Annotated in this window: 46 protein-coding genes, 1 tRNA gene and 1 pseudogene; 17 read left to right on the top strand and 31 right to left on the bottom strand. The window is 55.8% G+C overall.

Going from position 1 to position 57,671, the window contains the following annotated elements:
• Positions 1-33: 33 nt before the first annotated feature.
• Positions 34-1,035, bottom strand: a complete 1,002-nt coding sequence (locus tag GSQ94_RS11520; RefSeq protein WP_158943992.1) for a DHH family phosphoesterase — start codon at positions 1,033-1,035, stop codon at positions 34-36.
• 170 nt (positions 1,036-1,205) lie between these two features.
• A complete protein-coding gene (locus GSQ94_RS11515) occupies positions 1,206-2,159 on the bottom strand; it encodes a CPBP family intramembrane glutamic endopeptidase (RefSeq protein WP_158943991.1) in 954 nt (317 codons plus the stop codon).
• Between the two features lie 304 nt (positions 2,160-2,463).
• Here GSQ94_RS11515 and GSQ94_RS11510 point away from each other — a divergent pair, with 304 nt between their 5' ends.
• Positions 2,464-3,498, top strand: coding sequence for a CPBP family intramembrane glutamic endopeptidase (locus tag GSQ94_RS11510; RefSeq protein ID WP_158943990.1), 1,035 nt, complete (start codon positions 2,464-2,466; stop codon positions 3,496-3,498).
• A gap of 35 nt (positions 3,499-3,533) precedes the next feature.
• Here GSQ94_RS11510 and GSQ94_RS11505 read toward each other — a convergent pair whose 3' ends face one another.
• Positions 3,534-5,159, bottom strand: a complete 1,626-nt coding sequence (locus tag GSQ94_RS11505; RefSeq protein WP_158943989.1) for a Na+/H+ antiporter — start codon at positions 5,157-5,159, stop codon at positions 3,534-3,536.
• Positions 5,160-5,272: 113 nt separating this feature from the next.
• Here GSQ94_RS11505 and GSQ94_RS11500 point away from each other — a divergent pair, with 113 nt between their 5' ends.
• Positions 5,273-7,918 (top strand): penicillin acylase family protein, encoded by a 2,646-nt coding sequence (locus GSQ94_RS11500; RefSeq protein WP_158943988.1) that lies wholly within the window; start codon positions 5,273-5,275, stop codon positions 7,916-7,918.
• A gap of 7 nt (positions 7,919-7,925) precedes the next feature.
• Here the strand turns inward: GSQ94_RS11500 and GSQ94_RS11495 are convergent, their stop codons facing one another.
• Together GSQ94_RS11495 and GSQ94_RS11490 are read right to left on the bottom strand one after the other, a co-directional pair.
• A complete protein-coding gene (locus GSQ94_RS11495; protein ID WP_158943987.1) occupies positions 7,926-8,546 on the bottom strand; it encodes a hypothetical protein in 621 nt (206 codons plus the stop codon).
• Between the two features lie 23 nt (positions 8,547-8,569).
• Entirely contained in the window at positions 8,570-8,995 is a 426-nt protein-coding gene (locus GSQ94_RS11490) for a hypothetical protein (protein ID WP_216843072.1), read from the bottom strand.
• A gap of 1,142 nt (positions 8,996-10,137) precedes the next feature.
• Between GSQ94_RS11490 and GSQ94_RS11485 the strand changes: the two genes are divergently transcribed.
• Together GSQ94_RS11485 and GSQ94_RS11480 are read left to right on the top strand one after the other, a co-directional pair.
• Positions 10,138-10,683 carry a hypothetical protein gene (locus GSQ94_RS11485; protein ID WP_216843071.1) on the top strand — a complete coding sequence of 182 codons (546 nt, stop codon included), beginning with the start codon at positions 10,138-10,140 and terminating at the stop codon, positions 10,681-10,683.
• Positions 10,670-11,251, top strand: a complete 582-nt coding sequence (locus GSQ94_RS11480; RefSeq protein ID WP_158943985.1) for a hypothetical protein — start codon at positions 10,670-10,672, stop codon at positions 11,249-11,251. The genes GSQ94_RS11485 and GSQ94_RS11480 overlap by 14 nt, the downstream gene beginning before the upstream one ends.
• A gap of 21 nt (positions 11,252-11,272) precedes the next feature.
• Here GSQ94_RS11480 and GSQ94_RS11475 read toward each other — a convergent pair whose 3' ends face one another.
• From GSQ94_RS11475 to GSQ94_RS11435, 9 genes are all read right to left on the bottom strand, one after another.
• Positions 11,273-12,424: a type II secretion system protein gene (locus tag GSQ94_RS11475; RefSeq protein ID WP_158943984.1), complete on the bottom strand. Its 1,152-nt coding sequence runs from the start codon at positions 12,422-12,424 to the stop codon at positions 11,273-11,275.
• Between the two features lie 25 nt (positions 12,425-12,449).
• Positions 12,450-13,082: a hypothetical protein gene (locus GSQ94_RS11470; protein ID WP_158943983.1), complete on the bottom strand. Its 633-nt coding sequence runs from the start codon at positions 13,080-13,082 to the stop codon at positions 12,450-12,452.
• The gene (locus tag GSQ94_RS11465) at positions 13,079-13,789 is read right to left on the bottom strand and encodes a hypothetical protein (protein ID WP_158943982.1); all 711 of its coding nucleotides are present in this window, start codon (positions 13,787-13,789) and stop codon (positions 13,079-13,081) included. The genes GSQ94_RS11470 and GSQ94_RS11465 overlap by 4 nt, the downstream gene beginning before the upstream one ends.
• Positions 13,786-14,541 (bottom strand): PilN domain-containing protein, encoded by a 756-nt coding sequence (locus tag GSQ94_RS11460; protein WP_158943981.1) that lies wholly within the window; start codon positions 14,539-14,541, stop codon positions 13,786-13,788. The genes GSQ94_RS11465 and GSQ94_RS11460 overlap by 4 nt, the downstream gene beginning before the upstream one ends.
• Complete coding sequence (locus GSQ94_RS11455) at positions 14,541-15,674, bottom strand: hypothetical protein (RefSeq protein WP_158943980.1); 1,134 nt, start codon at positions 15,672-15,674, stop codon at positions 14,541-14,543. Before GSQ94_RS11455 ends, GSQ94_RS11460 begins: the two co-directional genes overlap by 1 nt.
• 86 nt (positions 15,675-15,760) lie before the next feature.
• The gene (locus tag GSQ94_RS11450; protein WP_158943979.1) at positions 15,761-17,395 is read right to left on the bottom strand and encodes a GspE/PulE family protein; all 1,635 of its coding nucleotides are present in this window, start codon (positions 17,393-17,395) and stop codon (positions 15,761-15,763) included.
• A gap of 303 nt (positions 17,396-17,698) precedes the next feature.
• Positions 17,699-18,376, bottom strand: a complete 678-nt coding sequence (locus tag GSQ94_RS11445) for a DUF2959 family protein (protein ID WP_158943978.1) — start codon at positions 18,374-18,376, stop codon at positions 17,699-17,701.
• A gap of 71 nt (positions 18,377-18,447) precedes the next feature.
• Positions 18,448-19,647, bottom strand: a complete 1,200-nt coding sequence (locus GSQ94_RS11440) for a type II secretion system F family protein (protein WP_158943977.1) — start codon at positions 19,645-19,647, stop codon at positions 18,448-18,450.
• Positions 19,648-19,743: 96 nt separating this feature from the next.
• Positions 19,744-20,340 (bottom strand): TetR/AcrR family transcriptional regulator, encoded by a 597-nt coding sequence (locus tag GSQ94_RS11435; protein ID WP_158943976.1) that lies wholly within the window; start codon positions 20,338-20,340, stop codon positions 19,744-19,746.
• 145 nt (positions 20,341-20,485) lie between these two features.
• Here GSQ94_RS11435 and GSQ94_RS11430 point away from each other — a divergent pair, with 145 nt between their 5' ends.
• Positions 20,486-22,123: a DHA2 family efflux MFS transporter permease subunit gene (locus GSQ94_RS11430; RefSeq protein ID WP_158943975.1), complete on the top strand. Its 1,638-nt coding sequence runs from the start codon at positions 20,486-20,488 to the stop codon at positions 22,121-22,123.
• Between the two features lie 35 nt (positions 22,124-22,158).
• Here the strand turns inward: GSQ94_RS11430 and GSQ94_RS11425 are convergent, their stop codons facing one another.
• From GSQ94_RS11425 to GSQ94_RS11415, 3 genes are read right to left on the bottom strand one after another with little or no spacing between them, the layout of a single operon-like run.
• Positions 22,159-23,760, bottom strand: a complete 1,602-nt coding sequence (locus tag GSQ94_RS11425; protein WP_158943974.1) for a glycerol-3-phosphate dehydrogenase/oxidase — start codon at positions 23,758-23,760, stop codon at positions 22,159-22,161.
• Complete coding sequence (gene glpK, locus GSQ94_RS11420; RefSeq protein ID WP_158943973.1) at positions 23,757-25,253, bottom strand: glycerol kinase GlpK; 1,497 nt, start codon at positions 25,251-25,253, stop codon at positions 23,757-23,759. Before glpK ends, GSQ94_RS11425 begins: the two co-directional genes overlap by 4 nt.
• Positions 25,254-25,304: 51 nt before the next feature.
• On the bottom strand, positions 25,305-26,114 hold the full coding sequence (locus GSQ94_RS11415) for an MIP/aquaporin family protein (protein WP_158943972.1): 810 nt from the start codon (positions 26,112-26,114) through the stop codon (positions 25,305-25,307).
• Positions 26,115-26,383: 269 nt separating this feature from the next.
• On the opposite strand from GSQ94_RS11415, the gene GSQ94_RS11410 reads away from it, so the two are divergent.
• From GSQ94_RS11410 to GSQ94_RS11400, 3 genes are read left to right on the top strand one after another with little or no spacing between them, the layout of a single operon-like run.
• Complete coding sequence (locus tag GSQ94_RS11410; RefSeq protein WP_158943971.1) at positions 26,384-27,025, top strand: O-methyltransferase; 642 nt, start codon at positions 26,384-26,386, stop codon at positions 27,023-27,025.
• Between the two features lie 16 nt (positions 27,026-27,041).
• Positions 27,042-28,379 carry a hypothetical protein gene (locus GSQ94_RS11405; RefSeq protein ID WP_158943970.1) on the top strand — a complete coding sequence of 446 codons (1,338 nt, stop codon included), beginning with the start codon at positions 27,042-27,044 and terminating at the stop codon, positions 28,377-28,379.
• 1 nt (position 28,380) lies between these two features.
• On the top strand, positions 28,381-29,418 hold the full coding sequence (locus tag GSQ94_RS11400) for an NAD(P)-dependent oxidoreductase (RefSeq protein WP_158943969.1): 1,038 nt from the start codon (positions 28,381-28,383) through the stop codon (positions 29,416-29,418).
• A 26-nt stretch (positions 29,419-29,444) separates the two neighbouring features.
• Here the strand turns inward: GSQ94_RS11400 and GSQ94_RS11395 are convergent, their stop codons facing one another.
• Positions 29,445-30,245, bottom strand: coding sequence for a glycosyltransferase family 2 protein (locus GSQ94_RS11395; RefSeq protein ID WP_158943968.1), 801 nt, complete (start codon positions 30,243-30,245; stop codon positions 29,445-29,447).
• A 162-nt stretch (positions 30,246-30,407) separates the two neighbouring features.
• On the opposite strand from GSQ94_RS11395, the gene GSQ94_RS11390 reads away from it, so the two are divergent.
• The 3 genes from GSQ94_RS11390 to GSQ94_RS11380 all read left to right on the top strand — a co-directional run bounded on the left by GSQ94_RS11390 (position 30,408) and on the right by GSQ94_RS11380 (position 35,465).
• A complete protein-coding gene (locus tag GSQ94_RS11390) occupies positions 30,408-32,123 on the top strand; it encodes a multicopper oxidase family protein (protein WP_174240921.1) in 1,716 nt (571 codons plus the stop codon).
• 222 nt (positions 32,124-32,345) lie between these two features.
• The gene (locus GSQ94_RS11385) at positions 32,346-34,289 is read left to right on the top strand and encodes an alkaline phosphatase family protein (protein ID WP_254063801.1); all 1,944 of its coding nucleotides are present in this window, start codon (positions 32,346-32,348) and stop codon (positions 34,287-34,289) included.
• A gap of 126 nt (positions 34,290-34,415) precedes the next feature.
• Positions 34,416-35,465: a YncE family protein gene (locus tag GSQ94_RS11380; protein ID WP_254063800.1), complete on the top strand. Its 1,050-nt coding sequence runs from the start codon at positions 34,416-34,418 to the stop codon at positions 35,463-35,465.
• Positions 35,466-35,513: 48 nt separating this feature from the next.
• Here the strand turns inward: GSQ94_RS11380 and GSQ94_RS11375 are convergent, their stop codons facing one another.
• Positions 35,514-36,659, bottom strand: a complete 1,146-nt coding sequence (locus tag GSQ94_RS11375; RefSeq protein ID WP_254063799.1) for a radical SAM protein — start codon at positions 36,657-36,659, stop codon at positions 35,514-35,516.
• A gap of 351 nt (positions 36,660-37,010) precedes the next feature.
• Between GSQ94_RS11375 and GSQ94_RS11370 the strand changes: the two genes are divergently transcribed.
• On the top strand, positions 37,011-39,647 hold the full coding sequence (locus tag GSQ94_RS11370; protein WP_158943966.1) for a hypothetical protein: 2,637 nt from the start codon (positions 37,011-37,013) through the stop codon (positions 39,645-39,647).
• A 206-nt stretch (positions 39,648-39,853) separates the two neighbouring features.
• On the opposite strand, the gene GSQ94_RS11365 is transcribed toward GSQ94_RS11370, so the two are convergent.
• Positions 39,854-39,940: transfer RNA gene (locus tag GSQ94_RS11365), tRNA-Leu, on the bottom strand.
• 148 nt (positions 39,941-40,088) lie between these two features.
• Between GSQ94_RS11365 and GSQ94_RS11360 the strand changes: the two genes are divergently transcribed.
• The gene (locus GSQ94_RS11360) at positions 40,089-41,327 is read left to right on the top strand and encodes an ABC transporter permease (RefSeq protein WP_254063798.1); all 1,239 of its coding nucleotides are present in this window, start codon (positions 40,089-40,091) and stop codon (positions 41,325-41,327) included.
• Positions 41,328-41,329: 2 nt separating this feature from the next.
• Complete coding sequence (locus tag GSQ94_RS11355; RefSeq protein ID WP_158943965.1) at positions 41,330-42,586, top strand: ABC transporter permease; 1,257 nt, start codon at positions 41,330-41,332, stop codon at positions 42,584-42,586.
• An 18-nt stretch (positions 42,587-42,604) separates the two neighbouring features.
• Here the strand turns inward: GSQ94_RS11355 and GSQ94_RS11350 are convergent, their stop codons facing one another.
• The gene (locus GSQ94_RS11350) at positions 42,605-42,868 is read right to left on the bottom strand and encodes a hypothetical protein (protein WP_158943964.1); all 264 of its coding nucleotides are present in this window, start codon (positions 42,866-42,868) and stop codon (positions 42,605-42,607) included.
• Between the two features lie 200 nt (positions 42,869-43,068).
• Positions 43,069-45,468 carry a transglycosylase SLT domain-containing protein gene (locus GSQ94_RS11345; RefSeq protein WP_158943963.1) on the bottom strand — a complete coding sequence of 800 codons (2,400 nt, stop codon included), beginning with the start codon at positions 45,466-45,468 and terminating at the stop codon, positions 43,069-43,071.
• Between the two features lie 557 nt (positions 45,469-46,025).
• On the opposite strand from GSQ94_RS11345, the gene GSQ94_RS11340 reads away from it, so the two are divergent.
• Entirely contained in the window at positions 46,026-46,652 is a 627-nt protein-coding gene (locus GSQ94_RS11340; RefSeq protein ID WP_158943962.1) for an RNA polymerase sigma factor, read from the top strand.
• Positions 46,649-46,885 (top strand): anti-sigma factor, encoded by a 237-nt coding sequence (locus tag GSQ94_RS11335; RefSeq protein ID WP_158943961.1) that lies wholly within the window; start codon positions 46,649-46,651, stop codon positions 46,883-46,885. The genes GSQ94_RS11340 and GSQ94_RS11335 overlap by 4 nt, the downstream gene beginning before the upstream one ends.
• Positions 46,886-46,901: 16 nt before the next feature.
• Here GSQ94_RS11335 and GSQ94_RS11330 read toward each other — a convergent pair whose 3' ends face one another.
• The 9 genes from GSQ94_RS11330 to GSQ94_RS11290 all read right to left on the bottom strand — a co-directional run bounded on the left by GSQ94_RS11330 (position 46,902) and on the right by GSQ94_RS11290 (position 57,125).
• Positions 46,902-47,279: a DUF779 domain-containing protein gene (locus tag GSQ94_RS11330; protein ID WP_158943960.1), complete on the bottom strand. Its 378-nt coding sequence runs from the start codon at positions 47,277-47,279 to the stop codon at positions 46,902-46,904.
• Positions 47,280-48,809 carry an aldehyde dehydrogenase gene (adh, locus tag GSQ94_RS11325; RefSeq protein ID WP_216843070.1) on the bottom strand — a complete coding sequence of 510 codons (1,530 nt, stop codon included), beginning with the start codon at positions 48,807-48,809 and terminating at the stop codon, positions 47,280-47,282.
• A gap of 212 nt (positions 48,810-49,021) precedes the next feature.
• On the bottom strand, positions 49,022-50,431 hold the full coding sequence (zwf, locus tag GSQ94_RS11320; protein WP_158943959.1) for a glucose-6-phosphate dehydrogenase: 1,410 nt from the start codon (positions 50,429-50,431) through the stop codon (positions 49,022-49,024).
• A 26-nt stretch (positions 50,432-50,457) separates the two neighbouring features.
• Complete coding sequence (gene gnd, locus GSQ94_RS11315; protein WP_158943958.1) at positions 50,458-51,480, bottom strand: phosphogluconate dehydrogenase (NAD(+)-dependent, decarboxylating); 1,023 nt, start codon at positions 51,478-51,480, stop codon at positions 50,458-50,460.
• 80 nt (positions 51,481-51,560) lie between these two features.
• Positions 51,561-53,195: a glucose-6-phosphate isomerase gene (gene pgi / locus GSQ94_RS11310; protein ID WP_158943957.1), complete on the bottom strand. Its 1,635-nt coding sequence runs from the start codon at positions 53,193-53,195 to the stop codon at positions 51,561-51,563.
• 306 nt (positions 53,196-53,501) lie between these two features.
• A complete protein-coding gene (gene glmM / locus GSQ94_RS11305; RefSeq protein WP_158943956.1) occupies positions 53,502-54,848 on the bottom strand; it encodes a phosphoglucosamine mutase in 1,347 nt (448 codons plus the stop codon).
• A complete protein-coding gene (gene xseA / locus GSQ94_RS11300; protein ID WP_254063797.1) occupies positions 54,848-56,278 on the bottom strand; it encodes an exodeoxyribonuclease VII large subunit in 1,431 nt (476 codons plus the stop codon). Before xseA ends, glmM begins: the two co-directional genes overlap by 1 nt.
• 237 nt (positions 56,279-56,515) lie before the next feature.
• Positions 56,516-56,740 (bottom strand): DUF2905 family protein, encoded by a 225-nt coding sequence (locus GSQ94_RS11295; protein ID WP_158943954.1) that lies wholly within the window; start codon positions 56,738-56,740, stop codon positions 56,516-56,518.
• Between the two features lie 13 nt (positions 56,741-56,753).
• Positions 56,754-57,125 carry a response regulator gene (locus GSQ94_RS11290; RefSeq protein ID WP_158943953.1) on the bottom strand — a complete coding sequence of 124 codons (372 nt, stop codon included), beginning with the start codon at positions 57,123-57,125 and terminating at the stop codon, positions 56,754-56,756.
• Between the two features lie 267 nt (positions 57,126-57,392).
• Between GSQ94_RS11290 and GSQ94_RS11285 the strand changes: the two are divergent.
• Positions 57,393-57,671, top strand: a pseudogene (locus tag GSQ94_RS11285) (two pore domain potassium channel family protein); the annotation flags it as partial.

Below are 57,671 nucleotides of genomic sequence, written 5' to 3'. Positions count from 1 at the left end.
ACTTTTTCGCTACTGAAAGATGCGCCAACTTTTTCAACTATTTTTTTCGCTGGCGGAGGAAGGTGCTCTCAGCTCGGTCAGAATCTCTCCGACAGCTTTCCTGGCTTCGTCTTCGCGGTCGGGTGGGAAGCTGATGGCGCCTACTCGGGCATGGCCGCCGCCGCCGTATCGCTCGCAGATGGCGGCCAGGTTGATCAGTTCAGAGGGCATGCGTTTGGTCCAGGGATTGGTTCCTACCGAGACCTTGGTGCGAAAGCTCGACTTGCTGAGGCCCACGTTGTAGGTGGCGTCGGGATGGAGGTAGTAGGGGATGAACTTGTTGTAGCCTTCGGTGGGCTGGTCGGTGATATCGAAGGTGATGACTCCCTGCTCCACCGTCGCGCGTTGCCTGATGAGCTCGAGTGCGGCCCAGTGCCGGTCCATCAGCGGGCCCAGCAGGGTCTGCACGAACTCCAGGTCCAGGACTTGTTGCAGGCTCATCTCGGTGAGGATGGGAATCAGCCTTTTGACCAGGGTGGGGTCCGGAGAGCTTTCGATGACCATGGTGAGCTTCATGGCGGGCTCAGCCATCTCGACTGCGGCCTTCGCGCTCTCGTAGCGTGCTCCGTCGACGATGTCGGCCCACTTGATCAAATCGAGGAGAGGGGCGGTGTCGAATCCGAAGTTGACCTGCGCGATGTCGGCGATGAGGCTGGTGCAGGAGATGTAGTTGGGATTGAAGAACTTTCGCATGCGCTGCGACCCGTCGGCCTGACCTGCTTCGAAGTGCTTCTGGTCTTCGGGGGTGAGGAAGGCGCTCTGATGATGATCGAACCACCAGGTGACCCTGGGCGAGGCGGAGTATTTGAAGTCCACGATAGCGTTTTCGCCGCTGCTGAAGTCGCCTTCGTCGAAGAGCGCGCCAGCCCGGTGCACCAGACCGTGATACGAGTAGGAGTCCGCCGTCTTCACGCGTTCGCGATGAAATCGCGTGAAGAGCGAAGCCGAACAGGCTCCGTCGAAGCACTTATCGTGGTAAAAAATCCTGCAATCCAAGTCAGCGTCTCCCGTGCTCAGCGCCTTTTCTAAAGGTGCGAAGAGTTCAGCATAACGCAACTGGCATCGATCAACGTCGCACTTTGGAAGTGTGGGTGTCGGGTCAGTTTGAGTTTACGTTCAGAATGACCAGAAATTGACCCTTTGGGTTCTGAGCCCAGAGGTCCCTATCATTGGCCCTTTCGAGGTTGTACAGCCGACATTTGGGGACGGCAGGTCAGGTAAATAGCTGCTCCCACGAGCAGGACTATCGGCAACACAAAAACACTTCCCTCTGGGCCAGTCGAGCCTCCACTTGTGATAGAAGCACCCTCAGCTCGAATGGACAGAAGATGTCCCTCGGCAAGCAAACCGCTGTTTGGTGTTCCATAGAAGAACGTCTCTCCCCAGTTCCATGCAGTATGAAAGCCGACAGCCCACCATAGGGAGCGCGTATACCAAATACTCAGGCTGAGAGCGAGTGAGATCGCGGCGGCGGAAAACAATCCAATATGCGATTCCCCAGGATTCGAACCATGGGCTGAGCCAAAGATGACTGCTAGAACGGCGGATGCACCCCAAAATGTTATGCCGCGTGCGAGCGTCCATTGTAGATAGCCGCGAAAGATTGTCTCTTCGAAAGCTCCAACGAAAAACATACTGATAAACCACTCAACCCCATAGAGAAATGCAGTGCCGAGACGGATCGTGTAATTTTCAAAGACCAAATTGTGCGTTTCAAACAATACAAAGACGAGGAGACTGATAAAGAAAAAGCCCCAACCTACGCCGGAAAAGAATCGTCCCAGTTCCTTACTTCGTCCGAAACCATAGTCTGCCAATCGTCTTTTTTCGAGCCGTGCCATGATCGAGGTTGCAATCACAACGATCACAAGGAGTACCGCATCGACGATTCCCTTATTGAAGGGTGTCATCGTGACAGAGCCACCGCTTTCGAAGGCTGGAAGTGGGAGAATGCGGACTAAGCCGTAAGTTGTCGCTCCAAGAAGGATCAACAGGGCCACGAAGCTAAGTGCACCCCATCCTGCCCTAAGCCCGCGAGTGCCGATGAATATACGGCGTACATTGCTTTGCGGACAGGAAATCTTGAACGGTGGTGAAGTTTCAGGGGGGCTAGATTCCATCAAGGTATATCTCCTCGACCACATTTTATGTGTGGCTGTCTCGCTAGGGTATAACCCAATCCAAGTAGTCTCAGAAAAATTACCCCAGGAACGCTAAAGTATCTGCTGCTCAATTTTTGAGCATGATAATGTCTCTTATCCCCGCCGTTCAGAATGACCAGAGATTGACCCTTTGGGTTCTGAACCCAAAGGGCGGCGTCTTCACGAGGGTGACAAATCAGTGCGGCGGTAATCGATTAGATGAAGCAGGAACGGAACTTCTGGCCGGTTGGCTCGTATATCGTTCTGATAAGAGGATTCTCCTTTGCAGACAAACATCAACGAAGGTTCCAGCGAAACAACGCACTCGCCTACTGATCTGCATCCGATAGAGCCCGACTCCACGCTGCGAAGGGTCTTCTTTGGAGCTGATGGGCTTCGTGCGGGGTGGAGTCTATTGCTCTTCATCGCAATGATGGCAGCCTTCCTCTATGGCGCAAATTTGATCACGCACAAGTTGCATCCACCGACTCATCACGAGACGGCTGACCACACGATCCCGTTTTATTGGATGCTTCTGAACGAAAGTGTCCCCTTGCTGGGAGTTGTCCTGGTGACGTGGGTGATGTCGAAGATTGAGCGGCGTGCTGTCGGCGTCTACGGGCTTGGCGGCATAAGCAAATTAAGACACTTCGCCGCGGGGCTTGCTTTCGGCGTCCTCTGCCTCACACCCTTCATTTTTATGCTTTGGAAGACCGGCTTCCTCGTCTTCGATAGCCGTCTTCTCTTTGGCAGCGACATTGCTCGTTATGGGCTGCAATGGCTAGGTCTTTTTCTGGTTGTCGGATTACTGGAGGAGTATCTGACTCGCGGCTACCTGCAGTACACCCTAACTCGCGGGCTGAACGGCTTCTTCCGCTGGGCTTTCAAAACCCCTCACAGCAATGTTTTTGCGTTCTGGACTTCGGCACTCTTCTTTTCGACGTTGTTTGGTCTTGTACACGGCACCAACCCCGGCGAGTCGCCCATCGGATTACTGACTGCAGGCCTTGCTTCCATGATGTTCTGCCTGGTTTTGTGGCGTACCGGCTCTCTGTGGTGGGCTATCGGCTTCCACACGACGTGGGACTGGGGGCAATCCTTTCTTTACGGTGTGGCTGACAGTGGGATTATGGTTCAGCACCATCTGATGGCAACGCACCCGGTGGGCAAGCCTCTGTTGAGCGGAGGGACCACCGGACCTGAAGGCAGCATCCTGATTCTGCCGATCATGGTCATGATCGTTCTGGTTATTATCTTCACGCTGCCACGTACGAACGCCGGCTACACCAGCCTCGCCGGGCTGCCAGAGGGGCGATAACTGAATGAGTTGATGCGATGCCGGCTGCTACGTGATCAGGCGATTGGGGTTCCCTGATAGCGGGTTTCGGCGAGATCCAACTCGCGTTCGATGGTGCGCAGAACGTCGTCACCGATCTTTCCTTTGTCGCGCAGACCGATCAGGGTTCGGCGCTCCGCCTGAAGCGCCTCTTCGAGGATGGCCTGCATGCGGGAGATGGCCTCGGTATCGACCTCGTGCAGCTCTCCTTCTTTGCCGACGCCGATAGCCGCGAGTTTGTGCCGGTAGCGGTGAAGGATATCGTCGTACACATGCTCGGTGTCGTGTCCGTCGCGTTTGCGCCCTTCTTCGAGGTGGCGAACTGCGGCCTTGAGGACGATTCGGCGCGCCTCTTTTTCTTCTGGGTCCATTCCTGAGACACCGGCGAGGCCGAGGACGCGAATGAGAGCCGGGAGGGTGAGGCCCTGGAGGACGAGAGTGACGAGGATGACGCAGAAGGCGAGGAAGACGATCAGATTCCGCGCTTCGAAGGAACGGCCGTCGCCGAGCACCTCCGGGACGGAGATGGCTGCGGCCAGCGCCAGCACACCGCGCATGCCGGTCCAGCCGACGACGAAGACCTCGCGGGGCTGAAGGGGATCTTCTGCGTGCTTCATGAGACGGCGCTCTACGAACGACGCGGTTTTGATGGCGGGAAAGACCCAGACCAGACGCAGCGTGATGAGCACGATGCTGAAGACAACCCCGTACAGGATGAGTGTTCCGGTGGTGTATCTGCCGTGGATTCCGGTGAGGACGTAGGGGAGTTGCAGGCCGATGAGGACGAAGACGAGGCCGTTGAGCATGAAGGTGAGGGCGTCCCATGCGCCCTGTACCTGCAGGCGTACGGCGGGGGAGAAGAACTGGGTGCTCTTGCGGCTCATGAAGACGCCGCAGGCGACCACGGCGAGGACTCCGGAGGCGTGGGCGCGCTCGCCTGCGAGATAGGCGGCGTAGGGGACGACGAGGCTGACGACGAGCTCGACGGGGCCGTCGTCGATGAACTTCTCCAGCCAGCTGACGATGAAGCCGATTAGCAGCCCTATGAGGATGCCGCCTACGACGAGGTAGCCGAGCCTCACGAGGCCTCCGCCCAGTGTGGGGGTTTGGCCGCCGAGGATGATACCTACGCCGATCTCGAGGGCGAGCAGGCCGGTGGCGTCGTTGAAGAGGCTTTCGCCTTCGAGGATGTCAACGATTCGGCGGGGCAGGCCGAGGGTCTTCGCGATGGAGGTGGCGGCGATGGCGTCTGTGGTGGCGACGACGGCGCCGAGGAGGAAGCCGGCCTTCCAGTCGAGCGCGGTGATGAAGTGGTCGGAGAAGAAGGCGACGCCCCAGACGGTGAAGCCGACCAGGCCGACGGCGAGGAGGCCGATGACGACGGCGTTGCGGCGGAATTCGCGCCATGACATGGTCCACGCAGAGGCGTAGAGGAGGGGCGGGAGAAAGACGACGAAGACGACGTTGGGGTCAAGCGGGACACGCGGGATATGCGGCAGAAAGCTGATGAGCAGGCCGGCCAAGACAAGGACGATGGGATAGGGCACCTTGAGACGGCGCGCCATCGCGGCAAACGCAGCGACCATGACGAGCAAGAGCAGAATGACGGTCTCGACAGCATGCAGACTGGATCCAGATTCCATGACACCCCCGAGTCTCCAGTAGAACAAATTAGAGGATATAGAAGGGGATTTATCGACGCGGACAGCGGCGGTATGCATGGGCGACTGCTCTCCATTTACACTTCGAGGAAGCTATGAATCCGTACGAATCGATCGCCGCCGCAGCCTCCCCTGAAGAAGCCCGTACCGCCGTGCAGGTTCGACGCAGGCGCATGTTTTTTCGACTGGTAGCGATTTTTACCTGCCTGGTGCTGATCTGCGGGGTGATCGGCTTTTATTATGCCCGCCACTGGACGAGGCAGGCGATGCAGGATGCGCTGCCGCAGGTGGATGGCGCGATTTATGTGGCGGGATTGTCTGGTCCGGTGACGGTGCAGCGCGATGGACACGGGGTTCCACATCTTCGGGCGGGTTCGCTGGACGACCTGGTGATGGCACAGGGGTATGTGACGGCACAGGACCGGCTGTGGCAGATGGATGCGCTGCGACGTCATGCGGCAGGGAGTCTTGCGGAGATTCTGGGGGCTTCGCTGATTCCGCATGACCGGGTGCAGAGGACGCTGCAGATCCGTGCTGCGGCTGATCGCGCGCTGGCTGTGTTGCCAGCGGATCAGCTACACCTGCTGGAGCGATACGCGGCGGGGGTGAATGCCTCGATTGCTACGCAAAGCGCGCATCTGCCGCTGGAGTTTCGACTGCTACGGTATGAGCCTGCTCCGTGGACTCCGCGGGATTCGCTGCTGGTGGGGCTGGTGATGTTTCAGGATCTGACGAACAGCTTTCCGCAGGAGCTGAACCGCGAGGCGCTGACGGCGCGACTGCCGATGAACCTGGTGGCGGATCTTTACCCGGTGGGCTCGTGGCGGGATCATCCGCCTGCTCTTCCGACGGTGGACCTGACGGCGCCGCAGCAGGATATTCCCGATATTCCGCTGGATGAGTCACAGACGAAGCTGCGAAGGCCGGCGATGCAGGCGACGAGCGCGGAGGATCTGCTCGCCTTGCAGGGGGCGCTGAAGAACCCGGTCTGCGAAGGGTGCTTTGCGGGGTCGAATGACTGGGTGGTCTCGGGCGCACATACGGCTACGGGCAAGCCGCTGCTCTCGAACGATATGCACCTGGCGCACGGTGTTCCTGGGATCTGGTATCAGGCGGATCTTGAAGCGCCGATGCCTGGCGGGGATCTTCATGTTGCCGGAGTGTCTCTGCCCGGGGTGCCGTTCATCATCGTAGGGCATAACGCGCATGTGGCGTGGGGGTTTACGAATCTTGGCGCGGAGGTGCAGGACGTTTACGTGGAGCACACACGCGGCAACGACAGTGGGATGGAGTATCAGTCGGCGGATGGCGGCTGGCATGCGGTGATTCACCAGCAGGAGGTGCTGCATGTGAAGGGAGCGAAGGACGTGCTGCTGGACGTTCCCGCGACACAGCATGGCGGGGTGACGACTCCCCTGATTTCGGGGATCCTGCCCAGCGAGAGGCGCAGCCTTTCGCTGCGATGGACGATCTACGATCCGGCGAATGTGACTCCGTCGTTTTTTGCGATGAATACTGCTGCCGACGGAACGAGCCTTGTCGCTGCCTTCTCCAGTTTCGGCGGCCCTGCGCAGAACCTTGTGTACGCGGACGACCAGGGGCATATCGGGTATCACGCGGTCGGCAGGATTCCGATTAGAGGCAACGTGGCGACGCCGAGCCCAATAAGCCCCGTTCCCAGCGATGCGCTTGACGCTACGCAGGAGTGGGTGGGGACGATTCCCTATGAGAAGCTTCCGCAGGCTATCGATCCGCCGAATGGGATTCTGGCCACGGCCAACGCTCGCGTGACGAGCGATGACTATCCTTACCCTGTCACGTTGAACTGGGCCGCTCCCTACCGTAATGAGCGCATCTGGAGGGTGCTGACCGCACGCGCGAAGGAGACGAAAGATCACCTTACCGCTGCCGATATGCTGGCGCTCCAGACCGATGTGTACTCGGATGTGGACCATGCGATTGCGCAGCGACTGGCGTATGCCATCGACCACGCGACGGAGCCTAAGTTTACGACAGACAAGAGCGCTGCGAAGCGGCTTCACCAGGCTGCCGATTTGTTGAGGGATTGGAACGGCAGTGTCGACGCCGATATTGCCGCGCCAGCGATCGTCGTTGCGACGCGGGCGTCCCTGTGGCCGTTGCTGCTCGACCCACAGATGAAGACTCAGCCTGAGATCAGATCGGATCTCCAGCCGGGCGAACATCGCCTTACCGGGGCGGCGCTGTACACGTGGGGGAACAAGGCCTACGCCGAGGAGTGGCTGATCATGCATACGCCCGGGCGCTGGCTTCCGCCTTCGTATCCGACGTGGGACGACCTGCTTACGGCTGCGGTCTCGAAGGCGCTCGCCGACAATCACGCCCCTGGCGACCTCGCGCAGTGGCGCTATGGCCAGTTCCGGCCCAGCGAGATTGAACATCCGATCTACGGCCAATCTCCGCTTCTTCAGCGCATCCTTGGGTTAGCTACCGGCCCGGGGCTTAATCCCCAGAGCGGGGACGACACTACGGTGAAGCAGGTTGGCCGCAGCTTTGGGCCGTCGGAGCGTCTTACTGTCGACTTCTCGGAGTTCGACCACAGCACGCTGAACCTGGTGCTTGGCGAGTCCTCCGATCCGGTCAGTCCATGGTTTCTGGATCAGTGGCCTGCGTGGTATCACGGCACGACCTTTCCTCTGCCCTTCAGCCATGCGGCGGTGGATGCTGTGACCACGCACACGCTGACGCTTGCGCCCAAATAGATGGGGCTCAGTTGATTGGAATCGGGATGCCACGCTTGAGACGGAGATGACCAGGGAGGGTGAGCTTCTTCAGCTTTCGCTCCAGAACCTCCACCTCGGCGACTGCAATCTTTCCTGCCCACTCGCACTCGCCGAGCTCGACCGAGACGATCTCACCATTCTTGAGTCCGAGCAGTAAGCCTCGAATGGTCGTGACGAGACCTACATCGAAGGCGATCTCATGCACGGTCTTGCCTCCAAGTTTTACGTCGACATAGGGATGCAGGGTGGAGTGGATGGCGTGGTCGGCGATGGCGGAGACGATCTCCACCTCCGGGTTGCTGCGGCTGCGCTTCACGTCTTCCATGAACACTTTGTAGTGCTTCCATCCGTTAGCGAGGGTTGCGAGCACACTGATGTGCATCGCTTCAGCCAGGGAGTCGCTGACGCCCTCCTGCACGCTGGTCCACGAGACCATCTTCGGCACTTTTTTGCGGAGTTCGGTCAACTCCTCCGCGCCGAGTCCTGCTTTTATATCGCTCTCGGTCTCGCCGCCTGTGACGAGCGAGAAGAGATCTCCTACGCTCATATTTTCGGTGAGAACAGCAGTCTTTCCTTTTTCTCCGTTGCTTTCTGCGGCCTTCGTCATGGCTCCTCCTATCGGGGTCTGCGTCATTTTTTGAGAAAGGTAATGCGCTCTTCAGCGGGCCCGTAACCAGGTTCAAAGCTCAACGAGAAATAAGGTTTTCTGCTCAAGAGCTTCATCTCCGGCACGCCGGGCGCGCCCCAGCGATAGCTCGCCGTCACCTTCAGGACCGGGTGGAGGAGCCAGAAACCCAACCCAGACAGTGCGGCCAGAGAGATGATGATTCGAGGCCAGAGCACGGGTCCGACCTGAAGCAGAATCTCGTGGTTCAACACACGATTTTCGACCTTGGTTCTGGCTGAGACCTTGTATAGCTTCGCTTTCGCGTAGTGATGTGTGCCCGCGCCAGTTACTGTTTCTATCGCCGACCCGTCACCCCAGTTGAGCTGATAACTCGTCCCAGGCTGGGATGGAGTCAGCGTAGGCGTGACGACCACCTTTCTGCCTACCACTGGGGTTTTGGTTGATGCCCTCAGGGTTAAAACGGCAGGTGATGGGGGATTATGCGGCGGTTTGGTTGCGGTAGTGGATGTTGTGTCGTCCTGACTTGGCGGTGGCTGAGACTGTCGGGAGCTTTGCGTGTTCGACGTTGGTTCCGTTGAAGCGGCCGTGGTCGAAGCGGGCGACGCCGGAGGAGTGGCCGGAGAGGGAGCTTGTTGTTGGCTGGATGGGTCCCTGGACTGCGGTTGGGTGGTCGAGGAGGAAGGCGCAGCCGGAGGCGGCGAGGTGAGCTGCAGCGAGGGTTGATGTGGCTGCGGTGGAAGCATCCCATAGGACGGGGCTTGTGGACTGGGCCGCAGAGGGTTTGGCGGGGGATTGGGTTGTCCTCTTCCCTGTCCATGCCCACGGATCGGTGGATTTGGAGCCGGTTTCGGCTTGTTTGGATTTTGAGGGCTCTTGGAGTTTGGACCTGTTCGCGAACCATACGGGTTTGAATCCGAAGGCTTTTGGTCGTTGTTATTGGAAGAGCTTGATTGTGGAGTTTGCTCCGTCATGCCCGTCGACATGTAGTTGCCACTCGAAGACGTCGAAGGACCCTGGGAGCCCTTGTTCGGAGAGTTCGATCCGTACGTTGGGCTATCCGAGTTTCCACGCGAAGGAGTGGAGTTTGTTGGTGGAGTATTTGATCCAGTCGCGTTTGGTTGGTTCGGTCGCCGCCCTGAGTTATTCGTGTACTGAAACATGCCAGGCGTCGCAGTCTGGGCGGATGACGGCTGGCCAGTTGCGCCTAGTGCAGACTGGGCCTTCGGTCTGGGCGGGGATTGCCTCTGCGGCGCTGGCAGTTGCGGGGCGGCTGTGGGGCGAGTTGGCCTTGGTGCTTGAGATTGCTGCTGGCGTGTGTAGGCCGGCGCGGAGTTGTTTCTGTGATTGCCGTTCTGCGCGGTAGTCGACGGGGCGGCACAGAAGGCAGCACAGGCGAGGCTAAGAGTTCGGGCCCATTGAAGGTGTCTCATGGAATCCCTCCGGGGTGTGGCTGGCACCGTGTAAAGAATGGTGTCGCAACTTGCTTAATCGTTTCCGGGTAAATCCTCGTGCAGGTAGTGGATTGTGGCAACAGAAGGTGTGAGCAGTCCCGTCATACACTAATCAGCAGATGCGACCCTTTTTCTTTCTCCTGATGCTGACCTTTGCAGTGATCCGAGGTTCTGCTTGCGCTCATGCGCAGTGGGATCTGGAAGATTCTCATACGACCGCGAGCCTGCGCGGGATTCACAATGTGGGCGGCGGTGTGGCGTGGGCCAGCGGGACCAACGGCACGGTGCTGCGGACAGAGGATGGCGGCTATCTGTGGCAGACGTGTAATGTTCCGCCGGGGGCGGAGAAGTTGGACTTTCGCGGAGTGCAGGGCTTCGATGAAAAAAACGCTGTGGTGATGTCGAGCGGGCCGGGTGATCAGTCGCGACTGTATAAGACGACGGATGGGTGTCAGACGTGGAAGCTGCTGGTCACGAATCCGGATAAGGATGGATTTTGGGATGCAGTTCAGTATCGCAGCCGGGATCACGGATTGATCCTGGGAGATCCGGTGAAGGGGAGGTTCCTCGTTGGATTTCCGCGAAGCGATAACTCGTGGTCGTCACCGGGCAATCAAGAGGGGCTTAAGTCGCTGCCGGGAGTCGGTGGGTTTGCGGCCGAGTAATTCGGCCCTGGCGATGGCACCGAAGGATAGTCCAAACTCGCGACCTCTTTTGTGGTTTGGAACCGGCGGCCCTGGGGGAGCCTCTGTCTATCGCCTGATCTCAAACAACGGCCGTGGTGCTGCGGGGGCAGTGATTGCGAGTTGGGAGAGAGTACCGGTGCCGCTGGCGGGAGCGAACTCGAGTTCGGGCGTGTTCTCGCTTAGCTTTCCAGATGGCGTGCATGGGGTTGCGGTCGGTGGCGACTATCAAAGTGCTAATCAATCTTCGGGGACTGCGGCTGTCTCTTCGGATGGCGGAAAGAACTGGCAGGCTGCACAGAGCTTGCCTGCGGGGTATCGTTCTTCAGTGGCTTATGATGCTGGCGCAAGGTTGTGGATTGCTGTCGGGCCGAATGGTACTGATCTCTCCTTGGATGGTGGAAAGAACTGGCGGCCGCTAAAGCCTTCGGCGACTGATCCGCGGGATGCGGATCAGAGCTGGAATGCGCTGTCGCTTCCGTTTGTGGTGGGTCCGCATGGGCGGATTGGGCGGCTTCGCACTGTCGATCAGACTGCGAAGAAGCCTTAGCGGCGCTTCGCTGCCGGGTGATTATTGGGGCTGCTGTGGGGTGGTTGGCGAGGACGTTCCTGAACCCTGCGCTCCTGAGGAGGGACTCGATCCGAAGCTGGAGCCTGAGGAACCGGAGCCGAAACTGGAGCCGGAAGATGACCCGAAGCTGGATGAGCCAGAGGAGCCAGAGCCAAAGCTGGATCCGGAGGAGCCGAAGCTGGAGGTTCCACCGCCGATGCTTGAGCCTGGGGTGCTGCCCCCTATGCCCTGGGCTCCTCCCCCAAGCAAACCAGCCTTCGCCTTGAGCTGCTCGATGCGCGGGTCATAGATGAACTCCCAGGTGTTGTAGGTGGTCTGCTCGTTCAAGACGACGATCGAAGTGGCCTCTTTGGGGATTCCTACTCCGACGAAGGGGGCTCCGCTGCCGGAGAAGCTGCTAGCCGACTGACCACTGATGGGTGAGCCGGGCGTGCTGGTGCCTGCTATGCCGTTCGAGCCCGAGCCGGAGGAGCCTGTGCCGGTTGTGGAGCTGCCCGAAGTGGTTCCTGATGGAGTGCTACTGCTAAATCCTCCCGCACCTGAGGAGGAGGACGACCCAAACGCACTTGATCCTGAACCGGAAGAACCGAAGGAGCTGCTGCTCGAAGATCCGTATCCAGGGCTTGAACCGGAGGCACCGCTGTTGGAAGATCCGAAGGCGGAGTTTGAACCTGCCGCGCCGTTGCCGGTGCCTCCGGACGAAACCTGCGATGCTGCGGCTCCCAAGCCCGGCGCGAGGCCTGCGAGCGGCTGACCGAAGAATCCCTTTACGGTGGTCTTGGCCTCGCCTACGTGGATCAGACGCCAGTCCGCCTTGCCGGTGAGGGGATCCACATAGTCCTGACGGAGATACTTTACGGGTGTACCTTTTGCGAGTGCGTCGATGGTGGCGGGGTAGGTGTTGTTTTTGCGGTAGTAGAGCTGGATGGCGCGGACGTACTGGTTGCCGCGATGCACGGCTTCTACCTCGCGCTCACGCCTCAGTTCCATCGCGACCTTCGGCGCAGCGATACTGAGCACCAGAAGGATGATGAAGATGGCAACGATGAGTCCTACCAGCATGAAGCCCTGCTCTGACTGGCGCTCGTTCGTGTCGGCGACTACGCCTGCATTGTGACGTCCGAGTTGAAGGCGGGAGCAGAGTCTTCGCATCGCGTTTCCTTCAGGCGCTACCATTTTATCGCGCCAGCAGGGGCAGGGACTGCTTGTTATTGTTCGCCAGATCCTCGACCAGAACGGAGTTGGCCGATATTGTCACGACCCTGTACTTTCTCTGTACGATGTCGCCGTCGGAGGCGAGGAAGACATCGTCGCCGTGGAGGAGAAACGCTCTGCGGGTTCCGTTGGCCGCTGTCGCCGTGCCAAAGAACTTGAGATCAATGGGCGGAGGTGGTGGCGGGCCTGGAGGAGGTGGCGGCGGTCCGGGCGGCGGAGCCTTCGCCGTGCGTACCGGCACGATAGGCTTTGGAATATCGATGGGCGCCGAGTTTGCAGAGAAGATGTTTCGTCCGCTGCCGGAGTAGACGAGCGACTCGGTTACGAGCATCGCATCCATCCGCAGGGTGGGGTCGAGTTGAGCGGAGGTTGTCCCAAGCTTCTTTGCCGCGGTACCTGCGATGTTTCCTGCCGGAACGGCATTCACCGCTCCCGCTGCGGGAGCAGGCCTTGCAGGAGCAGAGACGACTACCGGCGCTGCAACGGGTGCAGGGCTGTCGTCGCGAAGCTCGTAGTACAGGATGCCCGCAGCGAGCAGGACGAAGCCGCCGATGATCGCGCCCTTCTTCTGTTGATCCGCAGAGAGCCGTATCATCGCTGGCCTCCCGCGGCAGGAGCATCGGCGGCATGATCTGCGGTATCCTTCGGTGCGTCCTCGCCTGCTTCGCCTACGCTCTTGTCCGAGCCTTCCGTCCCAACCGGCGACCGCAGATAGGTGATGAGCCGGAGCCGCAGACCTACTGTCCCGCTCTGCTGCCCGGTCAGCGTGAGTCCGCTGATCATGAAGAATAACTTGTCGCGTTCGACTGAGTTGATGAAGAGCACCAGAGGACGGTAGTCGCCGCTCAGGCTGTAGTCCATTCGGGCTTCGGTGAGGGCGCCGGCAGTTCCATCCATCACCGGCGAGTAGACATATTGTCCACGAGTCAGCTTTACCCCTTGCTTCTTCGCTAACGATCCCAGTTCACCGAGTACCTCGGAGTTGGCAAAGGGGAGGCGCTGCTTGTAGAACTTGTCGGAGTCCTTGGTGGCTTGCGCGATCTTTGCGTCGAGCCCTTCAAGCGGCTGTCTTGCTATCTCCGCAGTCTTCATGGCGATGGTCTGGTCGGCGATGGCAGTGGCGTTATCGCTGGTTGCGGCACGCCAGGCGAACGCCATATGCGCCAGCAGATAAAGATTCACGAGACCCAGCACGGCGACGCCTGCGTAGTGGAAGTTCAACAGGGTGCCCAGTCTGCGTGCCTTGTCGGCCCATTGCCTGGCGGCGACGGCTGTGCGCTTCTTCTCAGCGAGAGTGGTCATCGTGCAGCTCCCTTCTGCGCTGGAGCCTTGGCTGCGCCTGTCCCGATGAGTCCGCTCTTGGGAGTATTGGATCGCTTTTTCCTGACTACACCGTTTGCAGAGTTCTCACCTGCGGCTGCTTCTTTCTCCTTCGCGGCGGACTTTGCCGATTTTTCCGGCAGCGGGTTGTAGCCACTGAGTACGTCGAACTGAACAGCACCGGGTGCCGTGAGTTGCACTGTGCTGGCGCTGCGATTTCCTTCCTGCGTTTGCGCCTGCTCGGACGCGAGTCTCGGCGAGAGGAAGCGCTGGGAGGTCTCCAGGTTTCTAACTAACTGCACTGCCTTGTCGCGGTCTCCACTGACGCGAAGGCGAATGTTTACATCGCCTTCTTTGGTGATCACGGGATCGATGCTGGTGACTTGAACCCCGACCGGCAGCACTCTTTCGAGGTCCATCATCACCGCAGTCCAGCTGAAACTCTTCTCTGCAAATGCGTCGTTGAGAAACCGCGAGCGCTCGAGGACCGCCATGTTCTGCGGCTGGCGCATCCTGGCTTCGTTTACGGTCTGCTCGTGCTGGTAGCGCTGCGTCTTCGCCTTCAAGGCGTCCATCTGGGCCTGCGCCACGGCGGCTTTCGCGTTCAGCGAGTGCAGAGCATAGGAGAAGGCCACGGCCAGCAGCGCCAGCACGACCATCGCGAGGCGCAGCTTCGCGAAGAGCGGCCTGAGTTCAATAAAGGGGCGATTGGCTAGATTGACAGAGATCCGCATCAGTTCCTTAGCGCTCCCCGGACGCCGGCCAGCCAGCCCCGTGGGACGGACGCCGAGACCGCGCCAGCCTCCATCATTCCCGCATCCACGATCTCTCTCACCCGCAGACCCTCCAGCCCGTTCTCTTCGATCACGGCAGACAGCGTTTCAGCACCGAGTGTTCCGGCGACCAGCAACTGATCGGGCGATGACTGGAGCGAATCTTCAAAGTAGGCTGCGGCCACGCTGACCGCCTGCGCGACCTCGCGTGCCGCCGCGTGCGCTTCCATCTCCCTTACCGCTGCAGACTCCATCGCAGAGGAGGGTTGCATGGCAGGTGAGGCGTCGAACTCACCCCAGCCTGCGGCTCCGAGCGGCTCCTGCTGTGCCCACTCCTGTACCGAACTCTCGCGATCCACCAGGGGTATCGCCGAATCTACCAGTTCGACGTGTGCGCTGCCGTTTGCCCCGACCCCCATATCGACGGAGCGGTGTAAAAGGAGAACTCCCGCCTGCACAATTGCGGTGGTCACCGAACCGAGTCCGGCATTGACTACCAGCGCAGGGGATGGCGACTCGTCGAGTCCTGCCAACGTGGCGAGAGTGCTGGGCAGCACGGCTCCCGGGAGATATCCGGCAGCGAGCACCATGGCCTCATACTCTTCCAAGACGGCCTTTGGCATGGCTACGGCCAGGAGCCTGACCGTTCCCTTCTCGCTCGACATCACCTGATAGCTGACCATTGCGTCGTCCGCGTCGAAGGGCAGAAGCTTTTTGAGCCGGAACCGCACCAGCGGCAACGCCTCGGCGACTTTGGCGGGGAGCTGATCGAAGTCCAGAAACAATACGCGGACCGCCGAGTCGGGGACTACCAGAGTTACATCCCGCAGCCGCCCAGTGCCGCGCTCCGCCCGGTCGGATCCACGTCCGGAGACGGCATCGAGAGCCTTCCGCACCGCCAGGGAGACGCAGGTTTTGTCGACGAGATTGCCGGGCTTCAGTCCGGGAGCGAGCGCTCCTGTGGCCAGATCCACACGGGCCACGCTCGTCAGCAGAGCGGCGGCATCTTCGGCTCGCGCTGCGATGACGCCCTCTGCGCGAACCTCAACCGCCAGCCGCGGCCGCGTGCCCAATGTCTTCGGTAAAATTTCCATTCCGTCCTAGATTACCTTGCTCTATCGATTGTCACCACGTCACCAACATGGTGCACACGGAGGCAGATCGTGTTGTTGGGCCTGAGTTACCGTCCCGCCTCGATAAAGGTGACCTTGTTGATCTCGCGCAATGTTGTGATGCCATCCCTGACCCGCTCCAACGCAGAGTCACGCAGGAAGGCCATGCCCTTCTCTTTTGCTTTCTTGCGAATCTCGCTTCCCGGCTTCTTCGCCAGGAGCATCTCGCGAATCTCGTCGTCGAGCTCGAGCAGTTCATGGATCGCTGACCGGCCGCGATAGCCTGTTCCACCGCATTCGATGCATCCTGGCCCTTCTCGGAAGGTGAAGCCGCGCCACTCGTCGAGCGGCAGTCCGCTTGCGAGTAGTTCGGCGTCGTTGTAGTGCACGTCTTTGACGCAAAATTCACAGACCTGCCGTACCAGCCGCTGCGCGAGAATGCAGTTCAGCGCAGAGACGAAGTTATAGGGCTCGACGCCCATGTTGAGGAAGCGTCCGAGGACGTCGACGACGTTGTTCGCGTGGACGGTGGTGAAGACGAGATGTCCAGTGAGCGCGGAGTTGATTGCGATCTGCGCGGTCTCGGCGTCGCGGATCTCTCCGACGAGAATCTTGTCGGGGTCGTGGCGCAGGATCGACCGGAGACCGCGTGCGAACGTCAGTCCCTTCTTCTCGTTGACTGGAATCTGCGTGATTCCTCTAATTTGATACTCGACCGGATCTTCAATGGTGATGATCTTATCTTCTTCGGATTTGATCTCGTTCAACGCCGCGTAAAGAGTGGTCGTCTTACCGGAGCCGGTGGGGCCGGTGACAAGCACCATGCCGTAGGGCTCTTTGATGTAACGCCGAAAGCGTTCCAGATCTTTTGCGGCAAAGCCTACGACATCGAGGGAGAGTGATTTGAATTTCTCGGACATCGACTCTTTATCAAGGACGCGGAGCACAGCGTTTTCGCCGTGCACGGTGGGCATGATCGAGACGCGGAAGTCGATGAGCCGGCCCTTGTAACGAACGCGGAAGCGTCCGTCCTGAGGGACGCGGCGCTCAGCGATATCGAGCTCGGACATGACTTTGATGCGTGACAAGATGGTCTGATGGTGCTCACGAGCGATGGGCGCCATGGCCTGCTGGAGTACGCCGTCGATGCGGTACTTTACAAGCAACGAATCGTCGAAGGTCTCCAAGTGAATATCCGAAGCGCGGCGTTCGAGCGCGGTGAAGATGGTGGTGTCGACGAGCCGGATGATGGGCGAGATATCGTCTTCGCTGGTCAGCCGCTCGATGGAGATATTCGAGTCCTGATTGTCGTCGCCCGATAGCACATCGAACGCCAAGCCTTCGCTGGCTTCATCGAGGACGCGCTGACTCTGCTCGGTCTTCTTGAGCAGCTCGGTGATCTGACTGAGTGTCGCCACGCGCGTCACGAGCCGCTGCCCGAGTAGACCGGAGATTTCGTCGAGTACCATGAGCTTCGAGGGGTCGGATACGGCGATGGCCAGCCGTCCCTCCATCTGCTCGAGCGGAACGAAGTTGTAGCGGAACATCATGTCGACAGGCACGCTCTTGAAGAGCTCGTGCGAGATCTTGAAGTTTTTGAGGTCCACGAAGTCGGCGTGGTAGCGTCGCGCGAGAAGCTGCGCGCGCTCGGTCTCGCCCATTCCTGCCTCATTGATCGGTATTGCCAACGGTGCCATCGCCATACTCGTAAGACTCCTCTACTAACCAACCGTCACTCACACCTTTGCGTCATTCACGGTGTGTTCAAACGGTTTTCTTCGTGCGAAACTCAGCTTGACCGGCCGCCGGATTTTATCGAGGACGGAAGTTCCGTCCAATCTTCTATTATTCAGCAGAATCAGCTCTTATGGTACCCTCCGCGCAACCACGTTTGGGCTCAGAGACCTACGTCTTTTGGAGGACACTTCGACGGCATCGCAAACTCTGATTTTGCCTGACTTCCAAGCGGTTTTTGAGGCTGTGAGCAGGATCGGTTTGATCGAAAGCTAGGGCTGGTCCGCGTTCAGCGAGGCGATGAGCGAATCGGCTTGCGCCATCGAGCCGTCGAGGCTAACCATCAACACATCCACGTCAGTCGACATCTTTACCGAGGTTCCTTTCAACGATCCGATAGCGCGTGCGTTGAGGTTGTGCTTCAGGAAGGTTACCTGGTCGTGAAAGGCCGTGATTACGGGGGTCATTCTTGACTCGGTCTGCCGCATCGACTTGATGTATCCGGCTTCATTCAAACGTGCCTGCCGTAGCATCACGGCCGATTGCGCCTTCAGCTTTTTGTTCTCCATCCCGTCGATCTCCTTCTGCCATTCTTTGAAGAGATCGGAGGAGACCTGGTCGATCGAGTCGATTCGGTTATGCAACTTTTGTGCGCTATCCGCAGCTTTTTCGTACTCGCCGTTCAACTTCTTGTAGTTCTTTTCGAGCGAGCCGCCTTGAAAGCCAGTGAGCTCCTGAAACGACTCCATCGTCGTCTTGATCTGCTCCTTCGCCAGCTGCTGATCTTTTTTTGAGTCCTTGACCCTCGAGACCAGGATGTCGCGCTTCTCCTTACCGAAGGTCTTCATCGCCTTGTAGTAGGAGCTGGTGCAGCCCGCCAGCGAAGCTACCAAAATTCCAAGCGCTAAGACTCTTCTTCGCGAATATCGCCGGATCTCCAAAGAATTCACCAAAGGCTCACCTCCGTTGGAGAATTGTAACCTCGAGTGACAAAGTCCTCGTCATCGGTGAAGTCCGATGATCACCGGCCGCCGCCACTCCCCGCGCTCAAACTGAAGATGGGCAGATACAACGCGATCAGAATGGTAGTCACTACCAGTCCCATCATGATGAGGATTAGGGGCTCGATCAGACTCATTGCGGCGGTCAGGTTGGTCTGCACATCTTCTTCGAAGAATTCTGCGACCGAGTTCAACATCTGGGGTAGCGCGCCGGTGGATTCGCCCACCTCGACCATTTCAATCGCCAGTTCGGGAAAGACCTTTGTTGCCTGTAGACTGACAGAGAGACCTTTGCCCTCGCGAACTGTCTCAACCGATCTATGCACCGCCCCGGCGATCTGACGAGAGTCGATCGACTTTGCTGCTGTTTCGAGCGAAGGTACGAGAGGGAGACCGCCCGTGAGGAGGGTCGAAAGCGTTCTTGAAAACAAGCCTACCTGATACTTGAGCCACACACTGCCGAAGACCGGCAGCTTGATGCGAACCTTGTCGATGAAGTTTGCGCCCGCATCCGTCTTTGACCAGCGGTAGAGCAAGAAGCCGACGATTCCCACTACCACCGCGACATAGATTCCGTAGGATTGGGCTTCACGTCCTAGATCCAATAGAAAGACAGTTAATGCGGGAAGTTTTGTTCCGAGCTGATCGTAGAGCTGCGCGAAGCGTGGGACGACGAACGTGATAAGAAAGATGAACAGCGCAATCACCATCACGACCAACAGCGCAGGATAGATCAAGCTGGCTTTCAGCTTCTTGCGAAAGGTCAGTGACACTCGTTGAAAGTCCAGAAAGCGTTGCAGGACCTCTTCCAGATTTCCTGACCGCTCACCTGCCAGCAGGGTTGTGGTGTAGACGATGGGAAAGCCGCCCTGGGCCTCGAACGCCTGCGAGATCGACTCTCCCGTTTTGACTCGTGCGGCCACATCTTCCAGCTGCGCACGGAAGTGGGGAATCTTCTGTCGTTTGCTTAGAAGCTCCAATGAGCCGAGGATCGGGAGGCCGGCCTTGATGAGAGTCAGGAACTGTTGATTGAAGACCAGAAAGGTTTCAAGCTTTACCTTCTTCTTGCTCGCCCCGAGTACACTCTTCGCCTTTACCGAATAGACGAAGTATCCTGCCTGGGTGAAGCGGGCTTTTAGCTCCTCAGCCGTAGCGGCCGCGTGGTTCTGCTCCATCACCCGTCCGCGCTCATCCGCCAGCTTGATCACAAACTCAGTCATAGACTCTACGGCACCTGTTCCGCATGAAGTTACTCGTTCATCTTAGACGTTTCTACGGCAGATTCGCCTTATCGGAATCCTTTGAGACATTCCTGTTCAGCGACTTTCGGCGATAGCAATCCCGTCGAGCATCGACTCCAGCGTCTTCCGCGCATCTTCAACTGCTGTCCGATTGCCTTCCAGACGGCTGATCATCAAGGCTCCCTCCAGAGTCGCAATCATCGAATTGGCGATGCGCCGGGGCTCAACCTCTTTACGGATCTCGCCGGCTGCGATTCCGTCCTCCACGATGCTCACAAGCCGCGCCTTCCACTCCTTCATCGCGGCACACACCAAACTCCGCAGCAACGGATTCCCATCATCGGAATCAATCGCCGTATTCATTAGTGGGCAACCACCAGGAAAGATCCCAGGGGTTTCCGCAAACCGCCTCACCGAATACTTCAGCTTCTCCACCGCGCCAGGGATCGCATCCTGCCCCTCTCGCCTCGCCTTGGCCACACGCGCCCAGGCATAGCGAAAAGCCTCCGCCGCAAGATCCTCTTTGCTGGCGAAGTGACGGTAGACTCCACCTTTCTCCAGGCCTGTTGCCTCAAGCACGTCCTGCATGGAGCAGCCGGCGAAGCCCCTTTGATTGAAGATTGGAGCAGCCTCTTCGATGATTCTCTGCCGTGTCAACTCGCCTTTGCTCATGAATAAGTCCTTTCCTGGAGAAGCCAGGCCGTTGTTATCGCTAAAAAACGAATCGAGCGATGCTCTTCAAGAATCAGATGATAAAAGAAACCGTTCAGTCTCTTTTTCGAGATTATCAATACGGTTCGCGGGAGATTGACGAGTTATGGCCACTGCCACCCTTGCTTCGCCGGTCCAAGCGGTCTCAAAACAGACTACCAAGGGGGCGCCCCATCGGTTGATCAATCCCTGGGTGGTTGCTCTAACTGTCACGCTTGCCACGTTTATGGAGCTGTTGGACACCTCGATCGCCAACGTATCGCTGCCTTATATCGCAGGAGGGCTTGGGCGTTCTTACGATGAGGTCACCTGGATTCTGACGACCTACCTGGTCGCCAATGCTGTTGTACTGCCGATGTCCGCGTGGCTTTCTCGAGTGTTCGGACGCAAGACGTACTATATGGCCTGCGTAACGCTCTTCACCATTACATCTTTCTTCTGCGGAATCGCTCCGACCCTGGGCATCATGCTTTTGTCGCGCGTCCTGCAGGGCATTGGGGGCGGCGGCCTCGCCCCAGTCGAACAGGCCATCCTTGTAGACGCTTTTCCTCCTGCCAAACGTGCCTCCGCGTTCGCCCTTTACACCGTTGCGATTGTCACCGCTCCGGCTATTGGGCCTGTGCTCGGCGGCTGGATCACCGACAACTACAACTGGCGCTGGGTGTTCTTCATTAATATCCCGGTTGGCCTGCTGTCCTTGTTCCTTACTAACCGCTTCGTCCACGACCCGCCCGCCTATGCGGAGGAGCGGAAGACTGTTCGCGTGAACGGTAAGCTGCACGTCGACGGAATTGGCATCGCACTTGTCGGTCTTGGTTCGGCGGCCCTGGAGGTGCTGCTCGATCGCGGTCAAATCGACGACTGGTTTGGTTCTCCTTTCATCATCTGGTGCTTTGTCATCGGTATCACCTGCCTGACGGCTGCGGTGTTCTGGGAGCTCCACGTTCCGGATCCGATCATCGACTTTCGGTTGCTCAAGATCCGCAACTTTGCACTCGCTAATGTCTTTTACTTCGTCTTTGGATTCGGTCTCTTTGCCTCGACGACGATGATCCCGCAGCTGCTGCAGTCGCTCTACGGGTATCGCGCTATCGATGCTGGGCTGGTGCTTGGGCCGGGTGCGCTGGTGATTACTTTTCTAGCTCCTGTAGGCGCGCAACTCGTGCAGCGCGGGATCGTCAAGCCGCGCATTCTGCTCTTTGGAGCAGTAATGATCGTGGGGATGTCGTTCCTTCACTACAGCCACTTCAACCTTGACACGGACTATAAGCACTACGCCCTGGCTCGTGCGCTGCAAGGGTTGGGCTACGGATTCTTTTTCGTGCCGCTCTCGGTGATCGCGTACTCGCAACTGAGCCCGGCGCAGAATAATAAGGCGTCTTCGCTGACCAACTTCTTTCGCAACTGGGGCGGGAGCTTCGGCATCGCTTTTATTACTACTATGTCCGAACGCAGACAGAACTTTCACCAGGAGCGTGTCGGCTCTAATATCGCTTCCTCTAATGGGGCGCTTCAGCAGAATATTCATCAGACCGCAGCGTACTTGCAATCTCACGGATTTTCTCCTGCTGACGCTGTCACCGCAGCCTATGGACGGGTCTACGATCAGCTCCACGCCCAGACTCAGCTCCTCGCATTCATGGATTGTTTTCACATTATTGGTGTAGTCACGCTGGTGGCAGCGCCTTTGGTTCTGCTGAGCAAGGGCTTTAAACCTGGAGGAAAGGCTCCTGAGGGGCACTAACCTCGTCGTGTGACTCGATGGATGCTGAAGGCTTCTCAACTTGAGGCTGGACTGGCAGGATACTTTGTTCCTTGCGGAATGTATTGGGCTGCCATTGCTTTAAATGATTTCACCTGTTCGTCGACCCATGTCGCATCCTTGCCGAGTTCCTTTGCGAGGAGCGAGGCTACCGCTGGCGCGATCTCTACTGCAGCTCGCGCGTTCAACAGAAGAGCTCGTGTTCTTCGCGCCAGCGCGTCGTCCAACGTTCGAGACATTTCGTTTCGTGCAGACCAGACGACTTCTGCGGCGATGTAGGGGAGATCAGGGTGCAGAGGCCTTAGAAGATCAGGATTTTCTTTTGCCAGTTCCAGGATCGCCAGCGCATCGGTGCCGTAGACGGAGAGAACTCCGAACTCCTCTGGGTGCTGATGGTAACCGTGAATGTGCAGGGTTGCCGTGACACAGGGTTTTTCTTCGAGACGTCCAAGAGTCGTAGCGTGATCGACAGAGTCTTCGGCCATGTGCCGGTACGTGGTCCACTTTCCGCCGACGATAGTGAGCAGGCCCGAGTGATCGATGTGGATCGTATAGTCGCGTGAGAGAGAGGACGTTTTTCCGTCGCTGGCTCCTGCGGCCTTTACCAGCGGCCGGATGCCGACAAAGACGCTCAGGATATCTTCTCGCGTGGGTTTGTGCGTTAGATAGCGACCGGCGGTTTCGAGGACGAAGTCGATCTCTTCTTCAAAAGGCAGCGGCTCGTACGAGACCGATGGGATAGGGGTGTCTGTTGTGCCGACGAGGGTGCGACCATGCCATGGGACGGCGAAGAGCACGCGGCCATCGTCGGTCTGGGGCACCATCAGGGCTGTGTCGCCGGTGAGAAACGAGTGGTCGAAGATGAGATGAATTCCCTGGCTGGGAACCATCATCGGTTGTACGCCCGGCTCAGCCAGCCGACGGGTTTCATCGGTAAAGATGCCGGTGGCATTGACCACAGAACGCGCGGCAATCTCGAAACGCTCTCCATTTTCGCTATCGATTGCGACGACACCTTGAACGAAGCCGGCCTCATCTTTTTTGAGTTCGACGACACCTGCGTAGTTCAAGAGCGTCGCGCCATGTTCGGCGGCGGTCGTCATCAGATTGATCAACAGACGTGTGTCGTCGAACTGTCCATCGTGATACATCACGCCGCCGCGGAGACCATCCTGACGAATGGTTGGAAGCAGCGCTAATGTTTCTTCGAGCGAAAGCACCTTCGACGAACCAAAGCTGTATTTGCCTGCCAGAAAGTCGTAGATCTTCATGCCAATTCCGTAGAAGGGTGCCTCCCACCAGGAATAGTTCGGAACGATGAACTTCAGGTCCTTCACGATGTGCGGAGCGTTTCGCAGCAGAATGCCGCGCTCCTTCAGTGCCTCCATGACGAGCGATACATTGCCCTGTTCGAGGTAGCGCACCCCACCATGAACGAGCTTGGTAGCGCGGCTGGAGGTTCCTTTGCCAAAGTCTTCCCGCTCGAGCAGCAATACGTCGTAGCCGCGTGAGGCCGCATCGACAGCTACTCCGGCTCCTGTTGCTCCTCCACCGATGACTACTATATCCCACGGCTCTTTTCGGTTGCGTACACGGGTTAGCATCTCATCGCGATTCATTTGCTCTCCTTGTTCCAGTGGCGAGAGCGCTCGACGGCTTCTCTCCAGTTGTTCTGCAGCGTTTGCATCTGCTTTTTGTCTGTCTTAGGTTCGAAGACGGTGTCAGCCTTGCGGTGCTGCTCGAGCTCTTTGATGTCGTTCCAGAATCCGCTAGAGAGGCCGGCGAGATAGGCAGCGCCAACGGCGGTCGTCTCCAGAATGGCAGGACGGTGGACCGGTACACCGAGAAGGTCGGCCTGAAACTGCATGAGCGTGTCGTTGGCTGCGGCGCCTCCATCCACGCGAAGCTTGGTGAAGGGATTTTTTGTATCGCTATCCATGACACCGAGAACATCCGCAACTTGAAACGCAATGCTTTCGATTGCTGCACGTGCGATGTGTGCGATCTCAGTGCCGCGTTGCAGACCAATGATGAGGCCTCTTGCCTGCGCATCCCAGTACGGCGCGCCGAGCCCGGTGAAGGCAGGCACAAAGACTACGCCGTCCGAGTTCGGCACTGAGGCAGCGATTGCTTCAACCTCTGAGGACTCGCGGAAGAACTTCATGTTGTCGCGCAGCCATTGCACCACTGCTCCACCGATGAAGATGCTGCCTTCCATCGCATAAGCAAGTTTGTGGTCCGGGCTGCATGCCAGGGTTGTGATGAGGCGATGGCTTGAGAGGGTAAAGTTGCTGCCAATGTGCTGCAGCAGGAAACAGCCGGTTCCGTAGGTGTTTTTTGCGTCTCCTGGAGAGACACAGAGCTGTCCGAAGAGAGCTGACTGCTGGTCTCCTGCAATGCCCGCGATCGCCACCTCTCCGAGTCCAAGCGAGGTAGTGACCTGGCCGACCTTTTCATTTGACCAGACGACCTCAGGCAGAAGGCTCTTTGGGATGTTGAAGAGCTTCAGCAGATCATCGTCCCACTTGTCTTCGACGATGTTGTAGAGGAGGGTGCGCGAAGCGTTGGTTCGATCCGTGATGTGGCGCTTCCCGCTGGTCAGATTCCAGACTAACCAACTATCGACGGTGCCGAAGGCAAGTTTTCCTGCCTCTGCACGCGCTCGGACTCCGTCTAAATTTTCCAAAACCCAAGCGATTTTACTGGCAGAGAAGTAGGGACTCAACAGGAGACCGGTCTTTTTGCGGACCATCTCCTCTGCTCCCTCTTCGGCCAGTCTCTTCGTTAGTGCGGCGGTGCGGCTATCCTGCCAGACGATCGCGTTGTAGACCGGTTTTCCTGTCTCGCGATCCCATAGAATTGTCGTCTCCCGCTGGTTGGTAATTCCAAGCGCGACGACATCTCTCGGACGCACACGTGCTTTTCCCAGAACTTCAACCGCAACACTAAGCTGCGAGGTGAGGATGTCGAAGGGATCGTGCTCTACCCAGCCGCTGCTGGGGTAGATTTGCGGAAACTCATGCGCAGCAGTCCCGGCGATCTGTCCGTCGTGGTCGAAGAGAATGGCTCGGGAGCTCGTCGTTCCCTGGTCGAGCGAGAGTACATACTGCATCTTGTCTCCTTTGCTATTTGTAACTCTGCGAGAGCTGCTTCAGGTTGAGCGTTAGGCTTTCAGTGCGTCCAAGAGCGCCTTTTGACGAGCGGGAAGGAACGGCCGGATGAGAAGTTGGTAGATCCCACCACCGACCAGGGCGCCGATCAATGGTGCGACGATGGGGATCCACCAGTAACTTTGTGGAGAGGGCAGGGCGGATGGTCCCCATCCCATAAAGAAGCAGAAGAGCCGCGGTCCAAAATCGCGTGCGGGGTTGAGCGCCCACGCCTCTAAGTAGCCCATTGACGCGCCGATTAGCGCGACCAAGAAGCCGATCATCAGCGCGCCTGCGTTCGCGCCGGGAGCCATCTCGTTATACTGCTCGGTGATGGCGAAGATGCCGAAGATCAGAAATGCGGTGAGGATGATCTCGTCGCCAAAGGCATGCATCGGCGTAATCGCCAGGCCTGGATGAGTGAAAAAGACACCCGCAGCTCCGCCACCGGCGCGGGTGAGATGGTTGGTGAGATTGAAGTTGTCGATCACGGGGGAAAAAAGAACATAGACAATTGCAGCGCCTAGAAAGGCTCCGGTTACCTGCGCTAAACAATATGGGATCACCTTGCGCCAAGAGAATCCACGATAGATCGCGAGTGCCAGGGTGACGGCCGGGTTACCGTGGCAACCACTGACAGAGGCGGTGGTATAGATTGAGATTGTGACCGCCAAACCCCATGCAATGCACACTCCCCAATACGCCTGCTGGTACGGGCTTGGAGTATAAAGCGTGTACATTGCAGCTACAGAGTCACCGAACGCAATCACGATAAACACCGCCATTGCCTCGGAGATCAGCTGGCCTAAAAATGTCTTACTCATTGACGGCTTTCTCCTGCATGACTGTTAGATCTACCTCACTCGAATCCAGAGAACTGTGGGATTGGGGCGAAGCACTCGCTCGCCATTATCTACATTTTCGCCATTTCGTGGGTCACTCGTTGAAACAGGCATAAAAATCTGATTCTATGCCGGGCTTCTCTGCGAGGCTGCCCGTCTGCCCGCAAACTTCAAGCCTTCTTGTGTGGAAGTCCTTCGTCGACTGCACGTCGTGGCTTCAATCCCGCATAATGGAGGATCGGGAGTTTTGCATGGGTCTATTCAGCAAGAAGATGAAACAGGAACACAAGATCATGCTGCAACATGATCGAGCGGCAGGAACTCTCCAACCTGAGTTTCATCGAGCCACGCCGGAGTGCCCGGAGCCTCAACGTTGGAGCATGATCGACTCCATGACCGCGGAAGTTGAGGTTCTCGAGTTTCTGGCTACGCTGGTCACGACGATCAAGCCTCGTCTCGTGGTTGAGACGGGTTCATTCCTGGGCGTGTCGAGCGAATGGATTGCACGAGGCCTGCAGCGTAATGGCTTCGGCAAAGTCGTCAGCTGCGAGTTCGACCCGGTTGTCTATGCGCGAGCTAAAGAGCGCCTTGAATCTTCGCCTCTCAAACCCTGGATCGAGTTGCGCAACGAGTCCAGCCTGGAGATGAAGATCGATGGAACTATTGATCTCTTCTTCTCCGATTCTGATATGCCCATCCGTGAAGAGGAGGTGAAACGCTTTCTTCCGCAGATCAATCCGAACGGGATCATCCTGATGCACGACGCCAGCTCGCACCATAAAGTTGTTCGCGATGCGGCGCGTTCCATGGAGACACAAGGATTGCTTTCTGTTGTTTTTCTTCCTACGCCGCGCGGCCTTGTAGTCGCGCAGCCACGCGCTGGCCGTAGCTAGGCACAGGAACCTGCGAATGCCAAGCCACCAGCAATCGACGGAGAGCTCTTTTCGCGCACCAGCCTCTCTCTTTTGGGCTGGATTTCTGCTTCGCGTTCTGTACCTTTCGTTTGCACATACCTACCGCATCCGTCCCTCTGAGGACCATCTTCAGTTCGGCTGGGAGATGGGCCGCGTAGCGCGCGCGATGGTCACCGGCTTCGGCTACGCGGACCCTTTCACGGGGCACTCCGGTCCGACAGCGTGGATGCCACCTCTGTATCCTCTGCTGCTTGCCGGCGTCTTTAAGATCTTCGGCGTTTATACCGCAAAGTCCGCGTGGGTCATTCTGACTACCAACAGCGTCTTCTCCGCTGCGACAGCTGCTCTTGTCTTTGAGATTGCTGCAAGATGTTTTCAAAAGACCGGGAGAGCCCGCAAAATCGCGCTTTGGTCGGCGTGGCTATGGGCTCTATACCCCGCTGCATTGCAATACGCAGTTCACTGGGTTTGGGATATGGCAATCACTGCCTTCCTTTTCACTGCCATCCTCGTTCTTTCTCTTCGTATGCGAGGCATTGGGGAAGAAGATTCGCTCTCCCATCCTGGGCTTCAAACTCAGACGACGTTTCGCTGGGCGGCATTTGGGTTGCTCTCCGGATTGGTCGTGCTTTTGAACTCTACGTTGCTGCTCTTCCTGCCAATATGCGGCCTATGGATACTTGCGGGGGCGCGTAGGACCAGATCGTCGTTTCTTCCTGCTCTCGGTGGAGCCGGCTTGTCCTGCGTTCTTGTTCTCGCCGTTATTGCTCCGTGGATGATCCGCAACTATACGGTCTTTCATGCTTCTATTCCGATGCGCGGCAACTTTGGCGCAGAGCTGCATCAATCCGTGCTGGAAGAGCATATGGGCTTCCCTTGGGGTGCGACGATCCCTGTCTGCGAGGTCTGCCCTGTCTTTCAGCAATATCGCCAGATGGGTGAGCCTGCTTATGTCAAACAGGAAAGTGCACTTGCGAAAGAGGAGATTCGTACCCACAAGCTGCGCTTTGTGCAGTACAGCCTCAAGCGTTTTTATTTTTTCTGGGTCAGCGTTCCTAAGCCTGCAGAAAAGGGAGTCCTTGTTGAAGCTGCTCGAGAGGCAAATTATTTCTTCCTAAGCCTGGCAAGCCTTCTCGGTCTGGGGCTTGCACTGAGGCAGCGCATCCCAGGAGCGACACTGTTTGCATGGGCGTTCCTGCTTGTGCCCCTTACCTATTACTTCCTTACGGTACAGGCTCGCTTTCGGCACCCACTGGAGCCGGTTATGACGATCCTTGCCGTTTTTCTCTTCCAATCTGCGGAGCTTCGGGCAAAAGCCGTAGTATCGAAGTAATATGATCCATGTTCTCGTGACCGGCGCATCCGGCTTCTTCGGCGGTATTCTCAAGCGCAGACTGCTCGCAGAGGGCTATGCCTGCACCAACATCGATCTCGTCGCCGATCCCGATGCTCATCCAAACCTCACCAGCATTCAGGGAGATATCCGCGATACTTCTCTTCTGGGAAAGATCTTCGCAGAGCAAGCTTTTGCAGCGGTCTTCCACTGCGCCGCACAGCTGGCCCACGACGCTGTCGATGACAAATTACTGTGGACCTCAAACGTGGATGGCACGCGTAATCTCGCCGAAACAGCAAAACAATTTGGCGTCAAAAAGTTTGTTTTTATCTCAAGTAACTGTCTTTGGGCCAGCGACCTCGGCCATGATGTTAAAGAAGACGAAAAGCCGAATCCCATCGAACTCTATGGCCGTTCCAAGTTGGCAGGAGAGCAGGTTCTCGACAGTTACGCAAACGACCTCGACGTCGTTACGATTCGTTGCCCGACGATCATTGATAGCGGACGCCTGGGTCTTCTCGCCATTCTCTTCGAGTTCATCGATGACGGAAAGAAGGTTTGGGTCGTCGGTGACGGCAGCAACCGCTATCAGTTTATTTATGCGCAGGATCTTGCCACGGCTTGCCTCCAGGCTCTTGCGTACAGAGGATCCAATCTCTTTCACATCGGCTCAGAGAACGTCGTCTCTCTGCGCAACGTCTACGAAGCTGTCATTCATGCCGCCGGCAGCGGGTCTCGCGTCGCTTCGTTGCCTAAGGGGCCTACCATCGCCGCAATGCAACTGGCCCACAAGCTGAATCTTTCGCCGCTTGGTCCATACCACTACCGCATGATCGCAGAGAGCTTCGTCTTCGACACGACTCGTATTCGCGCGGAGCTGGGCTGGACCCCTACTGTCACGAACGAAGAGATGATGATTCGCGCCTACCAATACTATTCAGCACATCGCAGTGCGATTCATGCTCGCACCGATGTCTCAGCCCACTCGCGACCTGCATCGATGGGAGTGATCCGGATGCTTAAATGGTTCTCTTAGCTCTTCTTTTCGAACTGTCTCCCTGATTACGATCGCTCGCTTCTTCCGATCTGCCAGGCCTTCGCATACTTCCAGCTGACGTAGGCTGAGTGATAGAGATGGAGTAGAAGACCTTCGCGACCGTCTAAAAATCCTAAGCGAAAGAGATAGTTCCACAGGAACGTGAAGATTGGAGCCAGAACAATATCCCAGCAGAACGCCGGCCAAGAACGGCTGTTCTTTCCCTTCGCTGCAGCGATGCGTCCTCCGAGCATGCTGTATTGGTTCATGTGCTCGAGGTAGGTGTTCAGGTCGGGGTAGCCGTAGTGCAGATAATCTTGCTTTAAGGTTTCGACTCTTCCTGCGATTTGCATGGACTCATGCACCAGCCGTTCGGTGAAACGAGGCGCACCGGCGCCGTTCAGATTGCGAACCAATCGTAGCTTGAGATCCGGATAATAGCCGCCATGACGCATCCAACGGCCCAAGAAGATATTGCGCCGCCGAAGCCTATAACCTTCAATCTGCGGCGACGTCTCGGTGTGGGTCTTTAACATCTCCTTCATCTCGTTTTGAAGCTCGATCGATAGCTCTTCGTCCGCGTCGAGTGAAAGGATCCAAGTTCCTGTGCACTTTTCGATGGCGAAGTTTTTTTGTCCCGCGAATCCTCTCCACGGCTCGGTAAAGACCTTCGCGCCGAACGAATGTGCAATCTCAACGGTACGATCATTGGACCCGGAGTCGACCACGATCAACTCATCGGCGAACTTGGCGCTGGCAAGTGTTCGCGCGAGATTGGCCTCTTCGTTGAGGGTGATGATAGCTATCGAAAGTGTCGATCTCGGCATGCGTCTTCATTCTATTTGCGTGGGCTAATATCTGGTCCTTCATCGTGCCGTAACAGAGTCGGACTAGTCTTTTTGTGTGCTCCGGGTTGGAAACAAGCAGATAAAACGTGAGATAGTACGAGGTCCCCTGGCAAAAACTCTCTTTGGCCCTGGCAGCATACGATGCTGAGCAGGCGACGCCTTCTCCAAAGCGGTATTACTACCGCTGCCGGTCTCACCCTGAGCAAGACAGTGCCGGCGATGCAGCAGGCCATGGCCTCACCTGCGCCGGTTCGTAGTGGCGTGAGGCTTCCCCGCTACGTCGATCCTTTGCCCATTCCGCCGGTTATTCGTGCGACGGGAAGCCCTGGCGAGATCATAGACATCGAGATGCGCCAGTTTCAACATAAGGTGCACCGGGACCTGCCGCCGACGACTCTCTGGGGATATAACGGGACGTGGCCCGGCCCTACCATCGAAGCCCAAGGCGGCCGACCGCTCGGCATCAATTGGGTGAGCAAGCTCCCCACCACGCATCTACTTCCCATTGACCACTCTATTCATGGCGCCGAGGCGTCTCTTCCCGCTGTGCGCAACGTTGCTCATCTCCACGGCGCCTGCGCAATGCCTGACGACGATGGCTACCCCGAAGCCTGGTTCACAGCGCAAGGAGAACAAGGACCACATGGGGCGAAGTTCAATCCTCGCCCCTCGCAATACCCTAACTGCCAACCCGCCACTACACTCTGGTATCACGATCACTGTCTGGGCATCACACGGCTGAATGTGTACACAGGGCTAGCGGGTTTTTATCTTATTCGCGACGAGGCAGAGAGAGCGTTCAACCTACCGCAAGGCGAGTTTGAGATCCCGCTTATGCTGCAGGATCGTCTTTTCCATCGTAACGGCTCGCTCTACTATCCCAAGGTCGTCAACGGACCTAAAGAACACCCTATCTGGATTCAGGAGTTCTACGGCGACTACAACTGCGTTAACGGGAAGGTTGCGCCATTCCTGGAGGTCGAGCCGCGCAAGTACAGATTTCGCATCGTCAACGCTGCCAACTCACGCTTCTATCATCTGCGACTGTTTCTTTCCGACGCAACCGGCAGAATTCAGAACGACTCTTTTGATGTTCCGTCGTTTCAGCAGATCGGTACTGACGGTGGCCTGCTGCCAGCGCCCATCGAAATTCACTACCTTCTCATCGGGCCCGCTGAACGCTTTGATGTCGTCATCGACTTCTCCGGCTGCGAAGGTAAATCCTTCTCTCTTATCAATGACGCTCCCGCGCCATACACGATGGGCGGCCAATACCTTGCGGAAGATGTCATGCTCTTCAAGGTGACAAAACCCCTCTCCGGCAGAGACACCAGTGTTGTGCCGGAAACGCTCGTCCCGTTTGAGACGTTGACTCCAACGTACACGACCCGGGAGCGGCTTTTGCTTGTCTCCGAAAAGGAGCGTCCCTCCGATGGCTATGTGATCACGGGTCTTCTGGGAAACGCGCGCTGGCATGAGCCTATTACCGAGGATCCCAAAGCTGGTTCGACCGAGATCTGGTCCTTCGTCAATATCACCAGCGACGTTCATCCTCTGCACGTCCACCTTGTGCAATTCCAGGTTTTGAATCGTCAGTCGTTCGACGTGCTCACATATCAGCAGACCGGGAAGCTCGTCTTCACTGGAAGACCTATGGCACCTGAGAGCAATGAGCGCCCCGCGCGAAAGGATACGATTAAGTCCTACCCTGGGTATGTTACCCGCGTCATTATGCGCTTCGATCTACCGCAGGGAGCCAAGGTGTCTCCTGGTGACGAGCTGCTCTACGTGTGGCATTGCCACATTCTCGAACACGAAGATAACGAGATGATGAGACCTTACAAAGTTATCGTATAAGTTTGCTGAGCTTATAGCAGAAATGTTAAGTGCGGAATACTAGTCTGTTAATTCCTAGACTTATCTTTGTGCGACGACGTTCCGCCGATAATGTAACCGTAATTATTGGTCATTTCATTTTAGAGTGACACAACTAGCATGTTACTGCCTCTAGGGTTATCCCACTGAGGTTGTATTCCCCAACGAGTCATCTCGTTCTCTCAGTTTTCTGGAGGTATCACTTTGAAACGTACTGTCAATGCCCCTAACGGGACTTTGAAGTGCGGCGCGATGATGTTGATTGCGCTGCAAGTGTTTGCGGGACTGCCACAATCCGCCTACGCCCAAACTGCCGTCCCCGAAACAAAGACCCCCATCAAGCACGTCATCATTATCATCGGTGAAAACCGCACCTTCGATCACGTCTACGCGACCTATAAGCCGAAGGAAGGCGAGACTGTCTCGAACCTCCTCTCCAAGGGCATCGTCAACGCCAACGGTAAGCCGGGCCCGAACTACTCCCTCTCCGCTCAATTCTCGGCCGTCGATAGCACCACCGCTGATAACGGAAAGTACTCCAACAGCCCTCAGGAAAAGAGCATCTACAGCACCCTTCCAGCGGCTCTGGCTGGAGGTCCTGAAAAGACCAGCCAAACCAGCACTCCTTTCACGACTCTTAAGGTCGCCGAACTTGCCGATGCCGGTCTTGCTCCCGCGTATAACAAGTACTTGCTCACTGGCGCGACCGGTATCGCCGGCGGCAAGCCCGACACTCGCATTACGAACGACACCAATCTGCGCGAAGGCGTCTTCCAACTCAGCGGACCCAAGATGCCTTACGATGCTTACACCAACAGCCCTGTTCACCGCTTCTTCCAGATGTGGCAGCAGACCGACTGCAACGTCGACTATGCCACCGAAGACAATGCCAGCGGTTGCTTGAACGATCTCTTCCCGTGGGTTGAAGTTTCGGTCGGCACCGGCGGCAATGGAGCCAAGCAGCCAGCCAACTTCAACGAAACAACCACTGGCGAAGGTGCTACCTCCATGGGCTTCTACAACATGGCACAGGGCGACGCTCCTTACTTCAAGAAGCTTGCGGATGACTACACCATCAGCGATAACTTCCACCAGTCCGTCATGGGCGGCACCGGCGCCAACCACATCATGTTTGGCTTCGGCGATGCCATCTTCTACACCAACAGCAAGGGCGCCGCTGCAACGCCTGCCATCAATCAGGTAGAAAACCCCAACCCACAGCCCAACACCAACGACTGGTGGGATCAGGACGGCTACAGCGGCGGCAGCTACGTCAACTGCGGTGACATCAGCCAGCCTGGCGTTCCGGCGGTCACCAACTACCTTCAGTCCCTCAAGCGGCCTGTGAAATCTAACTGCGTCAAGGGCGACTACTACCTCGTCAACAACTACAACCCCGGCTACAACGGCGACGGCACCCTCGCTTCGCAGTACTCGCCCTTCACCATTCCTCCGACCAGCCAGAAGAGCATCGGTGACGACCTCGTCGCTCACAATGTTCCCTTCAAGTACTTCGGCGAGAACTGGGATCTGTACGTAACCGATCCTACCGAGTCGAACTCGTTCGATGAATATTGCAACATCTGCAATCCGTTCCAGTACCAAACACAGTTCATGGGAACTCAGGCGGCCCGTCAGACCTACATTGCGGATACGACTGAGCTCTATGAAGACATCGACACCGGCAACTTGCCGCCAGTCTCTATCGTCAAGCCCAGCGGCTTCAACGATGGTCACCCGGCGTCCTCCAAACTCGATCTCTTCGAAGGCTTCACCAAGAAGATCATCGATGGCGTGAAAGCTAACCCAGCTCTTTGGGCTGATACTGCCATCTTCGTCACCTTTGACGAGGGCGGCGGATACTATGACTCTGGTTACATCCAGCCCGTCGATTTCTTCGGCGACGGTACCCGTATTCCTCTCATCGTTGTATCGAAGTACTCGACCGGCGGCCACGTCTCTCACGAGTACGGCGATCACGTCTCGCTGATGAAGTTCATCGAGAAGAACTGGGAACTTCCGACGATCTCCGACCGCAGCCGCGACAACCTGCCGAACCCGATCCAGAAAGCAAGCAGCCCCTACGTCCCGACGAATAGCCCAGCAATCGGCGATCTAACGGATGACTTCCAATTCTCTTCCAAATAACAGTAAGCCCTAAATTGATTCACCCTTCGACGGCCAGCCGTGCTGGCCGTCGAAGTTAGTTTTGAAGAGGTACCTCTGATGAAGATGATGACTATTTTTCCCAAAAAACTCAGCAGCCTAGCTTCAATGGCTTTTCCCTCAACGCTCCTCCTCGCTCTCGCGCCAACTATCTGCTCCGCCGCAACTCTCCGAAATGCAAGCCCGACTGCGTTGCCGCAGTTCCATGTGCAAGACCAATGGAAGCTCGGCGGGAAAGGCGGATGGGGCTTTCTCGCTCTGGATCCTGCCGCGCATCGTCTCTACATCCCCCGCACCAATCGCGTGATGGTTGTCGATACCGACACGGGCAAACTCCTCGGCGAAGTCCAAGGCATGAAGAACATTCGCGAGATTGCCCTCGATGACTCCGGCAAGTATGGGTTTATTACCGACCCTACTGACGGGTCCGCCGGTTTCGTCCACGTCTTTGACCGTTCCAGTTTTAACGTAATTGCATCTGTCCCGACAGGAGCTGTTCCTAACGCTATCGCTTTCGACCCCTATTCAAAGTCGATCATTGCCTTCAACTCTCATAGCCACAGCGCGACCGTCATCGACACTGCGACAAATCAAGTCACAGCCACCATCCCGCTTAGCAGCCGTCCAGGGTCGGCAGTCGCCGATGGAAACGGTGCAGTCTTCGCGACGTTGCCCTCGAACGGCGAGATCGTACGCATTGATGTCGTTGCGAAAAAGGTTTCGGTCACCTGGCAACTAGCACCGTGCACAGGACCCACTGGATTGGCCATTGACAGCGTCCACCATCAACTCTTCACTGCGTGTGAAGACCATAAGCTAGTCACAATCAACTTGGAGACGGGGCATGCCACCGCGATTGCAGATGCACCGCCAAACGCCGGTGACATCGACTTCGATGTTCAGCACAATCTGCTCTTCGTCGCGGATGCTAGTGGAACGGTCTCCATCTTTCGTCGCGAATCATTGCTGAAGTATTTGCGGATCCAGCAGGTAAAGACGCAGCCTGGCGCCAGGACTATGGCCGTAAGTCAGAAGGATGCCAAAGCCTATCTGGTCACGTCCCAGTTCGGTAAGAATACCGGTCCGGTCTCGGAGGAGTTGCAGTTTCGGCCGACTCCGATCCCCGATACATTCTCTGTGATTATTGTCGGACGATAGTAAAAAGCCGTGCCTCAAGCAATGATGAGGTGTGGCTTCGATTTTCTGCTACCCAAGTTTGGATCCTGTTGGCCAAGGTGGATTTCCCAAAGACACATGCCGATACTCCGGTGAATATCCGAGTTCTCGCGCATAGTTCAAGATTCGGTCAAAGTCCAGGCTGATAGTTGCGCCCGCCTTCTGCGTCACTTCATCTTCAATTGGCAGGTCAAAGTCGTCCGCGCCGTAGTTTAACCCGATGAGCGCCTGTTGATTCTGAGTGAGTACAGAGGTGCGAATTCGCGGAACATTATCAAGGTAGATCCGGCATAGAGCCAGATGGCGTAGATATTCCGCAGCGGTGATCTCGATGCCGCCAATCTGTGTGAAGTAAGGTTTAAATGTCCAACAGAGAAAACTTGCCAGCCCATTCGTTTCATCTTGGAACTGCCGAGTGCGCTCAAGATGCTCGAGTCTCTCTTCGAAGCTCTCATCGAACCCTATAACCATCGTCGCCGTCGTCTTTAAGCCGGCATCGACGATAGCTCGTTGCGCCTCGAAGTACTGCGCTACGGTGTATTTGAATTTGGAGTGACGAGCGCGGAATTCTTCGGTCAGGATCTCCGAACCGCCGCCAGTAATCCACCTTACCCCAGCGTCCTTGAGTCGCGCCGCAGCCGCAGTATAGCTCAGCTTCGCGTGGTCGGCCAGGTACACGAACTCCGCAATCGTCAGAGCATAGAATTCCAGGCTATCCCCATACCGTGCGCGAATCGAGGCGAACAAATCGCAGTAATAACTTAGCGGCAGATGGGGATTGAATCCTCCGTTGAATGCCGCGAGATCTCCTCCCAACGCAAGCAGTTCATCCAGCTTCACAAACACTTCTTCATGGCTCAACACATACCCACCGTCTTGGCTCGGCAGCTTGTAGAACGCACAGTAGTCGCATTGCGCCACGCAGACATTTGTATAGTTGATGATTCGCATCACCATATATGTGCAGGCAGTCGATGCGTGAAATCGGCCACGTACTTCAGCAGCAAGCGAACATAATTCAGAGTCGGAGGCGTTGATCCAAAGCCACCGAGCTTCAGCGGATCCAATCCGGGAACCATTGGTGACCTTAGCGGCAATGTCTGAAAATGTTATTCCAAGCGGCACAGTCAACTGGCTCATGCTTCCAGTGTAGAGTGCCAGGCGCTGCCATACCATCTATCCTCTCAACGAATGGCCGCAGATTCATCCGGGAATAGCGCAATTTGATTCCCTGAAGATAAGGTTGAAAGCGTCTTGTATCGTTAGATCGTAAGTCTTTTGTTTTTGGCGCCCGGAGGGACTTGAACTCCCACGATCGGCTAAGTCTATGGATTTCTTAATCCCTAGCAGCCGAGGACGGACCATCATTTGGTGAATTCGTTGTCAGATAGCGCAGAACCCGCCTCGTACGAAGCAGATACGCAGCAAAGCGGCAGCCTTTCCGACGGCTGTCAGCGAGGGCATGTATTCGATTTCACGCAATTGGCTCCGCAACCCCTTCTCACCCCTTTCGCATCCTAGATGTAGATGAAGATTCTGAGAGTTGTAGCCTGTCTGCTTGTCGTTTCGTTGACGGCATCTCTTCGAGCAGATGACAAAGCACGTTTCGACCTCGTCGGCCCTACTATCGATATCCGCGTGACGCGAGGAAGCTCGACACTCCCCATCGCAGAAGTCCCCAACCTTGAGCCTGGAGACAAGATATGGATCAAGGCTGATCTTCCGCCGAGCCAATCAAATCATCTGATATTGATCGTTGCCTTTCTTCGCGGTACGACAAATGAACCTCCTGACAACTGGTTCACGGAGATTGATACCTGGGACAAAAAAACTGTTGAGGGAACAACAGTCACTGTTCCTGGTGGAGCTGAAGAGGCATTGCTTTTTGTCGCGCCCGAAACCGGTGGAGACTTCAAGACACTCCGCTCCGCTGTCAAGGGTAGGCCCGGTCTATTCATTCGCGCCGACTCCGACCTCAATGAAGCGTCCTTTGAGCAGCAACGGATCGAACGCTATCTCGCCGCCATGAAAACGGTCGCGCATGACGACTCCAAGGCCATTCAGGAACACTCCGAGAAGCTAGCTACCACACTCGCCCTCAAGCCGAACGCCGATTGCTTCAAGCAGCCTGTCGATCAACAGGTAATCTGCCTAACCCAGTCCAGCGCCCCCGTTCTCCTCGATGACGGACATGGGCAGAGTATCGCGGAAGCGATATCTACCGGTCCATCCTCTGACTTTATCAATGCTGCTTCCTACACACAGCCTGTCGGCGCGGGTCTTTACTCTGCGTATGTCGGTGCAGTTGTTGATCTCGTTCATCTTGTTGGCATGCTGCGCACGGCGCAGTATCAGTACATTCCGGGACTCAGCTTCCCGCAGGGGCCTTCGCTTAGCCTGAGGTTGAACGCACCGCCATCCTTTCACAAACCCGAATCTGTGATCGTCATCGGTTTGCCCGCTATTCAGAAGGCAAAGCTGCCGCCGTTACATCCACACGATATTGATCAAGTTGCGTGCTTGTTGCAGCCGACGGTGACCATTCCTCTGGAAGGCGCGCCACTTGTCTTCTCCACCGGCTTTGCGCACAATCTGATTTTGCATCTCAATCGAACTGGATCACCGACGGATATACCACTGACACCTGACGCGTTCGAGGGCGGACTTGTTGCAGTAAAAAAGAAGGAAAAAGATGGGCCGCTGCAGGGCCCCACGCCTGAAGGCGATAACGCGCAACCAGCGAAGTCTGGCGTTAAGATCGGCGCGACAACTGATTTGACCATCACGGGGACTGTTCGTGGATATTGGGGCTTCGATTCCTTCGAAGGACCCACCATTACGATCCAGCAGGTCAAGGGCAAGAATTGGAAGATCGTAGACGGTCACCCTCTGCTTGCCGGACAGGATAATCACCTCGCACTTAAAGGTGATGGGAGTGCGTGCGTTGAGCACATTGCCCTGGTAAGCAATAATACGAAAGATCTGAACGTGTCCTTCAAATCGGCAGACAAGGATGCAAGAGACACACTGGCTTTGGATGTTTCTCTCAAAACCGTCCAACCCGGCGGTTATTCACTTGCGATTCAACAGTATGGCGATTCGGATAGAGACAAGGTTCCACTCACCGCATACACGGCCGGCGTTCATCTCGATTCCGTCAAGATGCACAATGGCGATAAGACAGCAGTACTCACTGGCGAAGGCTTGAAGGATGTCGTCTCTGTCGAGATCAATAAACAAACCTTCACCCCAAGTGCCAAAGGCAACGACGATAAGACGATCCACCTTCAGGCTGATACTGGCGTTTCGCCCGATGATGGCTCTAATGCGACGGCGAAGCTGAAAGACGGTCGCACGATGGTCGTCAAAATATCCGCTGAAGCGGCGCGCCCGGAGCTGACGTTGCTTTCACTGAGGGCCACACCGGTTCAGAAGGATGGCGTATTGCCCGTCAGCGTCGGCGCGAAGGACGACATCCTGCTTGAGGGTAGGCTTACCTTCGTGGTGCAAACAAAGGACGCGTTCCCGCGCACACAGACTATTGAAGTAGCCACCGCCGACGGCTCAGTCCACACCACGCTCTCGCTCACAGAAAATAACCTCGTACTTCAAGACGACCACACGGCAGTTTCTACCTTGGATCCTTTGAAAGCGTTTGGTCAATCGGCATTTGGCAAATTGCAGATGCGCCCAGTTGCGGCGGACGGTACGCCAGGGAACTGGACTCCACTTGGCGTTCTCGTCCGCACGCCGCAGATCACTGCGATTCACTGCACTACAGCGGATGCTCCTACCTGTACCATTGATGGTAATAATTTGTTCCTCGTGCAGTCGTTCGGTGCAGCAAAAGATTTTGTCAAACCGACCGAGGTTCCAACAGGGTTTGCTGAAAACAACTTCACCGTACCGACCCCGGCAGACGGAGCAACGCTATACCTCAAATTACGCGATGATCCGAACGCGGCCGCAACTGTAACGCTACCTACCCCGGTACAAAAGGTGACATCTCCTGCCGCGTCAGCTAATCAGACTGCGGCTCCGGCATCTGATACAAAACCACCGGCGCTGGAGACAATAACACCTCATCCATCAGCTGCGCCCGCCCCTAAACCTGATCCATCGACTCCCACGCCGACATCTGGACCTCCTAATGATCGAAACTAGAGCATAGGTCAGGCGAGACGATAGGTATGTGCAGCGCGATCTAATGCATCATTCAAACGTACACATGACGACACAAACCATGGCGAGGTCGAGTTCGATCGCATGAGAGATATAAATGACAACGCTGTTAAGTTCGCATTCGGAATCGGATGAAATTTATTTTCCTGCCTAAATGCTGCCCAAATAACTTGTAGCTCTTTTAGATCTGGTGCCCGGAGGGGGACTTGAACCCCCATGGGATTGCTCCCTGCGGATTTTAAGTCCGCTGTGTCTGCCGATTTCACCATCCGGGCTTTGGAGAGATAACTCGCCTGAACTATCTTAACGCATTCTTGAAAAGCTTCCAGGCAAGGAACCGCCAAGGGTATTTCTGCGTATCTCCAAAAACGAAGTTAGCATTCCATGTCCGGGTCGGTACCAGCTATGCCTTTCCACGAAATTTTGATCCAAACACTCTCGGCACTGTGGGACACCAAGCTCCGCAGCTTCCTGACGATGTTCGGCATCGTCTGGGGCATCACTTCGGTGATCCTGCTGGTAGGGCTCGGTATCGGTTTTAATGTGGATCAGAAAGAACATCTACGCACAATCGGAACCGATATCGCCATTATTTTTGGCGGCAAAACGGGAGCCCAAGCGGGCGGATACGCTGCTGGCCGTGATATTCACCTTACTATCGATGACGCCATCGCGATACAGCAACAGGCTACGCTGGTAAAAACTGTGAGCCCCGAACTAAGACGAAGCGTCGCCGAGGTAAGCCAATGGAATGCGGCCAACCGTGCCGTGCGCGGAGTATGGCCCGAATATCAAAAATTCCGATCTCTCACCGTCGAACAGGGACGACTGATGACGGACCAAGATGAGGCTGAAGGCGCACGGGTTGTTCTTCTAGGAGCCGAGGCGAACAGGCAGCTCTTTCCTGGTAAAGCAGTGATTGGACAACCATTGATGGTGAATGGCTATCAATATACAGTCATCGGAGTCCTTGCAAAAAAGAAGCAAAATGGCAGCTACGGCAGCGGACCCGACAACACTCAACTTTTCACCACATACTCGGCCATGTCGCGCGACTTCCCTCCCACTGAGGGTCCCGGAGTCATTCGCGGATATGTTAATAACATCGTCGTTGAACCTATCTCCCCAGATTTACATGAAAAAGCATTGGTGCAAGTCTCGAAGATCATTGCGGAGCGACATCACTACGACCCCAACGATAAAGAGGCCTTGTGGATCTGGGATACGCTAGAAGGCTCGAAGTTCACCGAGCGCATCTTTAGCGTGATGACATTTTTCTTCGGGGCCGTAGCGCTTCTCACGCTTGCGCTAGGCGGAATCGGCGTCATGAATATCATGCTGGTTGCGGTCACAGAGCGTACGCGAGAGATTGGGGTTCGAAAAGCTCTCGGCGCCACAGCTATCGATATTAAACGACAGTTTCTAGTCGAGTCCGCCATTATTACGCTGGTCAGCGGTCTGGGAGGACTGGTTCTCGGCGTCGGCGTTTGCGTCGCAATGCGCTTCATTCCACTACCTGATTTTGTGCCACATCCCGTCATTTCGCCGATCGCCATCGCCGCATCACTAACCACTCTGGCAGCCATCACCGTCTTTGCTGGAATGTATCCCGCACTGCGAGCAGCCAACCTAAGCCCCATGGAATGCCTGAGGACAGAATAGCGATGAACCTACGCGAGATCATTCGTCAAAGCATAGAGTCGCTCCTTCGTAACCGTCTGCGTTCAGGGCTTACGATGCTTGGCATAATCTGGGGTCTGGTGACTGTCGTGCTTCTGCTAAGTTATGGCAAAAGCCTTGGCGAAGGGGTACTGAATGGCTTCATGGGTCTGGGCGACAACGTCATCATGGTATGGGGTGGTCAGACGAGCATGCAGGCTGGTGGAGAGCGATCCGGTAAAAAAGTAAAGTTTCTCGATGGAGACACGGAAGCAGTAAGGGACGCGGTTCCCTTCCTCAAAGCGGTCAGCTCAGAGACCGACGATGGCTTCAGCTTTAAGTATGGTTCGAAGGTTGTGAACATTCAGAGCAAGGCGGTCGACTTTCCTTATGGTGGAATGCGCAGGCTGAATGTGGGTCAGGGACGCTACTTTGAAGGAGCGGACTTCACCGATCATCGCCAGGTGGTCATCTTCGGACCACACGCCGCGCAAAAGCTGTTCAACGGCTATCCTCCCGTCGGCGAATCAGTGGAGATCGAAGGTCATGTTTTCCAAGTAATCGGAGTACTGAAGAACAAGATTCAGGACTCGTCTAACAATGGCCCAGACAACGAAAACGCTTTTGTTCCATTCGGCATGATGCGTCTTCTTCGCAACCAGCGCGATCCCGATAGCATTGTCTTCCAGCCAAGCGCGCCAGAGCTCCATCTCAAGGCATTGCAAGCCGTACGTGCCGTGCTCGCGCAGCGGCACCACTTTGACCCCAAAGACGATAAGGCAGTGCCCAGTTGGGATACTGTCGCGGACTCTGCCGAGATCCTTCAGTTTAGTACTGCGCTCGATCTCCTCCTAGGAATAATCGGGGCTATGACTCTTGGCGTCGGCGGAGTGGGTGTCATGAACATCATGCTGGTCTCGGTTACTGAGCGTACACGAGAGATTGGTCTTCTCAAGGCGCTGGGAGCACGCCGCAAAGACATACTCACACAGTTCCTGTTGGAGAGCCTGACTCTCACCTTCCTCGCAGGGGTAGTTGGGATGTTTGTGGCAGTCATTGTCGCTTACCTGATTCCGCCCATGCCCCTCTACTCCGACATCTACAAGACTGCGAACCATGAGGGCGATATTCTGCTTCGCGCCTCGCCTGCAATCATGTTGATTTCGTTCGCAATCCTAGCCGCTGTTGGTGTCATCTCCGGGCTTCTCCCCGCAGTTCGGGCATCACGTATGGACCCCGTGGTAGCCCTAAGACACGAGTAGCCTCTACAAGCCTGAGCTTTAGTTAGCGATTCGATATCGGATCGACTGATCCTCCAGAAAATACTCCGCCGAGCAATCCGCAGCACCGCAGATCATTGCCTCCAAGCCTGCGCACTGCTGCTTAGTGATCAACCCCAGAGATCCACAGGATGGACACGCAAGTACTGCCCAGTAAGGGTTCTCCGCCTTACCTAGCTCGCCGGCCTGCTCCAACAGAAATAACGTACCCGGCTGCATCTGCTCCGGGATCCACACTTCAAGTAGGTTTAATTCCGCTACCATGCTTGCCTCTTCTTCCAACGGTTGTCTGCGGTTCATGACTCACGTTCTAGCGCCTATACTGCTTGTCCGGCTGCGGAAGAGACCTCCTGGAAGGTATTGTGCCTGATGGAGGCATGCACTACTTCTGGTGCAAAGAATAACGGATTTACCGCTGCTGTCAATCCCGCATTTTGCACAGGAGACGCGAGTGTGGTTCTCAACTATTGCGAGGCATATAAAGCGCGATAGATTTCGCGGTTGCGCAAGATCGCCTGCACATACTCCCGTGTTTCGGTATACGGAATCGACTCAACGAACTCGGCGATGTCTTTGTAATCCCCGATCGACATCCACTGCCGTACAGGAACATCCCCTGCGTTGTAAGCTGCCAGCGCATACTCAGCCTGACCACCAAATCTGTCCATCACCTGCCGCAGATTGAACGTCCCCAACTGCAGGTTCACCGCAGGATTGAGCAGCATATTCGCATTGAAGCCTTTGATCCCCTGCTTCTTTGCCGCTGCTTTCCCCACGGAGGGCAGCAGTTGCATCAACCCCCAGGCATTTGCATGACTTACAACCCCCGCGTTGAACTCTGATTCCTGTCGAATCAGCGATGCTACAAGGTACGGGTCCAGGCCATTTTTCTGCGCATCCGCTGTAAGATCTGCCCAGTACGGTTGAGGGAAGAGCAATTTCCAGTAAACCGTCGGAACCTGATCGAGTGGCAGCGCGAAGAAAGAGATCCCACTATGTTTCATCGATTGAATCGCCCGTGTTGTCTCACCATAAGAGGAGTAGATCTCTGCCTGAGCCAGAGCGCCCCATTCATTCGACGTTGCGCTCGCCTGTATCTCCGGACCTATATATTCGTTCAGCGATGCATTCGCCAACAGCCGAGCCTTAATCAGATGAGGTTCGTTCTCAGGTAGCTCTCCGGTCAACTCTGGAACCACCGGCACATGCACTGAGCTCAAAGCCACAGCCGAAGCAACCGATGTCGCTTGCGTCTTTAGTACATTGAGTCTTTGCCTGGCAAGACCCGCATAGTAGGAGTTGATAAAAGAGGTCGTTAAGGCACGGTAGTAATTCGCAGCCTGGCCAAAGTTCTTCTCTTCATCCTCGTAGATCCGTCCTCGCCAGTAGAGTGCTCCCGGAGCTTCGACCCCGGTCGAATACATCTGGATCTGCTCATCCATCAGGCGCCCAGCTTCTGCAAAGTTGTGCAGGCGATAGTTCATCCACGCTGCCCTCCAATGCGCAGAAGCCGCATACGTACTCTTCGGGAACAACTTCACCAGCAGAGAGTAGTGGTAGGTGGCCTGCTGAGGATCATGTTTTAACAGATACATGTTGCCGCCTGAGTACAGAGCCTCTTCCAGCCACCTGCTCGCAGGAAAATCTCTTACCATCTGCGTTATCAAGGCGTCATGCCCGACCTGATCGTTTTCATTTCTCGACAGCTCTGCCAGCATATAAATTTTGAGGGCTGCGCTATCGTCCTTCGTTTCGGGTAGCTTCTCTACCTCTCGTCGACTGATTCGTTTTAACTTCATATCGCAGGCCGCCGCGTAGATCAGCAGCGCGTCATGATCGGCCGAGCTCAGTCCCGATCCACCTTTTTCTATTGAGTGATACTCTTCGCCAGCTTCTGCATATCGTTTCGCGTTGAACAGTTGATCGGCATGAACTTTACGCTCCGCTGCGGTCGGCGGCGTATTCATCGCCTGTAGTTGTGTCCGGGCCTGCCCAGCTTCGACACTCAAAGGGAAACCAACATATAAGCTTCTGTAGACAGAGGCAGCCTGCGTTATGTCGCCCGAGGTCTGGTAAGCCCTTCCCAGCGTGTACCGAAAGTCCACGTGCGATGCCTGTGAGGAATCAGCCAGCGGAAGCAGAACCTTCAGCGCGCCCTGCGGATCGTTTTGCTGCAGATGAGCGTTTGCCAGTAGAACCGGCGCATTCGCGTTGAAGATACTCTCAGGATGCCGGTCGGTGAAGTGGTCCAGCAGCCCATAGGCATCCGCACCCTGTCCAGCCTGCACCGCTGCTTGAGCGCCTAGATAGTCCGCATAATCATCCAAAGCAGTACCGCTCGCATTGGCCTGACGATAGCTGCGCACTGCGTCATCAAAGCGATGATCGAGCATCGCGGCGTGACCTAAAGCCAGATAAGCTGCAGCCGCACCTTCTCCTGGATGCTGATGCGCGTACGCTTCGACTCCGGAATAAGCAGCTACGGAGCGCGTTGCCGCCAGCTGTTGCGCCATGGGTCGTAGCTGCTCCGAAGCTTTGAACGCACTTGTCAGCCGAATAGTCTGAGCTGTTGGCTTACGCGAAGCAGTCTGGCTCTTTCCGCCAGCCGAGGCTTTTTTCTTTGCAGTCCTGCTGGAGGCTCCAGTTTTTGCTTTACTGTTCGAGCTCTTAGCCTTCGCGGCAGAGGCTCTCCGCGCGCCCGGCGAACCAGCTCTCTTTGGGGGAGCGGACTTCTTCGTCTGGGTAACAGCCTGGGGCGCGGCTTGCTCCTGCACGACTACCCCGCCCGCAGCATACGGTACGGCTATACCGATCAAAGTGGCCGCAACTATCGCCAACCGAACCTTACCCCTGATGCTCAACATTGTGCCTTTATTTTTCCGACCCACCACTCCACTCTAGCTGCCCGGCTTGAGCCACGCACCAGCAATCGACCGCGAACCAACGCAGATACTTCAAAGTCACACTAATGACCTCTGACTGAGTGTGCTCTAACTCACCCTCAACATTTGTACTTAAACCTGCATCGAGGAAATATTCATTGCAAATGATTTCATATAAGAAGCGGCATCGGTCAGCTACTCGGCACAAGGCTCAATTATGCAATAAGATACAAGTTTTCATGGCGTCATGGATCTCGGCGCCCTAGAAACCGTCGCAAGGCTCGTCCGAAGAAGACTCACCGCAGATTCATCCAACTAACAACTATCCATCAACGTTCAGCAAAGACAGTGACCCAACTAACCCCTGATTGTGCGCTCTTCATTGATCAGTCTCATTCCGTTAAATAGGTTTCAAACGATTCGCCTGCACAGCGAATCTTTGCTCTCTGACGCCGCGACATTTACTATGCTGTAGACAGCTAATTGTTGAACGGTCGGAATCGGCTGATTCAGCATTTGTTTTCCGCACCTTTTCACTCATGCCCGCCATCCAATCACCAGTAACGGAAGAAGTCCACCCCGACGTAGCGCTTGTAGCACGCGCCAAAGAAGGGGATACTGCAGCATTTGAGCAGCTGGTTCGTCAGTACGAGCGCCAGATCTTCCGGGTGGCGCAGCATATTACTCAAAACCGTGAAGACGCTGAAGACATTACGCAAGATGCATTCCTCAAGGCCTACGAGAAGCTGGACCAATTCCAGGGAAACTCGAAATTCTCTACCTGGCTCGTCCGTATCGCGGTCAACGAGAGTCTTATGCGGCTTCGTAAGCGCAAGACCAGCAAAACTGTCTCTATGGATGAGGACGTCCAGACTGAGGAAGGATCCATCCCACGTGATTTCGCGGAATGGCGGCCAAACCCAGAACAGCAGTACAACCAGGCTGAGCTCGCCGACATCCTTCGCAAAACCATTCAGGGCCTTCCTCCAGGCTTCCGGACAGTCTTTACTCTTCGAGATGTTGAGAACCTCTCCACGGAAGAGACTGCGGAGGCACTCGGCTTGAGCGTCCCAGCGGTGAAATCCAGATTGTTACGAGCGCGACTTCAACTCCGCGAGCGTCTCAGCCGATACTTCCGGCAGAAGCAGGAGGGCCAGCCAGCATGAACTGCACGGATCTACTAAGCCATCTTTCTGACTACTTCGACGATCAGCTCACCGTAGAGCTACGTGAGGAAATCAGCGAACATACCTCCGGATGCCAACATTGCCGAGTGGTTCTCAACACCACCCATCAGACCATCGAGGTGTATAAGGGGACCGAAATATACGAAGTCTCCCCCGGACTACGTGAACGGCTTCACTCCGCTATCATGGCGAAGTGTTTTGCAAAGAAATAGTTCTCAACCGGTCTTTTTAGATCCGCCCGGCAGATCTTAATATTTCAATCTCTGGATTCGTGAACACCCTCGACCGGATCAGAAACCGCACGCCTTCTCCGTTCTCTAACGAAAACATCCCTCCACGCCCCGGCACGACATCCAGAATCAGCTGTGTGTGCTTCCAGTATTGAAACTGACTTCCGCTCATGTAAAAGGGCGTGTCTCCCAGTGTCGCAAGCAGAACATCTCCATCCCCCACTAAAAACTCTCCGCGTGAATAACACATGGGCGAGCTGCCGTCACAGCAACCTCCCGACTGATGAAACATTAGCTCCCCATGTTTAGCAGACAGCCTATCCATCAACTCCTCAGCAGCGGGCGTCGTCACAACCTGTTTCGGCAAATCCGCCATCTAGAAAAATCCCATCGCATTAGGGCTATAGCTCACCAACTGGTTCTTGGTCTGCTGGTAGTGCTCCAGCATCATCTTATGATTCTCTCGTCCGACGCCCGACTGCTTATAACCGCCAAAAGCTGCATGAGCTGGATACAGGTGATAGCAGTTTGTCCAAACTCTTCCCGCTTCGATCGCCCGGCCAAAGTGATAAGCCCGGTTCATGTCGCGTGTCCAAACGCCTGCTCCTAACCCATAAAGAGTGTCATTAGCCAGCTCCAGAGCTTCTTCCTCATCATGGAAAGTTGTCACTGAAACTACTGGACCAAAGATCTCCTCCTGGAAGATTCGCATCTTGTTATTTCCCTTAAAGACTGTGGGCTCAATGTAAAAACCCTCAGAAAGATCGCCAGCTTGGGTTGCACGCTTACCACCAGCCAGTACCTGTGCACCCTCCTGTTTGCCGATGTCGAAGTAAGAGAGGATCTTCTCCATCTGCTCACTCGAGGCCTGCGCGCCGATCATCGTCGTTTTATCGAGTGGATTCCCCTGCTTGATCGCCTGCACGCGCTTCAGGGCACGCTCCATGAACTGGTCGTAGAGCGTGTCCTGAATCAATGCGCGCGAAGGGCAAGTACACACCTCGCCCTGATTCAAAGCGAACATCGTAAAACCTTCGAGCGCCTTATCAAAAAATGCATCGTCCGCGCTGGCCACGTCCTGGAAAAAGATATTCGGGCTCTTGCCCCCCAACTCCAGGGTCACGGGAATAATATTTTGGGACGCATACTGCATAATCAATCGGCCGGTCGTCGTCTCTCCTGTAAACGCGATCTTGTTGATGCGCTTGCTCGAAGCTAGCGGCTTGCCTGCCTCCAGCCCGAACCCATTGACAATATTCACCACACCCGGAGGCAAGATATCCTGAATTAGCTCCATCAAAACCAGTATCGACATCGGAGTCTGCTCCGCCGGCTTCAGCACCACGCAGTTCCCTGCAGCCAGCGCCGGCGCCAATTTCCACGTCGCCATCAGAATCGGGAAGTTCCAGGGGATAATCAGACCAATGACACCCAGCGGCTCATGGTAATGGTACGCAATCGTGTCCTTGTCGATCTCCGAGATCGATCCCTCCTGTGCCCGGATCACACCAGCGAAATAGCGAAAGTGATCTGCGGCAAGTGGTAGGTCGGCCGCCATCGTCTCGCGAATCGGCTTGCCGTTATCCCACGTCTCCACCGTCGCCAGCATCTCGAGATTGTCTTCAATGCGCTGAGCAATCTTCTCCAACATCCTCCCGCGTTCAGTCGTCGAAGTCTTTCCCCAATCCTTCTTCGCCGCGTGTGCCGCATCGAGAGCCCTTTCTACATCTGCTGCATTCGAGCGCGCAATCTCGCACAGGACCCGCCCTGTCACAGGTGTCACATTCTCAAAATACTGGCCCGACAGCGGTGCGACCCATTCTCCGCCAATGAAGTTCTCGTACCGTTTTTTGATCGACACAGGAAACCCATAGGTCCCCGGCTGAAGCGCAGTCATCGTAGCCATAAAATCCACTCCCTGGAGATCATTACCTTCACCGCGCTCGAAATTGTATTCCTCTCCCGCAGAATCTGTCACAGCACAGAACGAAAAAGCATCATAATCTCTCTTTTCAAGAAACATGTGAAAGGCAGACTGATGCTGGAGGGATCATCGACCCTTCGATCGCTCTTGCGCGAGTCCTGACCTAAGAAAGCCCGGCAGCCGCCGGGCTTTCTTTACTTTCGACCTACGACTCTAAAATCATCGGGCTCCTGGGCACGAGGAGTATCCCACCCACAACATGGAACAATATTGTCTCCAGCCTCTGGTGGCCCCCACGTATGAGGTTCGTAGACATAAACTGGCGTGTTTTCTTTGAGGACAGGATCGACAATACGCCATGCTTCTTCCACGTAGTCCTGTCGCGCGAAGAGTGTGGCGTCGCCAGCCATCGCGTCTGTCAAAACCCGCTCGTAAGCCTCCATCTCCTCTGGGCTAGGGTGGCGGCTGGCGATCAGTTCTACAGATTCGCGACCAGAGCCTTCCAGTTCATTCGCAATCGAGACGGACATCGCCACGGTCATTTCGGGGCTAATCCGGAAGCGCATGTAATTTTGTTGCACATCCGGCTCCGTAATGTTGGTAGTCGGCGGCTTGCGGAACCGGGCCATCACTTCCATGCATGTCACCGGAAGATTCTTGCCAGCGCGGATATAGAAAGGGACACCGTCCCACCGCCAGGATTTGATCTCGAGCTTAAGACATGCAAATGTCTCGACCTTCGAGTTTGGCGCAACTCCCTTTTCATCAAGGTATCCATGAAACTGTCCGCGGACGAGATTCTTTGCCTCTAGCGGCGGAATTGCCTTCAACACCTTTACCTTCTCATCTCGCATGGACTCTGCATCGCCTCGTGCAGGACACTCCATTGCGAGATTGCACATCACCTGGAAGATGTGATTCTGAATCACATCGCGGATCGCGCCGGTCTGATCGTAGAAAGCTCCGCGGCCCTGCACCCCGAAGTCTTCCGCCATCGTAATTTGAACGCTCTCAACATAATCGCGATTCCAGATCGGCTCCAGGAACGTATTTGAAAAGCGAAAGGACACCATGTTGTGAACGGGGCCTTTAGCCAGATAATGATCAATCCGGAATATGGACGACTCCGGAAACGCCGACAGCAAAATCCGGTTCAGCTCCTGTGCCGAAGCCAGATCGTGCCCGAACGGCTTCTCCACAATCATGCGAGCGCCTTTGGCTGAACCAGACTTCACTAACTGCTCGACGACCTCCTCAAACAGCGAGGGAGGAATGGCCAGATAGTGAGCTGGCCTCTCCGCCGAACCCAGCGCATTCCGCACCGCTACAAACGTCGCCGGGTCGACATAGTCGCCGTCGACATACCGCAGCAGAGAGCTCATCTTGGCCCACGCATCCGCGTCAAGACCACCATGCTTCTCGAGACTGTCCTGGGCACGCGCCTTGAACTGATCGAGGGTCCAACCAGCTTTTGCTACGCCAATCACAGGGACATTCAGAGTACCCCGTTTGACCATCGATTGAAGTGCAGGAAAGATCTTCTTATAGGCAAGATCGCCTGTCGCCCCAAAGAAGACCAGAGCATCAGAATGAGATTGACTCACGAGTTTTCTCCTTCGAATTCCAACGGCTATTTTGCTTCCGGTTTCTCAAGATGCCCACCAAACGCAAAGCGCATCGCAGACAGCAGCTTATTCGAGAAGTCAGCTTCCCCTCTCGAACTGAACCGGGTATAGAGTGCCGTAGTCAACACTGGAGTCGGAACTCCTTCATCAATTGCAGCCTTGATCGTCCAACGACCTTCGCCCGAGTCCGAAACTCGACCACCGAACTTCGTCAATTCAGGATCGCCAATGAGGGCAGATGCAGTCAGGTCGAGCAGCCAGGAAGCAATCACACTTCCGCGACGCCAGACCTCGGCAACATCAGGCAGGTTGAAATCATAGAGATAGTGTTCCGGATCACGGAGTGGTGTCGTCTCAGCGTCGATCTCTGCGGTGTGCTTGCCTATATTGGCTGCCTTCAACACACCAAGGCCTTCAGCATAGGCCGCCATCATTCCGTATTCGATTCCGTTATGCACCATCTTCACAAAGTGGCCACCACCGCTCTCGCCGCAATGCAGATAACCCAGCTCCGCTGTGCCGCCAACCTTCTCGCGCCCAGGAGTTTTGGGAATGTCGCCAATGCCTGGGGCAATCGTCTTGAAGATCGGGTCCAGATGTTCCACGACGGACTTCGGACCGCCGATCATCATGCAGTAGCCACGTTCCAGTCCCCAGACGCCGCCGCTTGTGCCAACATCCACATAGCGAATTCCCTTGGGTTCAAGCTCCTTGGACCGGCGAATATCATCGATGTAATAGGAGTTTCCACCATCAATCAGGATGTCATCTTTCTCCAGATGAGGCACTAGTTCAGCGATCGTCTGTTCCACAACTCCTGCAGGAATCATCAGCCAGATCGCGCGCGGCTTGGACAACTTGCTGACAAAATCTTCAAGCGACGAACCGCCGGTTATCCCCTTCTCCTTCGCAAGATCACCCACTACCTGCTGCGACCTATCGAAGACAACGCATTCGTGCCCATCCTTGGCCAACCGCTTCACCATGTTGGCACCCATCCTACCCAGCCCTATCATTCCAAGTTGCATTGATCGCTCCCTCTCAATAGTTGCTAATTCACTGAACATCCAAAACGGCGCAAAGTCTTCTCGCAGCCGTAGCCGCTAGACTATTTGTTCTTCCTATATCTGCGAATCAGATTCGTCGTGGAAGTATCGTGCGAAAGTGCAGGTTCTGCTTTGCTCTCTAACTCGCCGATAATCTTCTGCGCCAAAATCTTCCCAAGCTCAACACCCCACTGATCAAAGGAGTCGATGCCCCAAATGGTACCTTGCGTGAACACAGCGTGCTCATAGAGAGCGATCAGCTTGCCCAGCACCTCAGGACTCAGATGATCGGTGAGAATCGTATTCGACGGACGGTTACCTTCGAACACTCGGTGAGGAACGAGCCAATCGGGAGTTCCCTCCGCCTTCACCTGCTCCGCCGTCTTACCGAATGCCAACGCTTCAGCCTGTGCAAAGACATTCGCCATCAACATATCGTGATGCTGCCCCAGCGGATTCAGTGTTTTGTAAAACCCAATGAAATCGCAAGGGATCAGCCGAGTTCCCTGGTGGATCAGCTGGTAAAAGGAATGCTGCCCGTTCGTGCCCGGCTCTCCCCAATAGATCGGCCCGGTCTCGGTCTTCACATGCGTTCCATCCAGAGTTACATGCTTGCCGTTGCTTTCCATCGTCAACTGCTGCAGATAGGCCGGAAAACGCTTCAGATACTGTTCATAAGGAAGAACCGCAACCGTCTGCGCATCGAAGAAATCGGTGTACCAGACTGTAAGCAGGCCCATGAGGACTGGTAGATTGTTCGCGAAAGGGGCAGTACGGAAGTGTTCGTCCATCTGGTGGAAACCATCCAGCATGGCACGGAAGTTATCTGGCCCGATTGCAAGCATCGTCGACAACCCGATCGCAGAATCCATGGAATAGCGTCCACCAACCCAGTCCCAGAACTCGAACATGTTCGCCGTATCGATGCCGAACTTCGCAACCTCTTTGGCGTTCGTCGAGATCGCTACAAAGTGCTTTGCCACGGCCTTCTCGTCACCACCCAGCCCCGCAAGCGACCAGTCGCGCGCCGAATGAGCATTCGTCATCGTCTCAAGCGTAGTGAAGGTCTTCGAGGCGACGAGAAAAAGCGTTTCGTCAGCATTCAGATCCTGCACTGCCTCCGCAAAGTCCGTACCATCGACGTTTGAGACAAAACGGAAGGTGATATCGCGCTGGCTGTAGTGTTTGAGCGCTTCATACGCCATTACTGGGCCAAGATCCGAACCGCCGATGCCGATATTGATGACATTTTTGATTCGCTTACCGGTGTGACCTTTCCAGGCCCCGCTCCGCACACGTTCCGCGAAACCCGCCATTTTGTCCAACACAGCATGAACAGCGGGAACAACATCTTCACCATCGACAAGTATCTTTTCACTTTTCGGCGCGCGCAAAGCAACATGCAGCACAGCCCGATTTTCAGTGATATTGATCTTCTCCCCACTGAACATCGCATCAATACGTGCTTTCAAGCCTGACTCTTCAGCAAGCTGAATCAGAAGCTTCAGAGTCTCCTCTGTGATTCGATTCTTTGAGTAGTCGAGAAAAATCCCCTTCGCCTCAAGGGTAAACCGCTCTCCACGTGCGGGATCGTCCGCAAATAGTTGGCGAAGCTGCATATCGTGAATCTGCTGATAGTGCGCTCCCAGCGCTTTCCATGCTGAACGCTCACTGAGTGGCGTCAATTTCGTTGTCATCTACTATTCCTCGCATCTCTTTTATCTTCGCCAGACCAGACTACTATTCCTTCGCGATACACGCACCGTGACGGAGTTTGGAAGCCGGAGAAACCCCGAACATTCCCGCAATTTTAATAAAAAAATACTCGCACAATTAACTCTCCAAATGATCTCCCCACTCTTCTTTCCGACCTCTTTGCTATAGATGACGAAAAGACGATTAGATATTCCTGAAAATATTGGGGAGCTAATTCCCGCCGACTATGAGAAGAGAACGGGTGGCATAAAGTTACGGGCCGAGTAAAAGATTAACTGAGATTCTTCTCAAATACCTATTTCAGTTCGGATTGCGGCTGAGATGGCGTCCGCATGATGCCGCATGAGCTTCTCCGATTCGGCTTCAATCATCACCCGCGCCAGCGCTTCTGTGCCACTGTAGCGAATGACTACTCTTCCGGAGTCGGCCAGCTCGACCTCGGCATCGCGAATTGCAGCGACCACTGTTGGAATCATCTCAAATGGCTTCTTTTCTCGCACCTTGACGTTGACAATTACTTGCGGGAAGACTTTAAGGTCCGCAACGAGACTAGCTAGAGATTTCCCGCTTCGGTGGACGACATCCAGCAGAAGCAGCGCGGTAAGGAGTCCATCCCCTGTCGTACTACGACCGGTAAAAATAATATGGCCTGATTGCTCTCCACCCAGCGCCGCGCCGGTTGCAAGCATCTGTTCAAGAACGTACTTATCGCCGACAGCAGCGCGAAGCATTTTGATTCCGCTTCGCTTCAGCGCAGCTTCGAGCCCCATATTCGACATAGTAGTCGCAACGACCGTTGAGTTTGTCAAAAGCCCCCGGCTCTGCAGATCTCGGGCTGCAAGCAGTAGCACCGCATCGCCATTGACCACCCTCCCGTTCTCATCAGCAAAAAGAGCACGGTCTGCGTCCCCATCGAAAGTAATCCCCATCGCCGCGCCAGAACTTATAACTTGGCCTGCAACGATCTCTGGGTGCAATGCTCCGCAAGCTTCATTGATATTTCGACCGTCTGGACTGGCGTGGGTAATAACCACCTCCCCGCCAAGATCGGAGAAGAGTTGAGGAGCGACCGAGGAAGCGGCTCCATTAGCGCAGTCGATCACGATTCGTTTTCCGTCAAGCGAAAGACCGGGAGCCGCGGCGAGCAAAAATCGAACATACTCCGCACGATCTGCTTCATTCACGGCAGGTGGCTGGACCTGCTCGGGTGCTCTTGTAGAGTTGGCCAGCTTGTGGAAGATTTCCTCTTCGATCGCGAGTTCGACAGCATCCGGCAACTTATAACCATCGGGACCGAAAAGCTTGATGCCGTTATCTTGCCAGGGATTATGTGAGGCCGAGATAACGATTCCTGTAGCGAATCCGTGGGTATGGGCAAGAAAAGCAACAGCAGGGGTTGTAATGACACCCGCGCTTTCTACAGAAGCTCCGCCAGCAACTAACCCGGCGGTCAACGTCGCCGCAATCCATTGACTGGACTCGCGAGTGTCCATGCCGAGCAACACTCGAGGGGAGGCTCCCTTCGCCTCAAGAGTATGTGCAAGTGCAAGCCCAATAGCATATACGGTGGTCGAATCCAGTGGCGATTGACCGGCGACTCCTCGAATGCCATCAGTTCCAAAAAGCTTCTTCATCAGTTACTGGTCTCCAATGCTTTAGTTTTTTCTAAGTGGGTATGAGTGACTTCAGCATCAAGTGTTCCCTGAGCAAGACGGACGCGTATGCTTTGCCCCGCAACGACGCCTGCGACTGAACGAAGCAGTCTGCCGTCAGTGGCGCCTCCGTGCAAGTACGCGAGAGCATAACCACGCGACAAAACCGCAAGTGGCGACAAAGCTTCGAGCTTCACGGACGTTCTTTCTAGACGTGTCTCCCGATTAGCTACCGACTGAACAATGGCGCGCTCCAATCGCAAGACGGCAGCCTGAAGACGATGCAACGTTGCGGTGACGCGAATAGAGAAATCCTGGCGGCGAAGGCGGTCTTGTGCCGTATTCAGCCGTTGAGCCGGAGTGCGAAGCTGGCGTTGGACTGCCAGGTCAAGACGAAGTCTGAACTCATCGAGTCGCTGGTCCCTGCGGCTAACTGCATCTCGCAGACGGTTCAACACTGCCTCCGCAGATAACCTTGTATAGCTCTGCCTTGCCTGCACGATGTGGAATCTACCGGCACGCTGCACCCTGGCCTCTAGAGCAGCAATACGCTCTCCAATACGATGCTGTGCTGCAGTGACTAGCTCGGCGGCAGCTGAAGGAGTAGGAGCGCGAAGGTCGGCGGCGAAGTCGGCGATCGTAAAGTCAGTCTCATGGCCAATTGCCGAAACAACTGGAAGTTCCGATGCGGCAATCGTTCGTGCCAACGCTTCGTCGTTGAAGCCCGCAAGATCTTCGACGGAGCCGCCTCCTCTTGCGAGCACGACAACATCCACGAGTGCCCGATTCGCATTGAACCAGAGGATTCCAGCGGCAACAGAGCCAGGGCTAGAGCCTCCCTGCATCGTTGCAGGATATATCAGAAGATTGAGCCGTGTATGACGACGGCGAACTACGGTGACGATATCGCGAATGACTGAGCCTGTAAGAGAAGTAACGACTCCAATGCACTTCGGGAATGCTGGCAATGGTCGTTTACGCGCCGCATCGAAGAGTCCTTCGGCGAGCAGTCGGGCACGAAGCTGCTCAAATGCAAGCTGCAGAGCGCCAGCCCCGCGAGACTCCATGGTCTCCGCGATCAGCTGGAGTTGACCTCGGCTCTCATATACGGATATTCGACCACAAACCAAAACAACAAGACCATCCACAGGGCGAAACCGCAGCAACACCGCCTGGCGACGGAAGAGCACAACGGGCAACTGCGACTCGCCGCCTTTCAACGTGAAGTAAATATGGCCGGATGGTGCTGGGCGGCAGTTGGAGATCTCGCCTTCGACCCAAAGATCGTTATAAGTCGTTTCAATTTGTTGACGGACGTTCGTGACGAGTGAGCGAACACTCCAGATGCGACGTTCAGGCATCAGGTCAGGCGCAATTTTTCCTGGCTTAGTTTTCGCTACCGTCTTAGACAACTCGTCACTCAGAATAGCCTGATCACTCGACTCTGCAGCCGAGAGTGCTGCATCCTCTTCAGAGAGAGGAAATAGACCCGCTTGAAAGAGCGAGTCAGGCGTAGGCGCTATTGAAGTTAGCTGTCTTCTGGTCCGGGCCTTCCCTCGCCGGGTTCGCAAGCTAGCCAGAGTCGGCGGATTGTCTTCCCTTTCAGACATCTTGCCTGAGTCTAGCATCGCGACGACGCCTCTTCGAGGTCAGCGGCGTAGGCGCCCCACAGCCCAAAGAATCAAGCTCAACAGGGTACTGAGCAAAATAGAAGTAACAATTGGAAATGAGACCGACCAACCCTTTCCGCGCCAGCTAAAGTCGCCCGGAAGCCGACCAAGCGGTAAGTCGAGACGATTCAGTCCAAGGATGAGCCCACCAGCCACCATTAGCAGAAGACCAAGACAGAGAAGAGTGCGTCCTAGTTCGGGCATCTTCACCGCCTCATTAAGCAATCGCCAGCAGGGCGGCAGCCTCGCGTAGAAGTTCCGATGGCTGGCAGGGCTTTGTGAGAATACCTACCGGTCGCAATAAGCTGCTGGACTTCTCCCGTACACTCTTCAGATTGGAGTAAAACCCGGTAAGAACAAGAATTCGGCACGCGGGTAACTCTCGTGTCACGTCGCTAACCAGGGAAAGTCCGTCCCGTCCCGGCATCGTAATATCACACAGAAGCAGATTCGGCACAAACTCACGGGAACACTCCAACCCATGTTCGGCGGAGTATGCTGCTCTCGCATTAAACCCACTCTTTTCGAAGATGAGAGTCAGCGTATCGGCCACCAGACGGTCATCATCAACCACTAAAACTCTCTGCATGGTTGCCCTCCGTGAGGATCACTTTGATTGAGCGCCAACTTGTCTCTGATGGGTCCAGATTAGGCCACAAAAAGTACATTGTCGAATCAAAATTCGATGTTTTTTCTACTGAAGATTTAGACTTCACTCTTCAGCCAATGTTGCAAAAAAAACGAGCCAAAGATCAGTGCAAGATTAGAGATTTGTACGTTCTCTGCAGAAACCGTAAGTTTCACTACTGATAACAGGTCTCAAAGCCCGTACCAGCTTCATTCGATAGGATTTCTATTGCACTTATCCGCATTCATTGCCGGTTTGCTCTTTTGCCTGGGAGTGGCCCTCGACGCCTTCCAGACCATCATCCTCCCTCGTCGTCCCACAGGACGATTTCGAATCACCCGTATCTTCTTCATTGCTACCTGGGCCCCATGGGTCATCATGGCGGAGCATGTCACCAACAAAAAGCTTCGCAGTCAGTTCTACAGCATTTACGGCCCACTCTCTCTTCTTTTGCTACTCCTTCTATGGGCAGTTCTTCTCATCTTTGGCTTTGCCATGTTTTACTTT

It is taken from the genome of Granulicella sp. S190, from assembly GCF_009766095.1.
Lineage (GTDB): Bacteria > Acidobacteriota > Terriglobia > Terriglobales > Acidobacteriaceae > Edaphobacter.
Note: the sequence above shows the minus strand (reverse complement) of the source record. Positions and strands in the feature narration are given on the sequence as shown.

Coding starts and splice junctions, on each gene's coding strand:
- GSQ94_RS11290 (WP_158943953.1), bottom strand. CDS start 57,125: ATGCAGAGAGTTTTAGTGGTTGATGATGACCGTCTGGTGGCCGATACG.
- GSQ94_RS11330 (WP_158943960.1), bottom strand. CDS start 47,279: ATGGCGGATTTGCCGAAACAGGTTGTGACGACGCCCGCTGCTGAGGAG.
- gnd (WP_158943958.1), bottom strand. CDS start 51,480: ATGCAACTTGGAATGATAGGGCTGGGTAGGATGGGTGCCAACATGGTG.
- GSQ94_RS11485 (WP_216843071.1), top strand. CDS start 10,138: ATGCGACCCTTTTTCTTTCTCCTGATGCTGACCTTTGCAGTGATCCGA.
- GSQ94_RS11515 (WP_158943991.1), bottom strand. CDS start 2,159: ATGGAATCTAGCCCCCCTGAAACTTCACCACCGTTCAAGATTTCCTGT.
- GSQ94_RS11345 (WP_158943963.1), bottom strand. CDS start 45,468: ATGTTGAGCATCAGGGGTAAGGTTCGGTTGGCGATAGTTGCGGCCACT.
- GSQ94_RS11455 (WP_158943980.1), bottom strand. CDS start 15,674: ATGGAAATTTTACCGAAGACATTGGGCACGCGGCCGCGGCTGGCGGTT.
- glmM (WP_158943956.1), bottom strand. CDS start 54,848: ATGAAGAAGCTTTTTGGAACTGATGGCATTCGAGGAGTCGCCGGTCAA.
- pgi (WP_158943957.1), bottom strand. CDS start 53,195: ATGACAACGAAATTGACGCCACTCAGTGAGCGTTCAGCATGGAAAGCG.
- GSQ94_RS11400 (WP_158943969.1), top strand. CDS start 28,381: ATGATCCATGTTCTCGTGACCGGCGCATCCGGCTTCTTCGGCGGTATT.
- GSQ94_RS11380 (WP_254063800.1), top strand. CDS start 34,416: ATGGCTTTTCCCTCAACGCTCCTCCTCGCTCTCGCGCCAACTATCTGC.
- GSQ94_RS11475 (WP_158943984.1), bottom strand. CDS start 12,424: ATGCGAAGACTCTGCTCCCGCCTTCAACTCGGACGTCACAATGCAGGC.
- GSQ94_RS11340 (WP_158943962.1), top strand. CDS start 46,026: ATGCCCGCCATCCAATCACCAGTAACGGAAGAAGTCCACCCCGACGTA.
- GSQ94_RS11375 (WP_254063799.1), bottom strand. CDS start 36,659: ATGGTATGGCAGCGCCTGGCACTCTACACTGGAAGCATGAGCCAGTTG.
- GSQ94_RS11470 (WP_158943983.1), bottom strand. CDS start 13,082: ATGATACGGCTCTCTGCGGATCAACAGAAGAAGGGCGCGATCATCGGC.
- GSQ94_RS11500 (WP_158943988.1), top strand. CDS start 5,273: ATGAATCCGTACGAATCGATCGCCGCCGCAGCCTCCCCTGAAGAAGCC.
- adh (WP_216843070.1), bottom strand. CDS start 48,809: ATGGCTACGATGACTGCGCTTCAGCCGGGGACCTATGGGTTTCCTGTG.
- GSQ94_RS11405 (WP_158943970.1), top strand. CDS start 27,042: ATGCCAAGCCACCAGCAATCGACGGAGAGCTCTTTTCGCGCACCAGCC.
- GSQ94_RS11395 (WP_158943968.1), bottom strand. CDS start 30,245: ATGCCGAGATCGACACTTTCGATAGCTATCATCACCCTCAACGAAGAG.
- GSQ94_RS11370 (WP_158943966.1), top strand. CDS start 37,011: ATGAAGATTCTGAGAGTTGTAGCCTGTCTGCTTGTCGTTTCGTTGACG.
- glpK (WP_158943973.1), bottom strand. CDS start 25,253: ATGCAGTATGTACTCTCGCTCGACCAGGGAACGACGAGCTCCCGAGCC.
- GSQ94_RS11350 (WP_158943964.1), bottom strand. CDS start 42,868: ATGGTAGCGGAATTAAACCTACTTGAAGTGTGGATCCCGGAGCAGATG.
- GSQ94_RS11335 (WP_158943961.1), top strand. CDS start 46,649: ATGAACTGCACGGATCTACTAAGCCATCTTTCTGACTACTTCGACGAT.
- GSQ94_RS11435 (WP_158943976.1), bottom strand. CDS start 20,340: ATGAGCAAAGGCGAGTTGACACGGCAGAGAATCATCGAAGAGGCTGCT.
- GSQ94_RS11505 (WP_158943989.1), bottom strand. CDS start 5,159: ATGGAATCTGGATCCAGTCTGCATGCTGTCGAGACCGTCATTCTGCTC.
- GSQ94_RS11410 (WP_158943971.1), top strand. CDS start 26,384: ATGGGTCTATTCAGCAAGAAGATGAAACAGGAACACAAGATCATGCTG.
- GSQ94_RS11465 (WP_158943982.1), bottom strand. CDS start 13,789: ATGACCACTCTCGCTGAGAAGAAGCGCACAGCCGTCGCCGCCAGGCAA.
- GSQ94_RS11425 (WP_158943974.1), bottom strand. CDS start 23,760: ATGAATCGCGATGAGATGCTAACCCGTGTACGCAACCGAAAAGAGCCG.
- GSQ94_RS11295 (WP_158943954.1), bottom strand. CDS start 56,740: ATGCCCGAACTAGGACGCACTCTTCTCTGTCTTGGTCTTCTGCTAATG.
- GSQ94_RS11415 (WP_158943972.1), bottom strand. CDS start 26,114: ATGAGTAAGACATTTTTAGGCCAGCTGATCTCCGAGGCAATGGCGGTG.
- GSQ94_RS11390 (WP_174240921.1), top strand. CDS start 30,408: ATGCTGAGCAGGCGACGCCTTCTCCAAAGCGGTATTACTACCGCTGCC.
- GSQ94_RS11495 (WP_158943987.1), bottom strand. CDS start 8,546: ATGACGAAGGCCGCAGAAAGCAACGGAGAAAAAGGAAAGACTGCTGTT.
- GSQ94_RS11430 (WP_158943975.1), top strand. CDS start 20,486: ATGGCCACTGCCACCCTTGCTTCGCCGGTCCAAGCGGTCTCAAAACAG.
- GSQ94_RS11450 (WP_158943979.1), bottom strand. CDS start 17,395: ATGGCGATGGCACCGTTGGCAATACCGATCAATGAGGCAGGAATGGGC.
- GSQ94_RS11460 (WP_158943981.1), bottom strand. CDS start 14,541: ATGCGGATCTCTGTCAATCTAGCCAATCGCCCCTTTATTGAACTCAGG.
- GSQ94_RS11355 (WP_158943965.1), top strand. CDS start 41,330: ATGAACCTACGCGAGATCATTCGTCAAAGCATAGAGTCGCTCCTTCGT.
- GSQ94_RS11440 (WP_158943977.1), bottom strand. CDS start 19,647: ATGACTGAGTTTGTGATCAAGCTGGCGGATGAGCGCGGACGGGTGATG.